This window comes from Mesorhizobium zhangyense, assembly GCF_011045115.1.
Taxonomy (GTDB): Bacteria; Pseudomonadota; Alphaproteobacteria; order Rhizobiales; family Rhizobiaceae; genus Mesorhizobium_M; species Mesorhizobium_M zhangyense.
The window spans coordinates 499684-551741 of sequence record NZ_JAAKZG010000005.1; the positions used below are offsets into that span (position 1 = coordinate 499684).

Consider the following 52058-nt stretch of genomic DNA (forward strand, 5'->3'; position numbering starts at 1 on the left):
GCCGCTGCTGCAAAACCCCGACCCGCGCGCCGTCATGGAGCGGCTGATGGCCGAGCGCTATCCCATCTATGCCAAGGCCGATGTCACCGTGCCCACCCGCGACGAGCGCAAGGAAATCATCGCTGCCGAGGTTATCGAGGAACTCGTGACCTATCTTTGCGGGCAGGGCCATGCCGCCACGGAGAATGCACAATGAATGACGGCGGAACGAACAGCCCGGTGAAAGTCGTCGTCGGACTTGGTGACAGGGCCTATGACATATTGATCGGCTCCGGCCTGATCGCGCGGGCCGGCGCGGAAATCGCGGCACGGCTGCCGGGCATCCGCGCGGCGATCGTCACCGACGAGAATGTCGCCGCTGCCCATCTCGATGCGCTTACGCAAAGCCTCGAAAGCGCTGGCATCGCCTCGACAGCGATCACGCTGCCGGCCGGCGAAAAGACAAAAAGCTTCGCTCATCTGCAGGACGTGGTCGACGGCGTGCTTGCCGCCCGGCTGGAGCGCGGCGACGCGGTTCTGGCGCTCGGCGGGGGGGTCATCGGCGATCTCACCGGCTTTGCCGCCGGCATCGTGCGGCGCGGCATGAATTTCGTGCAATTGCCGACCTCGCTGCTGGCGCAGGTCGATTCGTCTGTCGGCGGCAAGACCGGCATCAACAGCCCCCATGGCAAAAACCTCATCGGCGTCTTTCACCAGCCTCGCGTCGTGCTGGCCGATACCGATGTGCTCGACACGCTGCCTGTCCGCGAATTCCGCGCCGGCTATGCCGAAGTCGCCAAGTACGGCCTGATCGACCGGCCCGATTTCTTCGCCTGGCTGGAAAAGAACTGGCGCGAGGTGTTTTCCGGCGGACCGGCTCGAACCGAGGCGATTGCGCAATCCTGCCGCGCCAAGGCCGATGTCGTCGCCCGCGACGAATTCGAGACCGGCGACCGCGCGCTGCTCAATCTCGGCCACACATTCGGCCACGCGCTGGAGGCCGCGACCGGCTATGAAAGCGCGCGGCTCGTCCACGGCGAGGGCGTCGCCATCGGCATGGCGCTGGCCTATCGCTTTTCGGCGCGCATGAACCTTGCCAGCCCCGACGATGCCGCCCGCGTCGAGACGCATCTGCGCGAAGTCGGCCTGCCATGGCGCATGGCCGATATTCCGGGCACCCTGCCGGATGCCGAGCGTCTGCTTGGCTATATCGCTCAGGACAAGAAAGTGTCGCGCGGTGCGCTGACCTTCATCTTGACCCACGGCATCGGCCAGTCCTTCATCGCTAGGGATGTTCCGTCATCCGAAGTTCTGGCCTTCCTGCGGGAGAATCACCCGGGATGAAAGTTGAAGCGCTAGTCGCCGTCATCTGCGTCCTTCTGGCGCTGATTGCGCTTGCGTTGATATTCCGGCACCGCCTGCTCGCGGCTTTCGGTCTCGAACTGCAGGAGATCGAGCCGCAGCAATCGGCTCATGACGAGCTTCGCGGCACCGTCGCCGATCTCCACCGCGAGGGCGGCGTGGTCAAGCAGGACCGCGACCGCATGGGCGCGCTGCTCGACCTGCACGAGCTCGAAGTTTCGGACGTGATGGTCCACCGGCTGAACATGCGCTCGGTCAATGCCGACAATGCGCCCGAGGCTGTGGTGCGCGAAATCCTGCAAAGTCCACATACGCGCATGCCGCTGTGGCGCGGCGCCACCGACAACATCGTTGGCGTGCTGCACGCCAAGGATCTGCTACGCGCGCTCAACGATGTCGGCAACGATTTTTCGCAGATCGACGTGATGAAGGTCGCCTCCAAGCCGTGGTTCGTGCCCGATACGACCACGCTTCAGGAGCAGCTCAACGCCTTCCTGCGCCGCAAGGCGCATTTTGCCCTCGTCGTCGACGAATATGGCGAGCTGGAAGGGCTGGTCACACTCGAAGACATCATAGAGGAAATCGTCGGCGAGATCGCCGACGAGCATGATGTCGACGTGCAGGGCGTGCGTCAGGAATCGGACGGCTCGATCGTGGTCGACGGCTCCGTGCCGATCCGCGACCTCAACCGCGCGCTGGACTGGGAATTGCCCGACGACGAAGCGGTGACCATCGCCGGCCTCGTCATCCACGAGACGCAGTCAATCCCGGAAGAGAAGCAAGCCTTCACCTTCCACGGCAAGCGCTTCATCGTCATGAAGCGCGACAAGAACCGTATCACGCGCATCAGGATCAGGCCGGCGCTTGAGGTGGCCGAGACGGCGCCACGCTAGACCTGAGATTCAGGGTCGAGCTATGTTAAGTCCGAAAATGACCATCGCGACGATCTGGTAGTTCGACGCGCTACCAGCGCGTCGCTTCGCCCGGCGCTGCCGGCTCGATCGCCAGCGCATGCACACCGCCATTCAATTCGTCGGCCAGAAGCGCGTTGACCGAGCGGTGGCGGTCGATGCGGCTCATGCCCGAAAAAACATCGGAGACGATGCGCACGCGAAAATGCGTCTCGCCGGTGCCGTCATAGGTCACATGATGGCCCGAATCCTCGTGATGGTGGCCGGCGTGGAGATGGCTTTCGTTGAGGACGACGAGCCGCTCCGGCGAATATGCCTGTTTCAGCTTGGTTTCCATCGTTGCCTGTATGGACATTGCCGTCTCCTTCACCCAAATATGTCGCACTCATCGTAAAAGTGCCGATCTAGCATTTAATCCGCGATTCAGCGGGTTAGGGCGATGATTGCCGAAATGTCAATTCTTGTTCTGTGACCCCAACATCCCCTAAATGGGAATAGATGAAACCCTATCCAAAATATTTCGACAAGATTCGCGTGCGCCCCGACCCGCAGGCCGAGGTGAAGGCGCGCGCGCCGATCTGCCAGTGGGATGGGTGCAACGAAGCCGGTACGCACCGGGCGCCGGTCGGCCGCCTGAAGGAGGGCGAGTATTTCCGCTTCTGCTTCGATCATGTGCGCGAGTACAACAAGGGCTTCAATTATTTCTCCGGCGTGCCGGACAGCGAAGTCGCGCGCTTCCAGAAGGAAGCGATGACCGGCCATCGCCCGACCTGGACCATGGGCACCAATGGCGGCGCGCGCACGTCCTCGCCCGATTTCGCGCAGCAACGTTCGGGCCGCGCCGGCTACTACAAGAATGTGCGCGATCCCTTCGGCATGTTCGGCGAGAAGGCGGCACCGCGCGAGCGCAAGGCCAAGCCGCTTGAGGCCAAGGCGCTGGAAACGCTTGGCCTTACCACAAAGGCGACTGGCGCGGATATCAAGGCGCGCTATAAGGAGCTTGTGAAACGCCACCATCCCGATGCGAATGGTGGAGACAGGGGTTCGGAAGACCGGTTCCGCGATGTGCTTCAGGCCTATCGCGTGCTCAAGCAGGCAGGCTTGTGTTGAGCATCAGGTCTTAGGCCTTTCCGGAATGGCTTTCGCCCAGCCGGAAAAAGCTCTAAGACCGCTCCCGAACAAAATTGGATTGCCGGTGAAGCACGAGGCTTCGCGCGTGGAGATATGATGAACAAGGTCGATCGCGATATCGCAAACCTGCCCGACACGACGGCGTCGGTGAAAGAGAAATTCGGCTTCGATTCCAAGATGGTCGTGCCGGCCTATTCCGCTGCCAGCGAGCATGTACCGGACATCGATCCAGACTATCTGTTCGACCAGCAGACGACGATGGCGATCCTGGCCGGCTTTGCCTACAACCGCCGCGTCATGGTGTCGGGCTATCACGGCACCGGCAAGTCGACCCATATCGAGCAGGTTGCCGCCCGCCTCAACTGGCCTTGCGTGCGCGTCAATCTCGACAGCCATGTCAGCCGTATCGATCTCGTCGGCAAGGATGCGATCGTCGTCAAGGAAGGCATGCAGGTCACTGAGTTCCGCGACGGGATCCTGCCCTGGGCCTATCAGCACAATGTCGCGCTCTGCTTCGACGAGTATGATGCTGGCCGCCCGGATGTGATGTTCGTCATCCAGCGGGTGCTGGAATCGTCGGGCCGCCTGACGCTGCTCGACCAGAGCCGCGTCATCCGTCCGCATCCGGCCTTCCGCCTGTTTGCCACCGCCAACACGGTCGGCCTCGGCGACACGACCGGCCTCTATCACGGCACCCAGCAGATCAACCAGGCGCAGATGGACCGCTGGTCGATCGTCACCACGCTGAATTATCTGCCGCATGACAATGAAGTCGCGATCGTGCTGGCCAAGTCCAAGCACTACCGCAACGACAAGGGCCGCGACATCGTCAACAAGATGGTGCGCGTTGCCGACATGACCCGGTCGGCCTTTATCAATGGCGATCTCTCGACCGTCATGAGCCCGCGTACGGTCATCACCTGGTCGGAAAATGCCGAGATCTTCAACAATGTCGGCCTGGCCTTCCGCCTGACCTTCCTGAACAAGTGCGATGAGCTGGAACGCTCGATCGTTGCCGAATTCTACCAGCGCGCCTTTGGCGAAGAGCTGCCGGAATCATCGGCCAACGTCGTGCTGGGGTGAGGGGAGCCCCGATCGTGCGGCACGCTGCATTCCGCTTTTGCGCTCTGCCGGCAGTTGTCGTGATCGGATTGCAGTCCATGGCCTTTGCAAATGATTTCATGTCGGGACAGGTCTGGTCCTATCAGGACGCAAGCCCCGCAACATCGCGGGTCATCATCGGCAAGGTCGACAAGATGGCTAACGGTCAGAATATCGTTTCCATCTCCGTAACCGACGCGCCCATTCCGACCACGGAAACTCCTCTTCAGACGATTGGCCATATGCCGTTCGACAAGGAGGCGCTGCAGACAAGCCTGCTCAAGCAGGAAGGCAACGTGACTGTTCCGGCGGAATTCGCCGGTGGCTATGAGACTTGGCGCGCTGCCTATGACGCCGGCAAGGCCGGTGCATTTACCATTCCGGTGGTTAAGGCAGTCCAATATATCAAGCAGGTCGTGGAAAGCCCCTCCACACCGCCGCCGCATTAGGAAGCTTAGATGGCTGGACCCGGCGACAACACACGCGGAAAGCCCAGGACGGGCGGTGAGGCGGACGCTTTCAAGCGCGCCGTGACCGTTTGCATGCGTGCTATTTCCGGCGACAACGAGATGGAAGTCGCCTTCGCCAAGGACAAGCCGGCGCTTGCCGGCAACCGGGCGCGCCTGCCGGAACTGCCGAAGAAGGCATCGAAGACCGATATCGCGGTTACGCGAGGGCTCGGCGATTCCATGGCGCTCAAGCGCGCCTGCCACGATGCGCGCATCCACACCAAGCTGGCGCCGGAAGGCAAGCAGGCGCGCGCCGTTTATGACGCCGTCGAGCAGGCCCGCGTCGAGGCGATCGGCTCTCGCGCCATGGCCGGCGTTGCCGACAATATCGGCTCGATGCTGGAAGACAAATACGCCAAGGCCAATCTCGCCGACGTGCGCGACCAGGTCGATGCGCCGCTGGAGGAAGCTTTGGCGCTGATGGTGCGTGAGAAGCTGACCGGCCGTCCTGCCCCGAAGAGCGGCGAAAAACTTGTTTCACTGTGGCGCAACTGGGTCGAGGAAAAGGCTGGTCCTAATCTCGAGGGTCTGGTCGGAAAACTCGACGACCAGCAGGCCTTTGCCCGCGTCGTGCGCGACATGCTCGCCTCCATGAACATGGCCGAGGAACTCGGCGATGAGGAGCAGAGCGAAGACACCGAGAACAACGACGAAGACCAGCCGCAGGGTGGCGAAAAGAGCGAGGAAGGCGGCGAGGACGACACCGGCGCCGATGATTCGCAGCCTGAGGACTCCGAAGCTTCCGCCGAGGAAGACCAGTCCGGCGAGATGGAAGCGTCAGACGCCACATCCGACGACATGGCGGATGACGACGATGCCGACGCCGAGACGCCGGGCGAGGCGCGCCGCAAGGACGATCCATTCGCCAACCTGCCGCGTGACATCGACTACAAGGTTTTCACCACCACTTTCGACGAGACGGTGGGGGCGGAAGAACTGTGCGAGGAAGAGGAGCTCGACCGGCTCCGCGCCTTCCTCGACAAGCAGCTCGCCAATCTGCAGGGCGTCGTCGGGCGTCTCGCCAACCGGCTGCAGCGCCGCCTGATGGCGCAACAGAACCGCTCCTGGGATTTCGACCTCGAAGAAGGCTATCTCGACCCGGCCCGCCTCGTGCGCGTCGTCATCGATCCGATGCAGCCGCTGTCCTTCAAGCAGGAGCGCGACACCAAGTTCCGCGACACGGTGGTGACGCTGGTGCTCGACAATTCCGGCTCGATGCGCGGCCGTCCGATCACGGTTGCCGCGACCTGCGCCGACATTCTGGCGCGCACGCTGGAGCGCTGCGGCGTTTCGGTCGAAATCCTCGGCTTCACCACCCGCGCCTGGAAGGGCGGGCAGGCGCGCGAGAAGTGGCTGAAGGACGGCAAGCCCGCCAATCCCGGCCGCCTCAACGATCTGCGCCACATCATCTACAAGAGCGCCGACATGCCGTGGCGTCGTGCACGGCGCAATCTCGGCCTGATGATGCGCGAAGGGCTGCTAAAAGAGAACATCGACGGCGAGGCGCTGCTGTGGGCGCATCAGCGGCTGATCGCGCGGCCCGAGCAGCGAAAAATCCTGATGATGATCTCGGACGGCGCGCCGGTCGACGATTCGACGCTGTCGGTCAATCCGGGCAATTATCTCGAGCGGCATCTGCGCGCCGTCATCGATCTCATCGAGACGCGTTCCCCGGTCGAGCTTCTGGCCATCGGCATCGGCCACGACGTCACGCGCTATTATCGCCGCGCCGTCACCATCGTCGATGCCGAGGAACTTGCCGGCGCCATGACCGAGCAGCTTGCTTCGCTGTTCGGCGAGGAGACCGTCCGCGACACCCGCCGCAGCGGCGGCCGCCGGCGGGCGGGATGAGGTTGGTTGAGCTGGACATAAAAGACCCCCTCTCCGTCGCACTTCGCGCGCCACCTCTCCCCCAATTCATGGGGGCGAGGAACCCAAGTCCTGAAATGCCGCGGCTTTGGCGAGTGCCGGTTCCTCGCCCCCGCAAAGCGGGGGAGAGGTGGCTCGGCGAAGCCGAGACGGAGAGGGGGAGCTGCTGTGATCGCGCAACCCTCTTCGGCAGGGTCGCAGCACTTGGCCGTTCGCTGTCTTCTTCGGCGATGCTGGCTTTTGGCCTTGCCTTAGTCGCACCACTCATCGCCCAAGCCGAACCCGCTCCCGTCGAGCAGGTCGAAGTCAAATCCCGCCCCATCACCCGATTCCACATCGGCCGTGACGAAAAGCAGTTCGGCCCGCTGGAATTCGTCGGCGGGCTGGAGATGACCTCGCGGTCGCGCAATTTCGGTGCGCTGTCGTCCATGCGCTTTCGCAAACCGGGCAGCGATTTCATCGGCGTTGCCGACACCGGCTTCTGGTTCTTCGGCACGGTGACACGCGATGCCGACCAGCGCCCCACCGGCATTTCCGATTTCCGCATGGTGCAGATGGTCGATGAGGCCGGAAATCCGGCCAATGAAAAATGGCAGGTCGATGCCGAGGGCCTAGCCGTCAAGGACGATGTCGCCACCGTCGGTTTTGAGCGCAACCACCGCGTTGCCCAGTTCCACATAAACCCCGACGATATGCGTGCGGCGTTCGGCCAGCTCGATTTCCTCGTGCCGGCGCAGGAGCTGCGGCAGAATCGTGGCTTCGAGACGGTCGCCTATGCGCCGGAGGACAGCCCGCTCAAGGGCGCGCTGGTCGTCGTCTCGGAAAAGAGCCTGGACAAGCAGGGCAACATCTTCGCAGCGGTGCTTTCAGGCCCACGCAAGGGCGTCTTTACCGTCCAGCGCAGCGGCGATTTCGACATCACCGACGGGTCGTTCCTGCCCGATGGCGACCTGCTTCTGCTGGAGCGCAGCTATTCCATGGCGCGCGGGGTGCGGATGCGTCTGAGGCGCATCGACGCGGCAACGATCGCCAAGGGCAATGTCGTCGACGGCCCGATCCTTCTCGAAACCGACATGAGCTACCAGATCGACAATATGGAAGCGATGGATGTCTGGCGGCGCGCCGATGGCGCGGTGATGGTGTCAATGTTTTCCGACGACAACCACTCGATCCTGCAGCGCAATCTCTATCTGGAATTCATCCTGCGCGAGGATTGAAACCGCGATTTCGCACGCGCTGCTTTGGCGCTATGGTCGGCGTCTGCGATGCGGGAGCCGGCAATGTCGTCCGATATCACCGATCTTATCGACCGCTATTGCGCGGTCTGGAACGAACCGGACCCGGCGCGGCGCGAGGCGTTGCTCAAATCCGTCTGGGCTGACGGGGCGACTTACACCGACCCGCGCGCCGACACGGCCGGCGCCGGTGAATTGCTGGCGCATATCGCGAAGATCCAGGCTGGCCGCCCCGGCGCGACGATCGTGCGCACGAGCGCTATCGATCATCACCACGGCATCGCCCGTTTCGGCTGGTGCCTGATCGAAGCGGATGGCACGCCCTTGCCCGAGGGAATCGATATCGCCTTCCTGAGCCCTGACGGCAGGCGCATCGAGCGCATCATCGGCTTCTTCGGGCCGATGATGCCGGCCTGAGGCCGAACTTACGCCGCCAGGTGCGCCGCACCCGCCTGTGCGTAGTTATGCCCAAACCGATTGGCCAGGAACGCATCGAGCGCGATGTCTTCCTGCCGGATAAAACCCTTCTGCGGCAGTGCACCGAAAGCCAACATGTCGAGCACGGCGCAGATGCCGGAGGCTGTGGTGATCTGGATGGCGCTGCGCGCCGCATCGCCGGCGCCGCGGCTGTAGATCTTGTTGGCGTAGCTTTCCTGCAGCAGGCGGCCATGCTTGCGGCCGCTGACGGTGACGAAGATCACCACCACGTCCTGCATCGTCGCCGGCAAGGCGTTCTCCAGAATGTCCTTCAGCACCTCGCGGCGGTGGCGCAGGCCGAGATCGTTGAGCAGCGCCTTCATGATCGCGGCGTGGCCGGGATAGCGGATGGTGCGGTAGTTCAGCGTGCGCACCTTGCCGGCATAGGTCTCGCACAGCGTGCCGAGCCCGCCGGAGGTGTTGAAGGCCTCGTAGGTGATGCCGTCCAGCGAAAACTCCTCGCGCTCTTCCAGCGGCGGCACGTCGACCAGTTCGCCCTCGACGATCGCCTCGCATGGCTCGCAATATTCGTTGATGACGCCGTCGGTGCTCCAGGTCAGGTTGTAGTTCAGCGCGTTGGACGGGTATTGCGGCAGCGCGCCGACGCGCATGCGCACGCTTTCCAGCGTGTCGAAGCGTTGCGCCAGATCGTTGGCGACGATGGAGATGAAGCCCGGCGCCAGCCCGCATTGCGGGATGAAGGCGCTGGTGGCCGTGGCGGCGAGTTCCTTGACGCGGCGCGTGCTCGCCACATCCTCTGTCAGGTCGAGATAGTGCACGCCGGTCTTGGCGGCTGCCTCGGCAATCTTGGTGGTGAGGTGGAAGGGAGCGGCGCTCAGCACGGCGAATTTTCCGGCGAGCACAGCCTCCAGCGCACCATCCTGGCCGATGTCGATCTGTCGTGCGGAAATGCCATGGCCGAGGTCCATCGCATCGAGCTGCGCCTGCGCGCGGTCTACGACGGTAACGGCATAGTCGCCGGTTTCCGCCAGCATGCTTGCTATGGTCGCGCCGATCTTGCCAGCGCCGACGACTACGATCTCTTTCATGGTGTTGCCCCTCGAAATGCTTTCAATGGCAGAATCGTATCGTCACCCTCTGTCGAAAGGCAGTTTCATTTTAGACGAAACGGCGATAGAAATTCTCAATTCGCCGAAGGAATATATCATAATGACGACGGATGCCGACCGTGCCCTGATTGCGCTGCTGCGCGAGAATGCCCGCGCCTCGACCGCCGAGCTGGCGCGAAAGCTCGGCGTCTCGCGCACGACGGTTCAAAGCCGCATCGAGCGGCTGGAAAAGCAGGGCATCATCGAAGGCTACGGCGTCAGGCTGGCCGCGGATTACGAGAAAAACCTCGTGCGCGCGCATATTCTGGTGACCGTTCCGCCAAAACTTTCAGTCGCTGTCGGGGCCGAGCTTCGCCGCATCCCGGAGGTGCGCACGCTGCATTCGGTCAGCGGCAATTTCGACATGATCATCGTCGTTGAAGCGCCGTCGGTGCGCGATCTCGACCTGCTCATCGACCATATCGGCGCGCTCGACGGCGTCGAGCGCACGCTGTCGTCGATCATTCTGTCGACGCGGATCGATCGCTAGAGAGACTAGCCCGGCTTGACGGCGAGCCAGATGACATGGCGTGCGCCGCGCTTGCCAGTGGCGCGTACATTCACTTCCTCGGACAAGAAGCCGGCCTGCTTGAGCCGTTTCGTGAACGCCCTGTCTGGTCCCGACGACCACACTGCCAGCACACCGCCTGGCCGCAGCGCCGCGCGCGCCTTGTGCAGGCCGGAGAGGTCGTAGAGAGCATCGTTGGCCTGACGCGTCAGGCCTTCAGGGCCATTGTCCACGTCGAGCAGGATGGCGTCGTAGGTGGCCTTGGCGCCTTCTATCAGCAGGCCGACATCGGTTTCCCGGATGGTTACGCGCGGGTCGTCAAGGCAATCGCCGAACACTTCCGCCATCGGACCGCGTGCCCATGCCACGACGGACGGAACAAGCTCTGCGACGGTTACCTGCGCGGCGCTGCCGAGCTCAGTGAGTGCTGCGCGCAGCGTAAAGCCCATGCCCAGGCCACCGATCAGGATATGCGGGGATTTGCGGGTGCCGAGCTTCTGGCATGACAGCTTTGCCAGTGCTTCCTCGGAACCGCTGAGGCGGCTGTTCATCAATTCGTTGGTGCCGAGCATGATCGAGAATTCGGCGCCGCGCCTTTTAAGGCGAAGCTCGCCGCCGCCCGGGGTTGCTGCCGAATCGAGATGGACCCAGGGAATCAACTACGCCGCCACGGCCTGCTGGCTCCAGCGCATGGCGATCAACCGGTAGGGGATCAGCGCGAAGACGGCGATGAGGAGCTTGACGGTCAGGTCGCCCAGCGCCCAGGAAATCCAGCGCGCGGTCTCGATGGGCAGCACGCCGAGCAGCGGGGCAGGCTCAAGCGCAAACGCGTCGCTCGGGCCGGCAAATACGAAGGCAGCCGAGAAGGCGACGGAGAAGAAGATCAGCGTATCCACTACAGAGCCGACCAGTGTGCCGAGGATCGGCGCGCGCCACCAGCTCTGGCGGCGCAGCCAGTTGAACACGGTCACGTCGAGCAGCTGCGCGCAGAGGAAAGCGGCACCGGAGGCCATGGCGATCCGCACCAGCCGGTCGGCGGCGGTCTCGAACTCGATCAGGCCGTACTGGAACAGCAGCGGCGGCACGACGATCGAGCAGGCGACAGCAACCATGAAGCCGACAAACACCACGCGCCGCGCCATTTTCGGGCCGTAGCGGCGGTTTGCCAAATCGGTGACGAGGAAAGCAAAGGGATAGGTGAACGCACCCCATGTCAGGATGTCAGCGAGCGCCAACGATCCGAGCTGTCCCTGCATGGGGAACTGCACGAGGATGTTCGATGCCACGACGACAAGCGCCATGGCGGCCACGAAGGGCAAATAGCGGTATGAAAAATTCATTTTTTTAGCCTGGGTGATGGAACCAGTAGAGCATGGCGAACCATGCTCTCGGGAAGGCGGTTGTCCCCCGCCTTAATTATGGATTCAGGCGGCTACTTCAGCCGTCTTCTTGGCGATCTGCTTCTTCAGCAGGCGCGCGCGCTGCGACAGCTCGGCAACGTCAGCCTTGGCGAGGAAAGCGTCGAGGCCGCCGCGATGTTCGACCGAACGAAGCGCGTTGGCCGAAATGCGCAGGCGCACGTTCTGGCTCAGGGCTTCCGAGATCAGCGTCACCTTGACGAGATTCGGCAGGAACTTGCGCCGGGTCTTGTTGTTGGCGTGGCTCACATTGTTGCCGGACATAACGGCCTTGCCGGTCAGTTCACATGCGCGGGACATTTTACTTACCTTCGATTCTAGAACGGGCCATATGATCGCGACGCACCAAAAAGCGGATGGGCGCAGTCTTATCAAGCGGCCGCATGGAAAAGTTGGCGTTCCATAGTGGCATTTGGCGGAGGCGTCAAGAGTGGTGCGCCCGTGGATCGAGCGCAAGCCGCGTGTTCGCGTAGCCCTTGCCGGCAATTCCTGTGCATAGGTCGAACCATTCGCAGCCGCCGCAGGCCTGCCGCACCGTTCCGGCCCGAAAGGCGCTGCGCATCTGCGACAGCCTGCCGGCGTCGAGGGCAAAGACCTCTCCGGGGTGAACGGCATTGCCGGTAAGCGCTTCGACCGCTGTTGCTGCGCGTCCGTCGCGTTCGATCACGCTGTGGCGCCGGCAATGGGCGTCATCATCGCCCAGCAGCGGCTGGCAGATGTCGTCAGGCCCGGCGACGAGGAGCAAGTCCTCGCCCTTGCCGAGCCTTTCGACGATTCGGTTGTAATTGGCCGTAAACGCCGCGCTATAGCCCTTGCCGGCATAGGTAAGCATGCAAAGGAGATGGTGCGCGCGGATACGGACAGTCATGGCCGTGGATCAGGCTTTCTGCTTGGCGCGGCGCGTTGCCTCGACGCTTGCGGTGGCGAGCGCCGACTTGACGATTGCGCCGATGATAAAGGGCGTCACGCCATAGGTGATGGCATCGCTGACGCCGATCATCGCTGCGAGAACTGCTCCGCCGATGGTGAGGATCAGCGCATTGCCGATGAGCATGGCGATCACGCTGGTAACGAGATTGCCGTTGGTCCAGCCGCGTTCGGCCAGGTAGCCGACAAGGGCTGCGGCGATCGGGAAGGCAAAGAGATAGCCCACTGTCGGGCCGGCGAAGTGAACGAGGCCGCCGCCACCACCGGCCAGCACGGGCAGGCCGAGCATGCCCTCGCCAAGCCATGCAACCACGGTGATTGCACCGAGACGCCAGCCATAGAGCGCGCCGATGAGCGTCACTGCAAAGGTCTGCATGGTCATCGGCACCGGCAACATCGGCACTTCGATCCACGACGATGCGGCCAGGAACAGCGTACCCAGAAACACGGCGGCCGCCTGCAAGGCGAGCGGGCGATCGGTCAGCCGCAGCGGCACAAAAGCGCCGTGGATGGTCGCGGCGGAAGAGGGATTGGTCATGAATGTTTCTCCGGTTCTGGCGACCTTGTGGCGCCGGCGGCTTCATTTGGCGCGGCAGGTATTCCACAAGCCCATGCTGCTGTGCAACATGGAGCCGTACCAAATCTGGTACTCCGCCAAGCATGTTCAGCTATGCGATTCACACAATCGCCGGATTTTCCGGCTTGAAGTCCTTTCGGGGACGTCGCATCGAATCCGATCCGAAAGGGCAAAGGGCCACTGATGGCAGGCATTTTTTACGCAATTCCGATCGTTCTCGCGCTTGCTGGCCTGTCGATCGGTGATGCCGCTGCGCAAGCCTTCCGCAGCGAATACACGGTTTCCCTGCTCGGCTTCACCATTGCGCGCTCCAGCTTCGACAGCAGTTTTCAGGGCGACAAGTTTTCCGTGCGCGGTTCCGTTGCGAGTGCCGGCCTTGCCCAGATATTCGACAGCACCAAGGGCACGATATCGTCCTCGGGCCGGTTCGCCGGCAACGACCCCCGGCCTGCGGCGTATGTCACGAACTACACGTCCGGCCGCAAGAAACAGAAGACCCAGATCAGCTTTGCCGGCGGCGATGTCGCCAAGACGGTCAACGTCCCGCCGCTCAAGAAGCGCGGCAAGGAATGGGTTCCCGTCGGCCCTGCTGACCTTCGCGATGTCACCGACCCGATCTCGGCGACCCTGGTGCGCGCCGATCGCATCAAGGATGTGTGCCGCCGCACGGTGAAGATGTTCGACGGCGAAATGCGCGTCAATCTGGTGCTCGACTACGTGTCGACCGATCCGGTGACGCTGCCGGGTTACAGCGGCGACGCCGTGACATGCAGCGCGCGTTTCGTGCCTGTTGCCGGCTACAAGAAGGACCACAAGTCGATCGCTTATCTCAGGAACAGCAGCAAGATCGCGGTGATGTTTGCACCGGTCGGCACAACCGGGATATATGCACCCGTCTACGCCACGGTCGGCACGCAGATCGGCACGATCACCATCCGGGCGAAGAAGTTCGAGGCAGTCGATTAAGGGGTGATGGCCCCTTTCGGGGGAGAAATGGGGCGCGCAACACTCATCGGCTTTTCGGCGGTTGCCATGTGGGCGCTGCTGGCACTTCTCACCGACGCCTCGGGGCAGGTGCCACCGTTCCTGCTATCGACGCTCACCTTCTCCATCGGCACGGCTGTCGGCCTTGTGGCGCGCCTGTTCATGACAGCGCCCGCCCAGCCGGTCAGAATCCCGCCGCAGGTCTGGGTCATCGGCATTGCCGGCCTGTTCGGCTACCACTTCTTCTATTTCACCGCCCTGCGCAATGCGCCGGCGGTCGAAGCAAGCCTGATCGCCTATCTCTGGCCGCTGCTGATCGTACTCGGCTCGGCGCTGATGCCGGGCGAGAAGCTGCGCTGGAACCATATTGCCGGCGCGCTGCTCGGCCTTGCCGGGACGGTACTGATCGTCACCAAGGGCGGGGCGCTGGATTTCGACAGCCGCTATGCCTTCGGCTATGCCATGGCCGCCGTCTGCGCCTTCCTGTGGTCGGGTTATTCGCTGCTGTCGCGACGCTTTCCGGCGGTGCCGACCAGCATCGTGACATGGTTCTGCGCCGCCACCGCTATCCTTTCCTTCGCCTGCCATCTGGCGCTTGAGCAAACCGTGTTGCCTGCCACCACGGGTCAGTGGCTGGCGGTCGTCGGTCTCGGCCTGATGCCGGTGGGTGCTGCTTTCTATGCCTGGGATCATGGGGTGAAGCGCGGCAACATCCAGGTTCTGGGCGCGGCAAGCTATGCAGCCCCGCTGCTTTCGACGCTGGTGCTGATCGTTGCCGGTTTCGCGCAGCCGTCGCTCAACATCATCGCAGCCTGCGCGCTGATCACCGGCGGCGCGGTGCTGGCGGCCAAGTCGCTGCTGTTCGGCAAGTCTCAAGCGGCGAGGGCGCAGGCATGATGCCCTTTCCCGGCGGTATCGAAGCGACGGCCAACGGCACGCTGTTCTTCTCGGCAATGTCGGCGCTCGTCTATTGCATGATGCTCGACGCCCTGCCGGCGATCCGGCGCACGGGCGTCAAGACGGCAGCGGTCGCGCTTCTGGCGCTGCTCGCTTTCCAGCAAGGTGGGCCGTTCCTGCTCGTCGGCGCCCTGGCGCTGAGTGCTGTCGGCGACGCCTTTCTGTCGCGCGATGGCGACAAGGCATTTCTCGGCGGGCTCTGCGCCTTTCTTGCCGGGCATCTGCTTTACATCGTCCTGTTCGTCGTTTCCGGCAGTACGATCGCAGCGTTTCTGTCGTCGCCGTTGCGCATCGCAGGCGCTCTGGCAATGGCCGTCTTCGCCTTCGGCATGCTCAAGACGCTATGGCCACGCGTCGATGCGGGCCTGCGGCTGCCGATCGCGGTCTATGTCCTGGCGATCCTCGCAATGGGCGTCACGTCGCTGACGCTGGACTATTCCTGGGCGATTGCGGGTGCCGTGCTGTTCATGGCCTCCGATGCGCTGCTGGCCACGGAAAAATTCCTGCTGCCCGCAGGCTCGCCGCGCGGCGTCTGGATGCGCTATGCCGTCTGGGTGCTTTACTATGCAGGGCAGGCGCTGATTACGCTCGGGTTTCTGCTAGGGCGGTAGGCGCTTTATCCTTTTTTGGTTGGCGCTGCCCCTCACCCTTACAGGGACGGGGAGAGGGGGGCGTCAGCGTTGGAGCTTCCTCCTTCTCCCCGTCACTATACGGGGAGAAGATCCCGGCAGGGGGATGAGGGGCAGCGTCAGTGATAGTTAACTATCTGAAACGCTTATATTTCCGCAGCGCTAGGCTCCCAGCCCTTATCCGCCAGCTCGAACTGTGCGAATTCGAACCCCGGCGCCACGGTGCAGCTGACAAGCGTCCAGTCGCCGAGGCTTTGCGCCGTCTGCCACCAGCCAGCGGGCACGACATGCTGCGGACGTTCGCCGACAAGCAGATCCGGCCCGAGTCGATGCTCGCTCACGCCGGCGCCTTCCTGATGCATGCGCAGCGTCAACGGTGCCCCGGCATGATAGTGCCAGACCTCGACCGCATCCCGGACCCGGTGCCAGGCCGAAACGTCGCCCTTTTCGAGCAGGAAATAGATCGCGGTCGAATGGCCGCGCGGATTGTGCGCTGTCGCGTCGCGAAAGGTCTCGGCATACCAGCCGCCTTCCGGGTGACGCTTCATGCCGAGCGTCGCGATGATCGACGCAGCATCCATCGTCAGAACACGTCCTTGCGCTTGCGGATCTCGGCGAAGACTTCGACGTCGGAAGCCTTTTCCATGCCGAGGTTCTTGCGGATCGCCGGGTCGTGCCAGCGCAGGAAGGGATTGGTCGCCAGTTCCTCGCCGATCGTCGTCGGCAGCGTGGGCTTGTCGGCGGCGCGCAGTTTTTCGATCTTGGCCGCGCGCTCTTTCAGGGCCGAATTGGTCGGATCGACCGACAGCGCGAAGCGGGCATTGGCCAGCGTGTATTCGTGGCCGCAATAGACCGTGGTTTCCGGCGGCAGGGCGGCGAGCTTCTTCAGCGATTCGAACATCGCCGCCGCCGGCTTCTCGAACAGCCGCCCGCAGCCCAGCGCAAACAGCGTATCGGCGGTGAACACCACCTTGGCGTCCGGAAAATAATAGCAGACATGTCCCGCCGTATGCCCCGGCGTCTCGATGACATGGACCTGCTGGCTGCCGAAGGTGAAGACCGAACCGTCCTCGACCGTCTCGTCAATACCGGGGATCTTTGCAGCTTCCGCCTCCGGCCCGATGATGCGCAGGCCGAATCGCTCCTTCAGCGCCAGATTGGCCTCGACATGGTCGGCATGGTGATGCGTGGTCAGGATCACGTTCGGCGTCCAGCCGGTGCGGCGCACCGCCGCCAGGATAGGCGCCTGTTCCGGCGCGTCGATGAGGGCCGTCTGCCCGGTTTCGCCGTCATGCACCAGAACGCCGAAATTATCGCTCCGGCACATGAATTGTTCGATCCTCAGCGTCATCGGCAGTCTCCTTGTTTTCGCGGCGACGATAGGGCGCGGCTTTGCCGCTGTCACCCGGCAAATGCCTTTGTTGTGCTTGCGCGGCAAGGCCGCTACCGTCGCGCCATGAATTCGGACATTGTCGATCTTCGTTCCTTCTACAGCACCACGCTCGGGCGCGTCGCCGAGCAGTCAATCGGCATGGCGCTGGCCTCGGTCTGGGCCGGCATTCCCAATGAGCGGCTGGTCGGGCTCGGCTATGCGCTGCCCTGGCTCGACCGCTTCGGCAGCGATGCCGAGCGGGTCTTTGCCTTCATGCCGGCAACGCAGGGGGCGGTGAACTGGCCGCCGTCGCGGCCGTCTTCCACGGCGCTGGTGTTCGATGAAGAACTGCCACTGGTCGATTCGTCGATCGACCGCATGCTCTTGGTGCATTCGCTGGAGCATGCGGAAAATCCGCGCGAAACGCTGAAGGAGGTTTGGCGCGTTCTGTCGCCGGCGGGCCGCGTCGTCATCGTCGTGCCCAACCGGCGCGGCGTGTGGGCGCGCTTCGAGCACACGCCCTTCGGCACCGGCCGGCCGTTCTCGCGTGGCCAGCTCAACGAGCTGCTGCGCGACGCCAATTTCACGCCGTCGGCCTGGTCGGAGGCGCTGATGTTTCCGCCGTCGCGCCGCCGTTTCATGCTGCGCTTCCACAACATACTTGAGCGCACGGGCCGGCGCTTCTGGCCGATCTTTTCCGGCGTCATCGTGGTGGAGGCGCAAAAGCGCCTCTATCAAGGCGTGCCGGTGGCGCAGCGCGCCTCGCGCCGCGTTTTCATGCCGGTGCTGACGCCGCAGGGCGCCGGGCGCCATGCGCGGGAGCGCGGCGAGTAAAGGATCAGGGCGTCTTGAGCACTTGGACTAACGAAGCGAAGTAGCCGTCTCTTCTCCACCTTGCCATATCGGTCTGCGTAATTCGCCCCGCTGCAAGGCCACTGATGAGCCGTTTGCAGAACGTAGCCGGGGCCTCCGACACCGGAACTTTCATCAGCACGGCGAACTCTATCTTTTGACTGCTGCTCAGGGCTTTGGTTTTGCCATTGCAGTCATCGAGGACTTCCTTGCGAAAGGCTGCATCCTTCCTCAGCAATGCTTGACCTGCCTCAAAATCCTTCTCAGTGGTGGCATTGCAACCGCTCAACACGACGCACAGCGCAGCCATCGCGCCGCCTAGTTTCAGCACATTCATTGAAGTCCCCCGGGTATGCCTTAGCGACCTTGAATTACCTTGATGACCTTCGAGGCGTTTCCTTTGTTTTTGGATGCGACGTAGTCCGCGTAATTGAGCCGGCCGTTCGCCATCGCATTTACAACTCTGCTACAGAACACCGAAGGCATTTGCCGCAGCGAGACGCCCATGACTGAGGCAAGGCCTTCCCGGTGGGTCTTGCCTTTGGCGCTCATTTCGGAAGTGCATTGTTTCGTTACTTGCTGGCGGAACGAAGCGCCTTTCAAGGCTTCCTGCATGTTCTCATAGGATGTCTGCGACATGGTATTGCAACCGCTCAGCACTACGCACAGTGCTGCCATCGCGCCGGTCAGTTTCAGCGAATTCATGAAGTCCCCCAATATGTTGCCGTCTTCTGGGTAGCGCGGACTTTGGGGTGAGGCAAGCCTTTAATAGACCTATGGTTGTATTTTGTGTCGCGCAAAGCGAGCGGGTCGCCTGCCCCGCCCGTCCCGCCTCTCACGCCGGCTGTGCGACTTCACGGCCCCGCGTTTCTGCCGGGTCGATGAGCAGCGAGAGCGCGGCGGCTCCGATTGCCGTCATGCCGGCGATCTGGAAGGCGAGCACGTAGTCGCCCTGCATCTCGCGCAGCGCGCCGCCGAAGAAGGCAGCCGTTGCCGCGCCGACCTGATGGCCGGCGACGATCCAGCCGAACACCAGCGGGCCGGAACGGTCGCCGAAGGATTCATTGGCGAGGCGCAGCGTCGGCGGCACGGTGGCGATCCAGTCGAGGCCGTAGAGGATGGCGAAGATCGTTAGGCTGAGGCCCGAGAAGCCGGAGTAGGGCAGGTAGATCAGCGATAGTCCGCGAATACCGTAATAGACGCCGAGCAGTTTGCGCGGGTCGAACCGATCGGTGAGCCAGCCCGACAGCGTCGTGCCGATCAGGTCGAACACGCCCATCAGCGCCAGCAGGCCGGCGGCGCGCACCTCGGGAATGCCCATGTCGCCGCAAAATGCGATGAGATGCGTGCCGACGAGGCCGTTGGTGGTGAAGCCGCAGATGAAGAAGGTGGCGAAGAGATACCAGAACACGCGGGTGCGGGCCGCGCGCCGCAACGTATCCAGCGTTGAAAGCAGGAAGTTGCCTTGGGCGGCCGGTGCATCCTGCTCATTGTCGCCTTCGGCGCCGTAGCGCGTCAGGCCGATCGAGGAGGGCCGCTCCGGCACCAGAAAATACACCAGCGGCAACAGGGCCGCTGTTGCGATCGAGACCGTGATAACCACAGGCCGCCAGCCGCCATACTGGGCAAGTGCTGCCAATGCCGGCAGGAATACCAGCATGCCGGTGGCGCTCGATGCCGACATCAGGCCCATCATCAGGCCGCGATTGGTCTTGAACCAGCGGTTGACGATGGTGGCGCCCAGAACCGAGGCGACCGCGCCGGAGCCGATGCCGGAAAAGATGCCCCAGGTGGCGATCAGGTGCCAGGGCTCGGTCATGAACAGGCTGAGCGCGGTGGAGGCCGACATCAACGCGATGGAGGCCATCACGGTGCGGCGCAGGCCGACACGGTCCATCAGGGCGGCGGCGAAGGGACCGGCGAGACCGTAGAGGAAGATGCCGATGGCCGCGGCCAGCGAGATCGCGTCGCGCCGCCAGCCGAAGGCATTCTCCAGCGGCAGCATCAGCACGCTGGGTGCCGAGCGCATGCCGGCTGCGATCAGCAGGGAAAGGAAGATGACCGCGACGACGACGAAGGCGTAGCGCTGGCCAAACGGACGGTTCTGTATTATGTTCATGTTACTGACCGGTACGTGTTATGGAGTGCATAAGTACGTACCGGTCAGTAACAAAGTCAAGAGAGTTCTTTTATGCCCACCAAAAAAGCCGCCACGCAACTGCCAGAAGCTGCCAAATCAGATGAGGCGACGCCACCGTTGCGCGCTGCCGATCGCATATTGGGTGTGGCCCGAAACCTGTTCTATCGCGAGGGCATCCGCGCCATCGGCGTAGACGAGATCGTGCGCCGCGCAGGCGTCACCAAGCCCAGCCTCTATCGCAGCTTCCCGTCGAAGGACGAGCTCGCCGCTTCCTATCTGCGGGCTTACGAGGTCGAGTTCTGGGAGCATTTCGACGAGGCGGTGGCGGCACATCCGGGCGATCCGCGCGCGCAGATCAGGGCTTTTCTTACCCGCGTCGGCAAGCGGGCGGTCACTCAGGACTATCGCGGCTGCGGCATGACCAATGCGGCGGTCGAATATCCCGAGCATGACAATCCGGCCCGCCAGGTGGGCGAAAACAACAAGCGCGAACTGCGCCGCCGCCTGCGCGCCATGGCAGCCGAAATGGGCGCGGACGACGCCGACACGCTGGGCGACGGCCTACTGCTTCTGCTTGAAGGTGCCTATGTTTCCGGCCAGCTTTTCGGCCCCGGAGGCCCTGCGGCATCCGTTGCCGTCAATGCCGACCGGCTGATTTCGGCAAGTTTGAAGGGATAGGCTAGAGCAATTCCAGGAAAAGTGTGAAACGGTTTTCCGTCCGGAATTGCGTAAAACATATACTTAGAGCGGTTCAACGATTCCGTCAGAAACTGAACCGCTCTAAGGCTCTATTCCGAGCCTACCAGCCGTCGCGGTTCGCGTTCGGGCAGGAGGTCGTCGGATATCTGCGCTATATTTTCTACGGGGCGGGTATCCGCCTGCTCGACCTCGCGCAGCCATTCGCGCCAGATCGCAACCAGCAGCGCCATCAGCACCGGGCCGATGAACAGGCCGAGGAAGCCCATGGTCTTCACGCCGCCGATCAGGCCGAAGAAGGTCGGCAGGAAGGGCAGCTTGATCGGACCGCCGACGAGTTTCGGCCGCAGCGTCTTGTCGACGATGAAAAGCTCGATGGAGCCCCAGGCAAACAGGCTGACGCCGGCAATGGGCGAACCGCTTGCCACCAAATAGGCAGAAACCAGCGTGAAGGACAGCGGCGCACCGCCCGGTATCAGCGCCATCACGCCGGTCAGCACGCCGAGCGTCACCGGAGACGGTACGCCGGCGATCCAGTAGGCGACGCCCAATACGATGCCTTCGCCGATGGCGATCAGGGTCATGCCGGTCACGGTCGAGCTGATGGTTGCCGGCACCACGCCGGAAATCCGCTCCCAGCGTGTCGGCAATATGCGCTCGCCGAGCCGGCCGATCTGGGCGGCGAAACTCTCACCGTCGCGATAGACGAAGAACAGGGCGATCAGCATGAAAAGCAGCGTCAAAAGCAGGTTGAACGCGCCGCCGCCGGCAGCCAGAACGCCACGATAGATGCTGCCGATATTGGCGCCGCTGATGATCTGGATGAGTTCGCCGATGGCGCCGGGATGGCCGATGTAGCGGGTCCATTGCTGGTCGAACCATTCGCCGGCGATGGGCAGGGCGACTATCCAGGCCGGTGTCGGGGCGCCGTGCTTGTTGGTCTCGACGGCCCAGCCGAACCATTCCCGCACCTCGTTGACGGTGTAGGTTCCGGCCAGCACGATCGGCACGACAAGGAAGGTGATGATGAACAGGATCGCCAACGTGGCGGCGACCGTCCTGTTGCCGGAAACGGCGTCAAGAAGCCTGCGGTAGAGCGGCCAGCTCGCAAAGGCGATCACCAGTGCCGCCAGAACCGGCACCAGGAAACCGTTGAAGAAATAGATGCCGGCGGCGACGATGAGCACCAGCAGCCAGCGCGCCGCCGTCAGCGGCGGGATCAACGGAATGCGCGAGGGCGTGGAAAGGCCAAGCAGGCGTGGTTCCCGTCTGGACGTTCCGTATTCCGGGTCGCTCAAAAGCTTTTTCTCCTGCGGCAATGGCGCATCTTCATCTTCGTAACCCTTTTGGGTGGAGAGCACCAAGCGTTTTCGCGCGGGCGCCGGCATTTGCCAATTGCACCTTCGCGATTCGCTGATGTCAGTGTGAGCCTAGCCGGAGAATCGTACGGGGTTGTGACAGGGGCGCGCTTTTGGGGAATAGAGCGTCCTTCGAGGCTCGCTACGCTCGCACCTCAGGATGAGGGAGGGCGGCAATGAAGTGCGCAGGCGATTCTCCCCCCTTGAGGGGGAGATGGCGCGAAGCGCCAGAGGGGGTTGGTTAAGGCAGCGCGCGACACAAAAAAAGAACGTCGAGCACTGCCGCAGCGACCCCACCCGGCGGCTTTGCCGCCACCCTCCCCTCAAGGGGGAGGGTGAAACCTGCTAAGCCCCTCCGACATCTTCCAGATTGTAAGACGTCGTCTGATAGACCTGGTTGATCCAGTTGCCGAAGAGTAGGTGGGCGTGCGAGCGCCAGCGGTTGAGCGGCGGGCGGGCGGGGTCGTTGTCGGGGTAATAGCCGTGCGGGACTTCGATCGGCGTGCCGGCGGCGACGTCGCGGTCGTACTCATCCTTGAGCGAGGTGGAATCGTATTCGATGTGGTTGAACATATAGAGCCGGTTGCCGGCCGTTTCAGCCAGCAGGCATGCGCCGGTGACGTCCGATTCCATCAGCAGGTCCAGGCCCGAAGCCGGCAAAATGTCGGCGCTGCGCACCTCCGTCCAGCGGGAAACGGGGATGGCGAAATCGTCCGAGAAACCTGCAAGATAGGGCGAGGCGGGCGCATGGTTGCGATGGCGGAAGACGCCGAAGGCCTTCTTGTCGAGCGTATACTTTGGAACCTTATGGAAATGCCAGGCGGCAGCCATCGCTCCCCAGCAGATGAAGAAGGAGGAATGGACGTTGGTCGCCGTCCAGTCGAGGATGCGCTCCAGTTCGTTCCAGTAGGTGACATCCTCGAAGTCCAGCAGCTCTATCGGGGCGCCGGTGATGATGAAACCGTCGAACTTGCGGTGCCTGACTTCCTCCCAGGTCTGGTAGAAGGAAATCAGATGGTCCTCCGGCGTGTTCTTCGCCACGTGATTGCCGATGCGCACCAGCGTCAGCTCCACCTGAAGCGGCGATGCGCCGATCAGCCGCGCGAACTGCGTCTCCGTGCGGATCTTGTTCGGCATGAGGTTCAGCAGCGCGATCTGCAGCGGGCGGATGTCCTGGCGCAGCGCCGTGCGCTCGTCCATCACGGACACGCCTTCGCGTACAAGCACCTCACGGGCGGGGAGCTGATCGGGAATCTTGATCGGCATCGCACTAACTCCAAAAACAAAAAAACCGGCGGCGAAATCGCTACCGGTCCGAACGAATTTGTCGTTATCGGTCCCTTTAGCGACTTATTTAACGTGGCTGCAAGCCGACCGGCCAAATCACCACGGAACGTGGCAGTCTTTTACGACTGCGCTAGGGCCGCGTCAACGGGCAAGCTTTTTCTCGACAAGCGCGCGGGCGGCTTGTATTTCGCTTGCGTCTTGAAATTCCCCGAAAAACCGGACACTTCCCGCCATGACGCAAGCCGACGATACCAGCCGCCCCCAGCCGAAGCCCGGCGTCATGGACATTGCGGCCTATGTGCCCGGCAAGAGCGCTGCTCCGGCGGGCGTCGCCCAGGTCTACAAGCTGTCGTCCAACGAGAACCCGCTCGGCGCCTCGCCGGCAGCGATCGAGGCGGTACGCGAGGTTGCCGGCAAGCTCGAATTCTACCCTGATGGCTCGTCGACGAAGCTGCGCCAGGCGATTGCCGAGGCGCACGGCCTGAACCCGGCCAACATCGTCTGCTCCAACGGTTCCGACGAGATCATCGGCCTGCTGGCCCAGACCTATCTCCAGCCAGGCGACGAGGGCGTCTACACCGAGCACGGTTTTCTCGTCTACCAGAACTACATCAAGGCCGCCGGTGGCGTGCCGGTGATCGCGAAGGAGACGGATGAGCGCGCCGACGTCGACGCGATCCTCGCCGTCGTGACACCGAAGACGAAGGTCGTGTTCCTGGCCAACCCGAACAACCCGACCGGCACTTACATCCCGTTCGATGAGGTGCGCCGCCTGCACGCAGCCTTACCCAAGAACGTGCTTCTGGTGCTCGATGCGGCGTATGCCGAATATGTCCGCCGCAACGACTACGAGGCCGGTGTCGAACTGGTGGCCGGCGCGCAGAACGTCGTCATGACGCGCACCTTCTCCAAAATCCACGGCCTCGGCGGCGCGCGTATCGGTTGGGTCTATGCGCCGACGCATGTCATCGAAGCCATGGAACGCATGCGCGGACCTTTCAACGTCAACGCCGTCGCCATCGCCGCCGGCGTGGCGGCGATGGGCGACCGCGCCCATGTCGAGCGCACGGTGGCGCATAACGAAAAGTGGCTCGGGTGGCTGAGCGAGGAGCTCTCCGGGCTCGGCCTGCGTGTCACGCCCAGCGTCGGCAATTTCATCCTGATCCACTTCCCGGACGACGCCAAGCATTCGGCAGCGGCGGCGGACGATTATCTGAGTGCGCGGGGCTATATCCTGCGGCGCGTTGCCGGCTACGGTTTTCCCAACGCGCTGCGGATGACAGTCGGAACCGAAGACGCCAATCGCGGCGTAGTCGCCGCACTCACCGAGTTCCTGAAAAGTTGAAGAAATGTCCGAACCCCTGTTTGAAAAGATAGCCCTTGTCGGCATCGGCCTCATCGGCTCGTCGCTGGCGCGCGTCATCGGCCGCGAGGGCCTTGCCCGCCATGTTTCCATTGCCACCCGCAGCCCTGAAACACTCGCCCGCGCCGAGGAGCTGAAGCTCGGCGACAGCTACACTGCCAGCGCAGCCGAGGCCGTCAGGGATGCCGATCTTGTCATCGTCTCGGTGCCGGTCGGCTCCTCCGGCGCGGTCGCTGCCGAGATCGCGCCGGCACTCAAAGCCGGTGCAATCGTCACCGATGTCGGCTCGACCAAGGGCTCGGTGATAGCGCAGATGGCGCCGCATATGCCGGCCAATGTGCATTTCATTCCCGGCCACCCGCTGGCGGGTACGGAAAAATCCGGGCCCGATGCCGGCTTTGCCGACCTGTTCGAAAACCGCTGGTGCATCTTCACGCCGCTGCCGGGCACCGACCCGCAAGCGCTCGAAAAGCTGTCGGAGTTCTGGCGTCGCTGCGGCTCCAACATCGACACGATGGACCCCGAGCATCACGACATGGTGCTGGCCATCGTCTCGCACCTGCCGCACATAATCGCCTACAACATCGTCGGCACGGCGGATGATCTTGAGGCGGTCACCAAGTCTGAAGTCATCAAATATTCGGCGTCCGGTTTCCGCGATTTCACCCGTCTCGCGGCGTCGGACCCGACGATGTGGCGCGACGTGTGCCTGCACAACAAGGACGCGATCCTCGAAATGCTGGCGCGGTTCTCGGAAGACCTGGCGTCGCTGCAGCGGGCGATCCGCTGGGGCGACGGCGACAAGCTGTTCGACATGTTCACGCGCACGCGTGCCGTGCGCCGTTCGATCATAGATGCCGGCCAGGAAATCGACGCGCCCGACTTCGGCCGCCAGGCGATCGAGCACCCGGCCAAAACGTGAAGTCGCGCAGCGCTATTTCAGCGGCGGGACATTGCCGAGCTTGATGAAGCCGAGCGAAGCCTTGCCCTTGCTGATTTTCAGGGGCAGGGACGGCGCACTGCCGAGCATGGAAAGAGCTGCAAACCCCTGCTGAATCTGCTCGCTCTTTTCCGGGATCACCTCGCTGAGCGCCATCGCCAGTCCCTGCGGGTCGCGGACGGTGAGCTTGAACTGCGCGTCCAGAAGCCCGTCCTGGCCTACCGAGAAGGGTCCGCTCAACGACAGGCCGGCCGTTTCGCTGGTGGAGAGGTCGAGCGTGCGGATCGTGCCGGACTGGCCGCGCATCGACTGGGTCTTCTGGGCGATAAGCGTCATGCCGTTCTTGACGGTCAGATCGGTGTCGCCTGAGAGCAGGGGCAGCGTTCGGCCCTCGACCAGCGAGGAATCCAGCGCCAATCCGGCGAAGCTGCCGGCAAGGTCGATATCCTGGCCGTTCGGGCGCACATGGCCTTCGAACGTCTCGGCGGCAAGCAGGGGCGCGCCGGCATCGGTCGCCGCCTTCAGCATCTTGCCTTCCACCGACACGCGTTCCGGCAAAGGCTGGGCCAGACGCACGCTGGCGCGCAGATTGTCCCAGGTCAGGGCAAGCGGCTGGCTCTGGGGTACTTCGATGCGGGCCGGGCTGTCGATTTCAGCGATCAGGTGAGTCGGGTCGTAGATCTGCCCCGCCGAGCGGAAGTTGCCCGCCGAAACGCTGACGCCACGGCCGGCATCTTCGAAGGCGACGCGATCGCAGAAAAGGCCGAGGCGGAAAGGATAGCCGCGCGCGACCGGGTTGGTGCATTCGGCGACCACGCCGTCGCGGTTCAGCGAGGCGATCTCGGCTTTGGCCTTGGCCTCGACCTTGCCGGCCAGATAGAACCAGCCGACGCTATAGCCGCCGAACAGCAGCACGACGAAGGCCGCCAGCCAGAGGATGCGGCGGTTGTAGTTCGGCTTCGGGCGGTCAGTCATGCTCATGTGCGGCTCAATTCTGTTCATGGACCTGTCTATAGACGCAAAACAGGTGCCGCGCTTCGCATTCATGTTCTACCTTGATGCGACGCGGGACGTTCTGCGCGGAGTTGGCTTGGCGATATGGGCGATTTTTGGGTTTTTGGCTACGGTTCGTTGATCTGGCGCCCCGGTTTTGCGCATACGGAGACAAGGCGGGCCCATCTCTACGGCTATCGCCGTTCGCTCTGCGTGCTCTCTTTCGTCCATCGCGGCACGCCTCAGCGTCCCGGACTGGTGCTTGGGCTCGACCGCGGCGGCTCCTGTGTCGGGCTGGCGTTTCGCGTGCCGGGCGAATTACGCGACGAAGTGATTGCCTATCTGCGCGAGCGCGAGCTGGTCACGAATGTCTATCTCGAACGCACGCAAACCGTGCGTCTCGATGACGGCGAGAAGGTGGATGCGGTCTGCTACGTCGTCGACCGCGCGCATGAACAATATGCCGGCAATCTCGACGAGGCCGAGGCGGCGAGGATCGTCCTGGGAGCGGTCGGCCAGTCGGGCGCGAACGAGGACTATGTGCTGAGCACGCTGGAACATCTGGAAGCCCTCGGCATCAGGGACCAGTGGCTGGAGGATGTCGGTCGTCGGCTTGCTGTTTGACCGGCCTGCTCGCATTTATGTGAAAACCAAAAGCATCGTCGGGGTTTGAACCCGGCTTCTGCAAGGTTTAGCTTTCTGAGATGGCGGTGCGGTTCTCGCGCAGGCCCGAAAATCACGGAGTATCGATCTTGCAGAAACGTCGCCTTGGTCGCACGGACCTCTCAATCGCGCCGCTGGTTTTCGGCGGCAATGTCTTCGGCTGGACCGCTGACGAAAAGACCTCCTTCGACCTGCTCGACCGCTTTACGGATGCTGGGCTGAACACCATCGACACGGCCGATGTCTATTCGCGCTGGGTGCCCGGCAATTCGGGAGGCGATTCCGAAACGATCATCGGCAAGTGGATGAAGGCGCGCGGCAACCGCGACAAGGTCGTGGTGATCACCAAGGTCGGCGCGGATATGGGACAGGGCAAGCGCGATCTCTCGGCTGGCTATATCGAGAAGGCGGTCGATGCATCGCTGAAGCGGCTCCAGACCGACGTCATCGACCTCTATCTTTCGCACTGGCCCGACGATGCGACACCCTATGAGGAGACGCTCGGCGCATACCAGAAGCTTATCGCTGCCGGAAAAGTCCGCCATATCGGCGCATCGAACCTCGACGCCGAGCAGCTTGGCGAGGCCCTGAAAGTCTCGCAGGAAAAGAACCTGCCGCGCTACGACGTGCTGCAGCCGGAATACAATCTCTACGACCGCCCGAGCTATGACGGCGCGTTGCGTGATCTCTGCATGGCCGAGGATATCGGCGTCATCACCTATTACAGCCTCGCCAGCGGTTTCCTCTCCGGCAAGTACCGCAGCGAAGCCGACCTCGCCAAAAGCGCGCGCGGCGGTGGTGTGAAGAAATATCTCGATGCGCGGGGCCTGGGCATCCTTGCTGCACTGGACGCCGTTTCGGCCCGCCATGCGGCCACGCAGGCCGAGGTGGCCTTGGCGTGGATCATCGCCCGCCCGGGCGTCACCGCGCCGATTGCCAGCGCAACTTCGGTGGCCCAGGTCGACAGCCTTATCAAGTCGGTGTCGCTGAAGCTCGACCAGGCCGATATTGCGGAACTGGATAGCGCCAGCGCCTAAACCTCGACGCCCAGCTCCTTCAGCCGCTTGACCGCCGTTGGTGGCAGTGCCGGCGGGTTGGGCGACTGCGCGGCCTCGATCAGATACTGGTCGCAGGCCGCTTCCGTTTCGCTGATCAGGCGGCGCATGAATTCTTCCTTGCTCAATCCCGGCGGGATCGGCGGCAGGTATCGCGCCTTTATCGTGCCGGGATAGCGCATGAACTTCCGGCGTGGCCAGTAGAGCCCCGCCACATGCGCCACCGGTACGACCGGCACGCCAAGCTGGTTGTAGAGCTCGACGATGCCCCATTTATAGGCCGGCTCGTCGCCTGGCGCGCGCCGCGTGCCTTCCGGATAGATGATCAACTGGCGCGGGTTGCGCGCCATCTCCGCTTTGGTCGCAGCCACGACGGCCTTCAGTGCCTTGGAGCGGCTGCCGCGATTGACCGGGATCATCCGCATCTTGAGGATATACCAGCCGAAGAACGGTATCCAGGTCAGCTCGCGCTTCAGGATGTAGAGCCCGTCGGGAATGTCGGGCAGGAAGGCGATGGCATCCCAGAAGGACTGGTGCTTGGGCGCCAGTATGTAGGAGCCCTGCGGCAGGTTTTCCTGGCCGGTGATCTCGCTTTTCGTGCCGGCGACCTTGTCCTGCAGCCACAAGCTGGTGCGGCTCCAGAATTTCGGCACGAACCAGGCGCGGTGGCGCGGCGACAGGAAATAATAGGGCGTCCAGAAAATCATCTGGACGATCAGATTGGCGTAGAAGAGGACGTTGAACGCCAGCGAGCGGATTTGGACCATGGGTGAAGCCTGAGGAGGGTGTCACCGCTGGTTACACCAACTGCCCGAAAAAGGAAAACCGCATCTGTCCGACGCGAGGGTCAGTTCGTGGATGACTTGGTGGAGGCCTCGACCAGCACCACGCCGTCCGGCGTCGAGCGCAGCGGCACCACTGTGCGGGCAAGGGCGCCGAGATATTTGGTGTATTCGGTGAACAGCACGCGCACCGCTTCGGGCTTGGTCATCCATGTGCCGCCATCCAGCCGCGTGTTGACGACGGGATAGGGTTTCAGGTTGGCCTTGTCGATGAAGCGCCCCATTTCGAGCAGGCTGCGCGGCATGTGGTAATTGTTGGTAACGAGGATGACGCTGCCATATTCATGGCTCTCGACCCATTTGGCGCTTTCCTCGGCGTTGCCGATCGTGTCCATGGCCGCATAATCGATATCGACGCAGCAGGAAAACAGCGTCTTGTCGCCGCCCGTCGCCACCTGGAGCGACTTGCGGCCTGCCGCGGGATTGACGCCGCTGATGAGCAGGCGCTGGCCTTTGCCCGATTTGAGCAGGTCGAGTGCCGCATCGATACGCGACTGGCCGCCGGTCAGCACGATGATCGCATCCGCGCTGGGCGGGTTCGCAGGCGTGCTCAGGCGGCTAACATAGTCGGCGAACCAGCCGAAGCCGGCGGCAAAGACAACGCCTGCGGCAATGGTTGCAACGGCTGCGGCGCGCAGAAATCTGGCAAAACGATTCGACGGCTTGCGCTGGGGCGCAGGCACGAATGCCGACGACATACCGCCGACCGCCTCATCCGTCTCGAATCTGCTCATGCTGCTATGGTCGGCTTTCATTAGCGTCTGTGCAAATGCCGTTTCCGCACATTGCGTTACAGCGGGTTGCCAATCGTGATCGTCTCTTTCGGCGCGCGCCGCTCCAGCGTTTCCAAGCATTCTAGCCTCCGTCCGGATGGCTGACGTCTATATCGTTCAGATAGGCCACGACCGTCACATGTGAAGTGGCGGCGGTGAGCGCGCCGATGATCAGGACGACCAGTGCCACGCCGCCATAGCCGGCGGCCCCTATGGAAAAATTGCCGAACAAAGCGGTTGCCTGATCGGCCTGAGGGGTGGCCAGATTGCGCGACGACCAGAACCAGAAAAAGATGAAGACGATCATCGCCGCTATGCCGCCGGCAGCAGCCCCCTTCATGCCCGTGAGCAAGAAGTGCGTGCGAAACTGGCTGGCGATGAAGCCGGCCTCCGCGCCGACGAAATGCAGGACTTCGATGATGTGCCCATTGCCGGCCATGGCGCCGCGCGTGGCGAAGACCACGGTCAGCACCGTTGCCGACAGCATCAGCACCAGCACGGCCATGCCGAGCGTTACCGTGGTGCGGGCCATGGCGACCAGCCGGTCGACCCAGGTACGGTGGTCGTCCAGCGTCGCGCTCGGCACGTCCGGTTGCAGCATCTGGCGCATGGCGGCGAAATCCGGCGGATTGTTCTCGTCGATGGTGACGATCACCAACCGCGGCACCGGCAGTTCGTCGATGTTCAGGCCGGAGCCGAGCCATGGCTCGAGCAGCCGCGCGGTTGCCTCGCGATCGACGATCTTGGTGCTGCGCACGCCGGCAAAGCCGCTGGCGATGCGGGCGGCATTGGCAAGGGCGGCATCCATGTCCAGCCCGTCGACCGGCTTGATCTGGATCGTCGCCTCGCGCGCAATCTGGTTTTCCCAGATCGATGCCGTGTCACGAACCAGCGTGACCGCGCCGAGCGTCAGGCAGGACAGGAAGGTCATGATGGCGATGACGAAGACCAGCGCGCGCCCGGCTATGTTCTGCGGCGGCACGATGGGTGCTGTCTTGCGCTGGGCGCGGACCGGGCGGGCGATCGTTTCCTCTTCGTGGTCGCCGTCGGTGGCCTGATGCAGCTCAGTCATAGATATCGAGCCTTCCATTGGCCAGAATCATGCGCCGCGCGTCGACCTGCTCCATCAAGCCGAGATCATGGGTTGCAATGACCACGGCCGTTCCCAGCCGGTTCAGTTCGATGAAAAGCCGCAGCAGGCGCCGCGCCAGAGGCGGGTCGACATTGCCGGTCGGCTCGTCGGCCAGCAGGATCTCCGGCTGCTCGATCAGTGCACGCGCAATCGCGGCGCGCTGCTTCTCGCCGCCCGACAGCACCGGCGGCAGCACGTGCATGCGTTCGCCAAGCCCGACCCATTTCAGCAGTTCGGTGACGTCGTTGCGGTAGCTCGCTTCTTCGCGGCCGCGCACGCGCAGGGGCAGGGCAACGTTCTCATAGGTCGTCATGTGGTCGAGCAGGCGAAAATCCTGGAACACCACGCCGATGCGCCGCCGCAGCAGCGGCAGTTCCTGGCGCGTGATGCGCGAACGGTCCTTGCCGAAGACCGAGATCAGCCCGCGCGTCGGCTTCAGGGACAGGAACAGCAGGCGAAGCAGCGTCGTCTTGCCGGCGCCCGACGGCCCGCTCAGGAACTGGAATGAGCGCTCCGGGAGCTGGAAGGTGATGTCGCGGAGAATCTCCGGACCCATCCCGTAACGCAGGCCGACATTCTCGAAGCGGATCAAGTGTAAAAACCTTGGGTTTTGCGGGCCGTCATTGCGGCCAGTTCATCAAAAAGACCATCGGCCTGTATGGTTAACCTTTGGTTAATTTTCACGTCAAATCCGGCCCTGATTCGCCCACGGTTGCGAAGCATTAACCAATTCCGTTTACCTCCGGAATCGGGGAAGTTCGAAAGGATAGCCCATCCGCTATGGCAGAGGGTCGCACCGCACGCCCGGTTTCCGGCGAAATCATGACGGGCGTCTCGGTCGAGGCGGTCATTGCTTGGCCTGTGCATGATGCCGCGGACGTGGTTGATGCCGACTACGAGCTTGTTTCGCCGCCACGCCGCGCACCTGTCGCGCCCGAAGCCGAGCCCGCAGCCTTCGCGCCTGCGGCAGCACCTGTCGATGGCATGGGCATGCTGTTGCGCGATCCCGCGCAGCCCGCAGCGAGCCGCCTGGCATCGCGCGGCGGGCCGATCTTCTGGGTTTTCGGCCTCGGTCTCGCTGCCGCAGCCTTCTGGGTTTCCGGCGGGCATGAATTGGTGCGGCAGGCATCGTTCCTGAGCACGGCGCAAGCGGCACCCGGCTTCACCATTTCCGGCGTCACGTCGCGGATCGACACTATCGGCGCTCGGCCTGTTTTGTTCGTCGATGGCCAGGCCTCGAACAGCGGCAATATGGCAGCGCGCTTGCCGCCGCTGGAGATCCACGTCACCGGCACCGACGGCGCAATCGCGCGCTACAAGCTGGGGACAGCGGACAAGCCTTTGGCCCCCGGCGGCAGATTTGCCTTTTCGAGCCGGCTCGAGGTGCCTAAGAACGGGGTGAAGACCGTTTCGGTCGCCTTCGGAGATTAAAACATGCCGGTTGTCCGCGACAAGGATATCGAAGTGCTGTTCAGCGCCTCGACCATCGCCCGACGCAATCTCGAGCTTGCCAAGGAGATCGCCGCGCACGACTACACCGACCTGCTGGTCATCTCGGTGCTGAAGGGCTCGTTCATTTTCGCTGCGGACCTGATCCGCGCCATGCACGATGTCGGCCTGTCGCCGGAAGTCGAGTTCATCTTCATTTCCAGCTATGGCGCGGGCACCACCAGCGGCGAGGTGCGGGTGCTGCGCGATATCGACAACGAGGTGAGGGGCCGCGACGTTCTCCTCATCGACGACATTCTGGAATCGGGCAAGACGCTGTCCTTCACCCGCGACCTGATGCTGTCGCGCGGCGCGAAAAGCTGCTCCATCGCCGTGCTGCTGGACAAGCGCATGCGCCGCAAGATTGAGCTCGATGCCGATTATGTCGGCTTCGACTGTCCCGACTATTTCGTCGTCGGCTACGGCATGGACGTCGCCCACGCCTTCCGCGAACTGCCCTTCGTCGGCGTCGTCAAGGGCGACGCCTGAGGCGTGGCCTCCGTCACGCTCTATGGCTACCACTACAGCGTCTATCTGCGCATCGTGCGCATGGCGCTTGTGGAGAAGGGTGTTTCCTGGACGCATGTCGAGATCGACCCCTTCGCTGAGACGATCCCGCCGGACTATCTCGCACTGCATCCCTTCGGGCGCGTGCCGACGCTGAAGCACGGCAATTTCGTGCTCTACGAGACCACCGCGATTGCGCGTTATGTCGATGAGGTCTTTGCCGGGAAGCCGCTTCAGCCTGCCGATGTCCGGGCCAGGGCGCGGATGAGCCAAATCATCGCGATTGCCGATTCCTATGGCTATTGGCCGATGGTGCGGCAGGTCTTTTCGCAGCGGATCTTCAATGCAGCGCTTGGAAGAACGCCGGACGAGACGGTGATTGCCGATGGGCTTGCCGCTTCGGGCAAGGTGCTTGCCGCACTTGAACCGCTGGCCGAGGGCGAGCGGTTTTTGATCGGCAGCGCCTTGAGCCTTGCCGACCTGCATCTCGGTGCGATGGTCGCGTATTTCGCGGCTGCACCGGAAGGCGATGCCGCCTTGGCGAATTTTCCGCGGCTCAGAGCGTGGTGGGGCGTCATGAAGGACCGGCGTTCGATGACGGAGACGAATCCCGGTCTTCCCCGCGCCTGACGCTTATTTCCGCTTCGGCACAAACACCGAGAGCGCCTTCGGCCTGATGCGGAAATGCGCCGGCGTGGTGGTGCACAATTCGCCGTCGGTGTTGACCGGGCGCGGGCGGCTGGTGCGGACCGTCACTTCCGTCGTCTGGAAGGCGCGCACGTCGTCCCAGCGCCCTTGCGTGCCGCGTCTCAGGCTCGGCAGCAGCGCCAGCAACCGCCACCAATGGTCGACTTCGAGGCTGTAGAAGTCGAGCCTGCCGTCGTCGGCGGTCGCCGTTTCCTCGACCGTCATGCCGCCGCCATAGTGCTTTCCGTTGCCGACGGAAATCTGCAGGGTCCTTATCTTTTCGGTCGTGCCGTCGTGGTCGAGATGGGCGCTGAACAGTCTTGACCGCGCCAGCAGCCGTGCCGCGACGATGCCGTAACCCAGCTTGCCCCAGCGCTTCTTGGCCTTGTCGCTCAAGTCGGCGGCAAGTTCGGCGCTGAAGCCGATGCTGGCGACGTTGAAGAACAGGTGGCCATTGACCTCGCCGAGATCGATCGGTGTGAGTAGGCCCTGCGCGATCACCTCGGCTGCCTTGACCGGATCGGGCGGAATGCCGACCGTGCGCGCAAAATCATTCGCGGTGCCGAGCGGCAGCACGCCAAGCGGCAGCTTGAGGTCGACCAGGGCGGGGGCTGCGGCATTCAGCGTGCCGTCGCCGCCACCGACGATGACCAGGTCGCATCCCGTTGCCTGCTTGCGGATAAGTTCGTCTATCGGCTGGTCCTTGCCGGCGGTCATGTCGACGACCTCGATGCCGGACGCTTTGAGCACGTCGAGAGCAGGCGCGATGGTTTCCCCGCCGCGCCTGGCCTTGGGATTGACGACAAGCAGGGCGCGCTTCGTCGCTTTTGTTTTTTTCGGCAAGGGGGTCGGCCTCATCTGGTCGAGTGCGGTTCACGCCAGATAGGGCGGCGACAAGGCTAATTAAAGTGCAGTCCCTGTGTTGTGGCCGCTTTCCTACGCTGGCGCCCTTGTTCCCAGCCGCGCATTGAGCGCGAAAAGGCCGGCGCTGATGATCAACGCCGCGCCCATTATCGTCGCTGCCTGCGGCACCTCGGCAAAGAAAAGAAAACCCCACAACGGTGCCCACAGGATGCCGGTGTATTCGAAGGTCGCGACGATGTTGGCCGGCGCCAGCCTGTAGGCTTGCGACAGCAGGATCATGCCGGCCGAAGCGATGAAGCCGCAGGAAGCCATCAGCAGGAAATCACTCAGCGTTGGCCAGATCCAGGGACGCACCAGAAATTTCAGGCTCGGATGGGTGACGTTTTCCATGCCGATGGTCTGGAACAGAAAACCGAGGACGGCGGCACCTATGAGATAGGCGCCGTTCTGGTAAAAGCTCATGACGGTCGAGGATTCCGCCGAGCCGAGCTTTCGCGCCATCAGCTGCGAAAAACCGTAGAGGCCGGCCGAAAGCAGGGAAAGCAGCGCCGCCCATTCGAACACACCCTGTCCGGGGCGGACCATTACCAGAACGCCGATCAGCCCGACGACCGCAGTGACTGCGCTCGGCCACGAAATGTGCTCGCCGAGATAGGGGCGGGCCAGCATGACGATGAACAGCGGCGCCATGAAATAGAGCGCGATCGCATCGGCCAGCGGCAATGCTGCCAGCGCCAGATAATAGGCGGTGTAGGAGGTGAACAGGATTGCCGCGCGCAGGCCGAGCAGCCGGTAGTTCGGCGAAAACAGCGCCCTCAGCCCGACATCCTTGTGGACGATGATGAGGAGGATCGGCAGCGAGACGATGGAGCGGATCGCCATCACCTCCATCAGCGGATAGCGGCCGGAAACAGCCTTGATGACCGGGTCCTGCAGCGAAAACACCATCACGCCAAGGCAGAGGGAGATGATGCCGAGGAGGGTACGGTTCTGCATGGTGTTCACGGCTCGCGATGCGCAGTTAAAAAAACGTCTGGCATATGGACAAAAAGAACCCGCGGCCCCTGTTTTGGGACTACGGGTGAGTGAGGACTTTTTGCCCGACCGCGTCGATTGTTGCCGACTCGGCGCATGCATTTCGGTTTCGTTGTTGATTATCGCCGTCCGATTGACATGTTTCAAACGAATTGGAATGATGCCAGCCATGAGAAATGCTTATGGCTGGACGTCATGACGATTCATCTCGACAGCGATCTTCTGCGCACCTTCGTCGCGGTGGCCGAAACCGGCAATTTCACCAAGGCGGCCGATACCGTCAGCCGCACGCAGTCGGCCGTGTCTATGCAGATCAAGAAGCTTGAAGCGATGATCGGCGAGGTGCTGTTCGAGCGCGGCTCGCGTGGCGTGTCGCTGACGCGCAAGGGCCAGGACCTGATCGTCAATGCCCGCCGCATCGTCTCGCTGCTCGACGAGACGGCAGCCTCGATGCGGGCGGAAGCGCTCGACGGCCCGGTGCGCATCGGCATCCCTGAGGAATACAGCTATTCGATCCTGTCGCGGGCGCTGAGCGCATTCGCCAAGATGCACCCCAAGGTCGAGATCACGGTCAAATACGCGCATTCCGCCTCGCAGATGGTGGCGCTTGAAGCAGGCGAACTCGACCTCGCCGTCGTGTTCGAATGGCAGGATTTTTCCGACGGCGAAGTGCTGATGCGCGACCCGACCGTCTGGGTGACGTCGAACCTGCATCTCCTGCACGAGGAGACGCCGCTGCCGGTCGCGCTCTACAGCCGCGCGGGGTGGTGCAAGGATTTCGCGCTCAGGTCACTGGAGGATCGCGGGCTGCCCTACCGCGTCGCCTATACCAGCGATACGACCAGCGGGCTCAAGCTCGCGGTGGCTTCCGGGTTGGCGATCGCGCCGGTGTCGCGTTCCAATATTCCGCCCGATTGCCGCGAACTGACCGCTGCCGATGGGTTTGGTGATATCGACGCGTCGAATGTAGTGCTCCACCGCGCGCCGGGGGCAACCAGCGAGGCGATAAACGGCATGGCCGACGCCATCCGCGAAGCGTTCTTCTCGCAACTGACGATCACCGTGCCGCCGCCCGGCTCGTGATGCAGTCATGCCACCTCCCGACAGTCCTCCTGACAAGAAGCTGTCAGGAGGAGGATGCTAGGAATGCCTTATCAAACGAGTTGAGGAGGCAACGATGCTGAAATTCTACCACGCGCCCTGGTCGCGCTCTTCAGGCGTTCATTGGCTTCTGGAGGAACTCGGTGTGCCCTACGAAACCGAGATCATTGATATCCGCGCTCCCGGCGGCGTGCCCGAAAGTTACCGCGCCATACAACCCAATAAGAAGGTGCCGGCGATCGATCATGACGGCACGATCGTGACAGAGCGTGCGGCCATCTGCATGTATCTATGCGAGGCTTTTCCGCAAGCCGAGCTTGCTCCTGCGATCGGAGAAAAGGCTCGGGCGACGTGGCTGACCTGGCTGGTCTATTCGGATTCGGTTTTCGACCCGGCAATCGCCGCGAAGGCACAAGGATGGACATATAACAGCAACAGCTTCTCCTTCGGGGCCTATGACGACATGGTCCAGCATCTGGAAAAGACGCTCTCGTCGCGGCCTTACATTGCGGGAGACAGGTTCACGGCTGCCGACACCCAGATCGGCAGCGGAATTTATTTCGTCACGAACATTCTCAAGGCTTTTCCCGACAAGCCGGTTTTCCGCGACTATCTGGCAAGGCTACAGGAGAGGCCGGCCTATCAGCGCTACCTCGCGAAGGATGCTGCGGCTACGCCACGCGGTGCATCTTGAAGCACGTCTTGTAAGGAAGGCGGGCCGAGGTGCGTCTCAGCGCATTTCGAGCAGGCGCTCGAGATAGTTGCGTTCCAGCTCGGGGCTGAGCGCGTTGCCCAGCCGCTTGCGGATGGCATCGAGAATCTGGCGCGCGCGCTGCACGTCGATCTCGTCCGGCACCTTGACCGAATTGCCGAAGTCGGGGCCGGTGGTGGCTCGCGGCCGGCCGAGCGGGTCGCGGTCGGCGTTCTGCTGGCGACCGCCTTCCTCGCTGCCGCCTTCCTCGCCCTGCATGGCCTGCTGCATCTGCTGCATCATGTCCTGCGCGCCCTTGCGCAACGCTTCGAGCGCGCGGCCCTGTTCGCCAACGGCGCGTTCGCCTTCGCCCTGGCCAAGCGCGCCTTCGGCCTGGCCCATCGCATCGCCTGCCTCGCCGAAACCTTCGCCCGGCTGGATGCCGAGACCTTCGAGCCCCTTGGTCAGGCCCTGAAGATCCTTCTGCAACTGGCCCTGGCCTTCCTGAAGCTGCTTCAGCGCCTCGGCGAATTCGTCGGGCGTCATCGGCCGGCCCTGATTGCCTTGACCCTGCCCCTGCTGGCCCTGACCTTGCTGGCCGGGTTCGCCCTGCTGGCCTTGCTGACCCTGTCCCTGTTGACCTTGCTGGCCCTGCTGCTCGCCGGACTGCTCTCCGCGCTGCATCTGGTCCATGCGGAAGGTCTCGTTCATCATCTCCTGCTGGCGCCGCATGATCTCGCCCAGCTTGTCCATCTGCTGGCGCATCTCGCTCTGGTCGCCTTGCTGGCCGGGCTGCTGCTGGCGGCCCGCCTGCAGGTTGTTCATCATGTTCTCAAGCTGGGACAGAAGCTCCTGCGCCTGATCGCGGTTGCCTGATTTGGCCAGATTCTCGATCTGGTCCATCATGCGCTCGAGATCGCTCTGGCGCAGTTCCTGGCCGTTCTGCGGCATCTGCTGCTGGGCCATGTTCGGGTCGCGCTTGGCCCGCTCGGCGAATTCGCGCAGGAAGTCGTTCATCGCCTGGCGCAGCTCTTTCATGAGCTTGTCGATCTCTTCGTCGCTGGCGCCGTTCTGAAGCGCCTGCTTCAACGCCTCCTGCGCCTGGCGCAGGCGCTTTTCAGCGGACGAAAGCGCGCCGTCCTCGATCGCCAGCGCCATTTCCCAGAAATAGTCGGCGGTGGCGCGCAGCTGGTCGTCGCTCTCGGCCATCTTCAACTGTGTGCTGCCGACCATCAAGCCGAGGAAGTTGGCCATGTTCTGGATCGTGTCTTCGGGCCGCAGCGTGATGGCGTCGATCAGCTCCAGCACATAGGATTTTTTGTTCGTGTCGAGCGAGAAGATGCGGCGCTGTTCCACCACGGCCTTGGCCAGCGGGTTGGAGAAGGGCCGCTCCGGCAGCACCAGCGTCTTGGTTTCGCTGGTGGCTTCCTGTCCGGCGTCGTCCGTTGCCTTCAGCGTCAGCTTGACCGTGCTGCCGGCCCAGACATGGTCGGTCAGGTCGCGCGAGACCTTGGCGGCAGCCGTGCCGCTGCCGCGGCGCGGCACCGTCAGCGGCATTTCGGGTGCCTTGTAGAGCGGATGCGCATCCTTGGCCTGTTCGTCGGCCAGCGCGAACTCAGCCTTGGCGGAAGCCGCGCCGTAATCGTCGACGATCTCGTAATTGAGTTCCAGCGCGCCGTTGACCGCGCGCTTGGGCTCGCCGACGAAGCGGATCACCGGCGGCTTGTCGGGGATGACGGCGAAGGTCCAGCTCTGCAGCTCCTTCTCGCCGGATTTCAGGCTGAGCACGCCGTCCTTGTCGAGCTTGCCGGCAAATTGACGCGCCACTGCCGGTGCGCCGGCGGCAATCGGCTTGGCCGGGGCAGGTGCAGCACCCGCCTTCGGCTCGATGTCGCGGGTGGTGCCGCCGGCATCGGCGTAGGAAAGCGCCTCGTCGCCGGCGCCGCCGGTCACGCGCAGTGAAACCTCGCTGCCCTGCGGTACGGTGAAGGTCGGGTTCTGCCGGTTGGCGTCGGCAGTCAGGAACACCGGCGCCTTGCCGGTATAGGCAGGCGGCGTCACCCAGGCATCGATACGCGGCGGAATGGTCTCGGCGATCGCGCCGGCCTGAAAGGCGTCGCCAAGGCGTCCGCCGAGCGGGCCATAGGAGAAGGCGAAGGCGGTGACGAATAGCAGCGCGGCTGCAGCGCGCAAGCCCCACGGGTCGCGCTCCGGCACGCGGGTGCGCGGCATGTCGCTGCCGACATCGCCAAGGCTTTCGGCCATCCGCTTCTGGTGCTCGCGCCACAGCGCCTGCGAAAACTCGCTGACCTTTCCGCTCGGCCGGTCTGTCTGCACCAGCACCGGCGTATGTGGCAGTTCATTCGCCGCTTCGATGCGACGGTCGATCTCGGCGGCGGAAGGACGGCGGAAGAAGCGCAGCGGATAGAGTGCGGCAACGCCTGCAATGGCGAACAAGGCCAGCAGGCCGAAGCGCGGCAAATCGGGCAGGAGGCGGAAGACGCCGAGCCAGGAAAGGCTGAGGAACAGGCTGACGACGACAAGCAGCGGCAATGCCAGTGGCCAGCCACGTTCCACCGTCATGGAGGCCAGCGTGGTGAACCGGGCGCGGCCAAGGCGCCGGGCGAAACTCTGTGCGCTGTTCGTTGCCGGTGTTTCCGCCATCAACCTTTCCAAACGAGACTCGCACCGCATGTGCGCTCTCATGGAAAAGAATAGCAGCAAACACGGCAAAGACGAGGCATGGTACGAAATCGTGATCGGCGGGCTTTTCCGCGCCGATCACCGCGCGAGCGCATCAGAGCCAGTCGGGCACCGAATCCAAGCCGATCAGCTCGTCATAGGTCTGGCGCGGGCGGATGACATGGAAAGCATCGCCATTGACCAGCACTTCCGGCACCAGAAGCCTGGTGTTGTAAGTGCCTGCCTGTACCGCGCCATAGGCGCCGGCCGTGCCGACGGCGATCAGGTCACCGGCCTTCAGGCGCGGCAGATCACGGTCGAGGCCAAGAAAATCGCCGGTCTCGCAGACCGGGCCGACGATATCGACCTTCATGCGCGGCGTGTCGGCTGGCGGCTGCACCACCGGGCGGATGTCGTGGAAGGCATCGTATAGGGTCGGGCGAACCAGGTCGTTCATCGCCGCATCGACGATCAGGAAGTTCTTGGCGTCGCCTTCCTTCACATAGATCACTTCCGACACCAGAATGCCGGCATTGCCGACGATCAGCCGTCCGGGCTCGAACATCACCTTCAGCCCGAGCTTGGTGACGTGCTTCTTCACGATCGCGGCATAGGCATCGGGAAGGGGCGGCGGCGAGTTGTCGGTCTTGTAGGGAATGCCGAGCCCGCCGCCGAGGTCGACATGTTCGATGGCATGGCCGTCGGCCTGCAGCATGCCGACGAGTTCGACCAGCAGCGCGAAGGCATCGTCGAAAGGCTGCAGCTCGGTGATCTGGCTGCCGATATGCATATCGATGCCGGTGATCTTCAAGCCGGGCAGTTGGGCGGCGCGGGCATAGACCTCGCGCGCCCGCTGGCGCGGTATGCCGAACTTGTTTTCGGCCAGCCCGGTCGAGATCTTTTTATGGGTCTTGGCATCGACATCCGGGTTGATGCGCAGCGAGATCGGCGCGACCTTGCCGGCAGCGACAGCGCGCGCCGAAAGCAGCTCGAGTTCCGGCTCGGACTCGACGTTGAAGCAAAGGATGTCGGCTGCCAGCGCGAAATCCATTTCCCGCGCCGTCTTGCCGACGCCGGAAAACAGGATCTTCCTGCCGGGAATGCCCGCCGCCAAGGCGCGGCGCAGCTCACCTTCGGAAACCACGTCGGCGCCCGCACCCAGCTTGGCCAGCGTCGTCAGTACGGCCTGGTTGGAGTTAGCCTTCAGCGCATAGCAGACGAGGCTGTCGAGGCTTGAAAAGGCCTCGCTGAACACGCGGTAGTGGCGGGTCAAAGTTGCGGTGGAATAGCAATAGAAGGGCGTGCCGACGGCAGCCGCGATAGCGGGCAGGGGCACGTCCTCGGCGTGGAGCACGCCGTCGCGATAGTCGAAATGGTTCACTGGCTTGGTCCGGTCAGAGCAGCTTGTCGAGGAGGAAGGGCTTGTCCGCGACCGGTTTCTTCGGCTCCGGCGGCAGCGGCTGCTCATTGGCCTTCTGCGCGTCCTTGCGGGCCTGCACGGCAGCTTCATAGGGCGTGTCGAGCCCCGACTTGCGCCCGCAGGCCGAAACTGCGCCGATCGCGGCCAGAAGCACGAGCGTGGTGAGAAGTCTGCTGCCGGTCATCCTGTCATCCGTCCGTGAGAAATACGTTGCCTGCTTCTAGCTAAATTCTTTGGCCTTTGCACCCCGGCAAATCAAGCGGCTAAAAGTTCAGCAGGGCTGGATGGGACCTAGACCGCAGCCACGATTACGTGAGCCTGAATTTTGGCGGCAACCGCGCCGCTGCCATGCCTGTCCGCAATCGCCGATGCGGCATGGTCGGTTGCAGCTTCCAGCTTTCCCGCGTCCCTGGCCTCGATTTCGCTGCGAAGGACAGTTCCCTGGCAATAGGCAACGGCCGGAATACGCGGTGAGGAGGCACGGCTTTGTTCGGCTCGCGTTTCGATCACCACGCTGGAGAAACCTGCGCCCTCCAGTTCGCTGCGGATCAGTGCGATATCGTGGTAGCCATGCGGCGTGCGGGCCAGGAAGCGCGGCGGATCGTTCGGAAAAATCTCTGCGAGAGCATTGGTCACCTCATCGGCAAATACATTCTCCTCGATGCGATCCCATACGTTGAACAGGAAATGTCCGCCGGGTTTCAGGACGCGTCTGGCTTCGCGGTAGGCAGACGGGCGGTCGGGAAAGAACATCGCGCCGAACTGACAACAAACGAGATCGAAGGCCGCATTTTCAAACGGCAGCGCCAAAGCATCCGCCTGGCGCCATTGGACGCGGCTGTCGGGACCTTGTCGCGACGCGGCGTGGTCGAGCATCGGCTGGTTGAGGTCGGTAACGACATAGCTTGCGTCGGGGGGCAGCTTTGGCGCCAGTGCGCGGGTGACGACCCCGGTACCCGCGGCGGTTTCCAGAACCGCGCTCGGCGACAAGGACGCTGCCCGTCGCGCAAGATCTGCGGCGAACGGCTCGAAAATCAACGGCACCATATAGCGATCGTAATTTTCCGGGATCGAGCCGGCGAATACCTTGTCGGTTTCCAACATCGCTATCACCCGCCGTCCGTTTGATGGACCGGCATATGAAACCATCATACCAGTCGTGGCGGGGCGATAATAGCGGTTGGGCGCATGATCGAAGCTCCCAAAACGGGAGCCTCGAACCATGCGCTAGGTCCTCATGCCTTGGCGATGCGCTTTTTCCAGTAGCGGATCTGGCGGCGGACCTCGGCGGGCGCCGTGCCGCCGAAAGAGGTGCGGCTCTTCACCGAGTTCTGCACCGAAAGCACCGAGAAGATATCGGCGGTGATGCCGTCATGGATCGAGCGCAAATCTTCCAGCGTCAGCTTTTCCAGCCCGACTTTCTTGCTTTCCGCCAGCGCAACGGCGCGGCCGGTGACGTGATGGGCCTCGCGGAAGGGCAGGCCGAGCGTGCGCACCAGCCAGTCGGCAAGGTCGGTCGCGGTCGAATAGCCGGAACCGGCAGCCTTCTTCATCGCGGCCTCGTTCACCTGCATGTCGCCGACCATGCCGGTCATGGCGGCGAGCATCAGGTCGAGCGTCTCGGCGGCGTCGAACACGGCTTCCTTGTCTTCCTGCATGTCCTTGGAATAGGTCAGCGGCAGGCCCTTCATCACCGTCAGAAGGCCGATCAGGTGGCCGTTGACGCGGCCGGTCTTGGCCCGCACCAGTTCGGCGGCATCGGGGTTCTTTTTCTGGGGCATGATGGACGAGCCGGTCGAAAAGCTGTCGGACAGCCGCACGAAGCCGAACTGCGGCGTCGACCAGATGACGATCTCTTCGGCCAGCCGCGACAGATGGGTCGCCGAAATCGCGGCGATGGCCAAAAATTCCAGCGCGTAGTCGCGGTCTGAAACGCTGTCGAGCGAATTGCGGGTCGGCTCACGGAAGCCGAGCGCCTTGGCGGTGCGGAAGCGGTCGATCGGGAAGCCGGTGCCGGCAAGGGCCGCAGCACCCAGCGGGCTCTCGTCCATGCGCTCGATGGCGTCGCGGACGCGGGAAAGGTCGCGGGCAAACATCTCGACATAGGCCATGCAGTGGTGGCCGAAGGTTACCGGCTGGGCCGTCTGCAGATGGGTGAAGCCGGGCATTACGGTGGCGGCATGTTCCTCGGCGCGCTTGAGGAACGCTTCGATCAGTCCCTTCAGCGCTTCGGCGACGCGATGGAACTCGTCCTTGACCCAGAGCCGGAAATCGACCGCCACCTGATCGTTACGCGAGCGCGCCGTGTGCAGGCGGCCGGCGGCCGGGCCGATCAGTTCGGCAAGACGCGCCTCGACATTCATGTGAATGTCTTCCAGCCGGGTCGAGAATTCGAACTTTCCGCTCTCGATCTCTTTCAAAATCGTGTTCAGGCCGTGAGCGATTTTTTCTTGATCTTTCTCCTCAATGATGCCCGTTTCCGCGAGCATTTCGGAGTGAGCGATCGAGCCTCGGATGTCCTGCGCGTAGAGCTTTTTGTCGAAGCCGATCGAGGCGTTGATCGCCTCCATGATCGCCGCAGGGCCCGAGGCAAATCGTCCGCCCCACATCGCGTTGCTGGCCTTCTTGTCGCTCATCGTGATAACCGGGCTCCGGAGAAAAAAGTGAATGGCTGACGGAAAGAAACTCATACCGACCGCGCGCCTGCTGGTCACGGCAGCGATTGCAGGCGCATTTGCCGGCGCGGTGGTGGTATATGCCAGCGTTACCTTGTCTGGCAACAAGGCTCCGGCTTCAGCGCCGCAGCAGGTGACTGTTGCCCCTGCCGCTCCCGAAAACACTGCCGACAATGCCGTCTGCGCGGCAAAGACCGACAAGGCCAAGGTGGTGGGTGCGGCAGCAAAAGGCGAAGTCGCAGCCATGCTGCCAGCCGACCCGCCGCAATCGCTGAAGGGCCTTGCCTTCAAGTCTCCCGACGGCAAGCCGATGACGCTGGCCGACCATGCCGGCAAGACGCTGCTGATCAATCTGTGGGCGACATGGTGCGCGCCATGCCGCGCCGAAATGCCGGCGCTCAATGCGCTGCAAAAGGAAAAGGGCAGCGACAAATTCGAGGTCGTCGCCGTCAATGTCGATACCGGCGATGACGAAAAGCCGAAGAAGTTCCTCTCCGAGATCGGTGTGGATACGCTGGCGCTCTACCGCGACAACACGCTCGACCTGTTCAACGATCTCAAGAAGCGCGGCCTGGCGCTCGGCCTGCCGGTGACGCTGCTGGTCGATGGCGAAGGCTGCCTGCTCGCCAATATGAACGGCCCGGCCGAATGGTCGAGCCCGGATGCGGCCAAACTCATCGAAGCGGCAATGGGCGCGTCAGACTGACCGCAGCACGATCGGCTGAAGCACGGGGACACGGGCCTTACGTCCGGCCGTGGCGGTTTGGACTGGCGCCGTGACCGGTACGCCGGTCAGTTCGCTGAACATTTCGATCGGACCCGGCTTGCCGAGATAGAAGCCCTGTCCGATCTGGCAGTCCTCGGCATCCAGGAATTTCAGTTCGCCGAGCGTTTCGACGCCTTCCGCCAGCACCGGCAGTCCGAGGCCGCGCCCAAGGCCGAGAACGGCTCGCACGATCGCCGCGACCTGGCCGTTGGTGTCCACTGACTTGATGAAGGAACCATCGATCTTGATCTTGTCGAAGGGGAAGGCGCGCAGGTTCGAGAGCGAGGAATAGCCGGTTCCGAAATCGTCCATGGCCACCCGCACGCCCAGCGCCTTGATCTGCCTGAGCGTTGCGAGCGCGCGCGGCATGTCCTTCACGAGGGCCGTTTCGGTGATTTCCAGTTCGAGCCTACCGGGTGCGAGGCCAGTGTGAACGAGGACTTCGTGAACCTTGCGGCTGAAATGCGGATTGTGAAGCTGCACCGCCGAGACATTGACCGCCACCGAAAGCGGGTTTTTCCAGCCGGCAGCCTCCTGGCAAGCCGTTGCCAGCACCCATTCGCCGATCTGGACGATGACGCCGCTGTCTTCCGCAACCGGGATGAACATGGCCGGCGAAACTTCGCCGTGTTCCGGGTGCTGCCAGCGGATGAGAGCCTCGAAGCCGAGCATCTTTCCGCTGCTGATTTCCTTCTGCGGTTGGTAGACCAGATAGAATTCGTCGCGCGCGATCGCCTGGCGCAGTTCGTGTTCCATCACGCGCTTGTCGCGCGCTTCGGCACCCATCGACGCTTCGAAATAACGGTACGTATCCTTGCCTTCTGCCTTGGCGCGGTAGAGCGCGGTGTCGGCATGGCTGATAAGGGCGGTCTGGTCGTCGGCGTCCCGGGGATAAAGCGCAATGCCGATGCTGGTCGAAACCAGACCGCCGCCGATGGAGCGCCTGTTCTCCTCGCGCATGGCCGCCAGCACGTCGTCGGCAATGCGGCCGGCAGCCTGAGGGTCCGAGAGGTTGGGAGCAATGATGGCGAACTCGTCGCCGCCGAGGCGCGCGAGCAACTGCCCGCTGCGCAGAACGCCTGAGACACAGCGCGCGACGGTTTGCAGCATGGCGTCACCCGCGCCATGCCCGAACAGGTCGTTCACTTCCTTGAACCGGTCGAGATCGAGCAGCAAGAGCGCCAGATGGTTGCCTTTCCCGCTCAGTTTCATGGCGGCGATCTCGGCGTCGAGCCGGCCGGAAAAATTCCTGCGGTTGGCAAGCCCGGTGAGCGGATCGAAATGGGCGAGGCGAAGGATTTCCTGCTCTGCCGTCTTGCGTTCGCGGATGTCGCGAACGGCGACCACGGTATGCGGCTTGCCACAATAGTCGATGCGCCGGGCGATGAGTTCGACGGGGATGCTTTCTCCGTCGCGGCCTTTCAGTTCCGCTTCCTGCGCCTGCTCGCCGAATTCCGGCAGGTTGGAGGCGGTGCGCTCGCCAAAGAGGTTGGCAAGTTGCATGGCGTTGAGCGTCTCGACCGGCTGACCGGTCAACGTGGCAATGCTGTTGTTGGCGCTGACGATGCGCGCGCCGTCACAGACGATCAACCCCTCGACTGCGGCATTGGCCAAGCCGTGCATGCGCTCCGCTTCAATCTTCTGGCGGCGGAAACGCAGATCGATCGACAGCGCAATGCCAGACAGAATGAGGATCACCAGGCTTGCGGCGGCAACGGCGAAGGCATGCGACACGGGCTCGATCGTGGATTCGGAAATCTCGACCGAAGAATCCGGAATGATCGAGACTGCGGCCATCGCGATGAAATGCAGGGTGCAGATGGCGAGCGTCAGAAGCACGGCGCCGCCGAGTGTCGCCAGCGTCGACGGGCGGCGGAGTACGACAAGGAGCGACAGCGCTGCCAGCGTTATTCCAGCCAGCAGGGAAATGGCGACAAGAAGCTGGTCCCAGACGATCCGGCCCTGCACTTCGAAAGCGGCCATGCCGACAAAGTGCATCGACGCGATGCCGGCGCCAAGCAAGGCGCCGCCCACGAGATAGTAATCGATGCCGCCGCGCAACGTGGCCACCCACATGCCGGCAGCCGTCAGAAACACGGCGGCAGCGAGCGAAAGGGCGGAAAGCTCGACATTGTAGGCATTCGGGATGCCGGGCGAAAATGCAAGCATTGCGATGAAATGGGTGGCCCAGATGCCGAAGCCGGTGGCCGTTGCTGAAATCATCAGCCAGGCAAGCCGGTTTCCGTTTCTGGACTGACCGACGTGATGGAGCAACTTGACTGCTGAAAACGACGATATTGCGCAAATGAGCGCGGCGAGCGCGACAAGCCTCAGATCATGCTCATTCACGATACAGTTGTAGACTGTCAGCATTTCTCAATTAACCCAATCTATTGGAAATAAACAAGGTAATGTTGAATATTAGCTGCATATGATTGAAGGATCAGTTAAATTTGCTTTCAACCTGTGGGCGTTGCTTTTGCCGAACGCGGAGCGTTTCCCGGCAAAGCGCGGCCCCTTTCGAAAGCCGGCTTACGAAAACGCCTGGAGCGAACAACGCAGGGAAACGAAATCCACACGAAACTGAGACGAAATTCATCGAAGCGTAACAAAACGGTTGTCGCACTGTCACAATCGACCGATACTCCCGGTTGCGAACCTAAACCTTCGCCAAGTAAAAACGGGAGAGAAACATGAAATTTCAAGGCGTTGCGGCCGGTATAGCCGCGTCATTCACCCTGCTTTCGACATCGTCCGCATTCGCCGTGACCGAGATTTCCTGGTGGCATGCCATGACCGGCGCCAACAATGAGGTCGTCGAAACGCTGTCCAAGGAATTCAACGAGAGCCAGAGCGAGTACAAGGTCACTCCCGTTTTCAAGGGAACCTACCCGGAGACGCTGAACGCCGGCATTGCCGCCTACCGCGCCAAGCAGCCGCCGGCGATCATGCAGGTGTTCGATGCCGGCACGGGCGTCATGATGGCCGCTGAAGGCGCGATCAAGCCGGTAGCCGACATTCTCTCCATGGGCGGCAAGCCTTTCGACAAGAGCCAGTATCTTCCGGGCATCGTCGCTTATTATTCGAAGCCGGACGGCACCATGCTGTCCTTCCCGTATAATTCGTCTTCGCCCATCCTCTATTACAACAAGGACATCTTCCAGAAGGCCGGTCTCGACGTCGACAACCCGCCCAAGACGTGGCCGGAAGTGTGGGACGCGGCCAAGAAGATCAAGACCAGCGGCGCGGCACCTTGCGGCTTCACCACGACCTGGCTGACCTGGATTCACACCGAAAACTTTGCGGCCTGGAACAATGTTTCCTTCGGCACCAACGAGAACGGCCTCGCCGGTCTCGATGTCGAGCTCAAGATCAATTCGCCGATCTTCGTGAAGCACTTCCAGGAACTGGCCGACCTCGCCAAGGACGGCACGTTCAAATATGGCGGCCGCACTTCCGAAGCCAAGCAGATCTTCCTTGCCGGCGAATGCGGCATCTTCACCGAATCCTCGGGCGGTCTCGGCGACGTCGTCAAGTCGGGCATGAACTTCGGCACTGGTTCGCTGCCCTACGAGCCGGAAGCTCAGGGAGCGCCGCAGAACACCATTCCCGGTGGCGCCAGCCTCTGGGTCTTCGCCGGCAAGTCGGACGAGGAATACAAGGGCGTAGCCGCCTTCTTCAACTTCCTGTCCACGACCGAAATCCAGGCCCGCCTGCATCAGGTGTCCGGCTATCTGCCGGTAACGCTCGAAGCCTACGAGAAGACCAAGGCTGACGGCTTCTATGACAAGAACCCGGCCCGCGAAATCCCGATCAAGCAGATGATGGGCAAGGCGCCGACCGAGAATTCGAAGGGCGTGCGCTTGGCCAACCTGCCGCAGGTCCGCGACATCGAAAACGAGGAGTTCGAGAAGATGCTGGCCGGCGACCAGACCGCCCAGCAGGCGCTCGACAAGGCCGTCGAACGCGGCAATGCCGCAATCAAGCAGGCCATCGGCAACTAAGAAGTCTGCCCCTCACCCTTACCCTCTCCCCGTGACAAACGGGGGGAGGGGTATAAACGCTGGAGCCCCGCAGGCGGATGAGGGGCATTCCGGCAAGGAGGAAGCCCTGTCCCCACGCGTTACTTTCCCCAACAAGGTCCTGCCCTATCTCCTGGTCGCGCCACAACTCGCCATCACGGCGGTCTTCTTCTATTGGCCGGCGGGGCAGGCGCTCTACCAGTCGATGCTGCGCGAAGACCCGTTCGGGTTGAATTCGAAATTCGTCTGGTTCGACAATTTCGCGCGGGTCCTTTCCGATCCAAACTATGTGAATTCGCTCAAGGTCACGGTGGTCTTCTCCATAGCCACGGCCTTCGTTTCCATGGCGGTGGCCCTGCTGCTGGCGGTGATGGCCGACAAGGTCATTCGCGGACGCGGCATCTATCGCACGCTGATGATATGGCCCTATGCGGTGGCCCCGGCCATTGCCGGCATGCTGTGGCTGTTCCTGTTCAACCCGTCGATCGGCACGCTCGCCTATGGGTTGCGCTGGCTGGGTTTCGACTGGAACCCGCTGCTCGACGGCACGGACGCCATGGTTCTGGTCGTGACAGCCGCTTCGTGGAAGCAGATCAGCTACAATTTCCTGTTCTTCGTCGCTGGGCTTCAGGCCATTCCCAAGACGCTGATCGAGGCGGCGGCAATCGACGGCGCCGGCGAGACGAAACGCTTCTGGACGATCGTCTTTCCGCTGCTGGCGCCGACGACGTTCTTCCTTCTCGTTGTCAACACGGTCTACGCCTTCTTCGATACCTTCGGCATCATCCACGCCGTCACCGGCGGCGGGCCGGGCAAGGCTACCGAGACGCTGGTCTACAAGGTCTACAATGACGGCTTCGTCAACCTGATCCTCGGTGACTCGGCGGCGCAGTCGGTGATCCTGATGGTGATCGTGATCGGCCTGACCGCCTTCCAGTTCCGCTTCGTGGAAAAGAAGGTGCATTATGGGTAGCGCACGATGATCGGCTCATCCCCCATCCGCACCTTCATCGCCCATGCCGTGCTGATCCTCGGCATCCTGATCGTCGCATTCCCGATCTATTACACATTCGTGGCGTCGACCCATTCGCTGCAGACGATCCTGCGCCCGCCGCTGCCGCTGCTGCCCGGCGACCGCTTCTGGGAGAATTATTCTACCGCACTTTTCGGCGGCATCGGCCGTATCGGTGGCGTGTCGGTCGGCACGCTGCTCTACAACACGACGGTCGTGGCGCTGGCGATCGCAATCGGCAAGATCGTGATTTCGATCGTGTCGGCCTATGCGATCGTGTTTTTCCGCTTTCCCTTCCGCATGACCTTCTTCTGGCTGATCTTCATCACGCTGATGCTGCCGGTCGAGGTCCGCATCCTGCCGACCTACAAGGTGATGGTCGATCTCGGCCTGATCGACACCTATGCCGGTCTCACCCTGCCGCTGATGGCGTCTGCGACGGCAACGCTGCTGTTTCGCCAGTTCTTCATGACCATCCCCGGCGAACTGGTCGAGGCGGCGCGCGTCGACGGAGCCGGACCGTTCCGCTTCTTCAAGGATATCCTGCTGCCGCTGTCGAAGACGAATATAGCCGCGCTGTTCGTCATCCAGTTCATCTATGGCTGGACGCAGTATCTCTGGCCGCTGCTGGTCACCAACCGCAACGACATGAACACCATCGTCATCGCGCTTCGCAAGATGATTTCCTTTGCCGACGCCGACACGGAATGGCACCTCGTCATGGTCACCTGCATGCTGGCCATCATCCCGCCAATCCTCGTCGTCGTCCTGATGCAGCGCTGGTTCGTGCGCGGCCTCGTCGATACGGAGAAATAATGGCTACCGTCGATCTCAACGATGTGAAGAAGGTCTATGCCGGCGGCATAGAGGCGGTTAAGGGCGTTTCCATCGCCATTCCCGATAAGGCGCTGTGCGTGCTGGTCGGCCCGTCCGGCTGCGGAAAGTCCACGCTGCTGCGCATGATAGCCGGGCTGGAAACCATCTCCTCCGGCACCGTCGCAATCGATACGAAAACCGTCAACACGGTCGGCCCGGCCGAACGCGACATCGCCATGGTGTTCCAGAACTATGCGCTCTACCCGCATATGAAGGTCTACGACAACATGGCATACGGCTTGCGAAATCGCGGCATGCCGAAAGACGAGATCGACAAGCGCGTGAAAGCCGCCGCCACGACGCTTGAACTGTCGCATCTTCTCGATCGCCGTCCGCGCGAGCTTTCCGGCGGCCAGCGCCAGCGCGTCGCCATGGGCCGCGCCATCGTGCGCAGCCCGAAGGTGTTCCTGTTCGACGAGCCGTTGTCCAACCTCGATGCCAAGCTGCGCGGCCAGATGCGCGTCGAGATCAAGAACCTGCAGCGGTCGCTCGGCGTCACGTCGGTCTATGTCACGCATGACCAGCTCGAGGCGATGACGCTGGCCGACGTTCTCGTCGTCATGAACGGTGGTCTGGTCGAACAGTCCGGCAACCCGCTCGACATCTATGAAAAACCGGCCTCGACCTTTGTCGCCAGCTTTATCGGCGCGCCGCCGATGAACCTGCTTGCAGTGCAGGCAGGATCGAACGGCTCGACGTTCAGCGACGGTTCGCCTGTCGGCATCGCTGGCCCGGCCGATGCCGTCACGCTTGGCGTTCGCCCGGAAGATGCCGATGTCGCCTTCGGGCCGGATGTGCCGAAAGGTGCGGTCGTGCTGCCGGCAAAGGTGGAAGCGGTCGAGCCCGTAGGTTCGGAAAGCTTTCTATACTGCGCCGCTGGCGGTCAGCGGATCGTGGTGCGTGTCGCGGGCCGCGCTACAGCCAAACCCGGCGACGAATTGCGTGTCGTCGCCAAGGCCGAAAAGCTGCATTGGTTCGATCAGGCAGGCAAGCGGGTGGAGTGAAAGAGCGCCGGGGACAGTTTACTTTCTTGCCCCGGAAAGACACTGCCGATGAAAAGCTGGATCAAGGGGCAAAAAGTAA

General features: G+C 62.8%; 56 protein-coding genes and 1 riboswitch (1 of these 57 running past the window's edge). Of the genes, 29 read left to right on the forward strand and 27 right to left on the reverse strand.

Annotation, left to right across the window (positions count from 1 at the left end):
- The 3 genes in view from G6N74_RS15310 to G6N74_RS15320 are tightly spaced (each overlapping or abutting the next) and all read left to right on the forward strand, a layout consistent with a single transcriptional unit that may run on beyond the window.
- A protein-coding gene (locus tag G6N74_RS15310) for a shikimate kinase (RefSeq protein ID WP_246245761.1) crosses the window boundary here: on the forward strand, window positions 1-196 show its end. It extends 428 nt beyond the left edge of the window; 196 of the gene's 624 nt are visible here — the last part of the coding sequence; its start codon lies beyond the left edge, outside the window; its stop codon occupies window positions 194-196.
- The gene (gene aroB, locus G6N74_RS15315) at window positions 193-1323 is read left to right on the forward strand and encodes a 3-dehydroquinate synthase (RefSeq protein WP_165118752.1); all 1131 of its coding nucleotides are present in this window, start codon (window positions 193-195) and stop codon (window positions 1321-1323) included. Before G6N74_RS15310 ends, aroB begins: the two co-directional genes overlap by 4 nt.
- Complete coding sequence (locus tag G6N74_RS15320; RefSeq protein WP_165118754.1) at window positions 1320-2234, forward strand: HlyC/CorC family transporter; 915 nt, start codon at window positions 1320-1322, stop codon at window positions 2232-2234. Before aroB ends, G6N74_RS15320 begins: the two co-directional genes overlap by 4 nt.
- Before the next feature lie 70 nt (window positions 2235-2304).
- Here G6N74_RS15320 and G6N74_RS15325 read toward each other — a convergent pair whose 3' ends face one another.
- Window positions 2305-2607: a BolA family protein gene (locus G6N74_RS15325; protein ID WP_165118756.1), complete on the reverse strand. Its 303-nt coding sequence runs from the start codon at window positions 2605-2607 to the stop codon at window positions 2305-2307.
- 143 nt (window positions 2608-2750) lie between these two features.
- On the opposite strand from G6N74_RS15325, the gene G6N74_RS15330 reads away from it, so the two are divergent.
- The 6 genes from G6N74_RS15330 (at window position 2751) to G6N74_RS15355 (ending at window position 8514) form a co-directional block, all read left to right on the forward strand.
- Window positions 2751-3362: a J domain-containing protein gene (locus tag G6N74_RS15330; protein WP_091909874.1), complete on the forward strand. Its 612-nt coding sequence runs from the start codon at window positions 2751-2753 to the stop codon at window positions 3360-3362.
- Between the two features lie 117 nt (window positions 3363-3479).
- The gene (gene cobS, locus G6N74_RS15335; protein WP_165118758.1) at window positions 3480-4466 is read left to right on the forward strand and encodes a cobaltochelatase subunit CobS; all 987 of its coding nucleotides are present in this window, start codon (window positions 3480-3482) and stop codon (window positions 4464-4466) included.
- Window positions 4467-4543: 77 nt separating this feature from the next.
- Window positions 4544-4933 carry a hypothetical protein gene (locus G6N74_RS15340; protein ID WP_165118760.1) on the forward strand — a complete coding sequence of 130 codons (390 nt, stop codon included), beginning with the start codon at window positions 4544-4546 and terminating at the stop codon, window positions 4931-4933.
- A 9-nt stretch (window positions 4934-4942) separates the two neighbouring features.
- Window positions 4943-6844 (forward strand): cobaltochelatase subunit CobT, encoded by a 1902-nt coding sequence (gene cobT, locus G6N74_RS15345; protein ID WP_165118762.1) that lies wholly within the window; start codon window positions 4943-4945, stop codon window positions 6842-6844.
- 248 nt (window positions 6845-7092) lie between these two features.
- On the forward strand, window positions 7093-8079 hold the full coding sequence (locus G6N74_RS15350) for an esterase-like activity of phytase family protein (protein WP_165118879.1): 987 nt from the start codon (window positions 7093-7095) through the stop codon (window positions 8077-8079).
- 63 nt (window positions 8080-8142) lie between these two features.
- A complete protein-coding gene (locus tag G6N74_RS15355) occupies window positions 8143-8514 on the forward strand; it encodes a nuclear transport factor 2 family protein (RefSeq protein WP_165118764.1) in 372 nt (123 codons plus the stop codon).
- Between the two features lie 8 nt (window positions 8515-8522).
- Here G6N74_RS15355 and G6N74_RS15360 read toward each other — a convergent pair whose 3' ends face one another.
- Window positions 8523-9623, reverse strand: a complete 1101-nt coding sequence (locus G6N74_RS15360) for a saccharopine dehydrogenase family protein (protein WP_165118766.1) — start codon at window positions 9621-9623, stop codon at window positions 8523-8525.
- A gap of 121 nt (window positions 9624-9744) precedes the next feature.
- On the opposite strand from G6N74_RS15360, the gene G6N74_RS15365 reads away from it, so the two are divergent.
- Window positions 9745-10173 (forward strand): Lrp/AsnC family transcriptional regulator, encoded by a 429-nt coding sequence (locus G6N74_RS15365; protein ID WP_165118768.1) that lies wholly within the window; start codon window positions 9745-9747, stop codon window positions 10171-10173.
- Window positions 10174-10178: 5 nt separating this feature from the next.
- On the opposite strand, the gene G6N74_RS15370 is transcribed toward G6N74_RS15365, so the two are convergent.
- From G6N74_RS15370 to G6N74_RS15390, 5 genes are all read right to left on the reverse strand, one after another.
- Complete coding sequence (locus G6N74_RS15370) at window positions 10179-10850, reverse strand: spermidine synthase (protein WP_165118770.1); 672 nt, start codon at window positions 10848-10850, stop codon at window positions 10179-10181.
- On the reverse strand, window positions 10851-11531 hold the full coding sequence (locus tag G6N74_RS15375) for a queuosine precursor transporter (RefSeq protein ID WP_165118772.1): 681 nt from the start codon (window positions 11529-11531) through the stop codon (window positions 10851-10853).
- Between the two features lie 84 nt (window positions 11532-11615).
- Window positions 11616-11909 carry a 50S ribosomal protein L28 gene (gene rpmB / locus G6N74_RS15380; protein ID WP_091909895.1) on the reverse strand — a complete coding sequence of 98 codons (294 nt, stop codon included), beginning with the start codon at window positions 11907-11909 and terminating at the stop codon, window positions 11616-11618.
- A gap of 124 nt (window positions 11910-12033) precedes the next feature.
- Window positions 12034-12477: a DUF1284 domain-containing protein gene (locus G6N74_RS15385; protein ID WP_165118774.1), complete on the reverse strand. Its 444-nt coding sequence runs from the start codon at window positions 12475-12477 to the stop codon at window positions 12034-12036.
- A gap of 9 nt (window positions 12478-12486) precedes the next feature.
- On the reverse strand, window positions 12487-13074 hold the full coding sequence (locus G6N74_RS15390) for a biotin transporter BioY (protein ID WP_165118776.1): 588 nt from the start codon (window positions 13072-13074) through the stop codon (window positions 12487-12489).
- A 222-nt stretch (window positions 13075-13296) separates the two neighbouring features.
- Here G6N74_RS15390 and G6N74_RS15395 point away from each other — a divergent pair, with 222 nt between their 5' ends.
- From G6N74_RS15395 to G6N74_RS15405, 3 genes are read left to right on the forward strand one after another with little or no spacing between them, the layout of a single operon-like run.
- A complete protein-coding gene (locus G6N74_RS15395; protein WP_165118778.1) occupies window positions 13297-14079 on the forward strand; it encodes a DUF3108 domain-containing protein in 783 nt (260 codons plus the stop codon).
- A gap of 27 nt (window positions 14080-14106) precedes the next feature.
- Window positions 14107-14994 (forward strand): aromatic amino acid exporter YddG, encoded by an 888-nt coding sequence (gene yddG / locus G6N74_RS15400; protein ID WP_165118780.1) that lies wholly within the window; start codon window positions 14107-14109, stop codon window positions 14992-14994.
- The gene (locus G6N74_RS15405; RefSeq protein ID WP_165118782.1) at window positions 14991-15665 is read left to right on the forward strand and encodes a lysoplasmalogenase; all 675 of its coding nucleotides are present in this window, start codon (window positions 14991-14993) and stop codon (window positions 15663-15665) included. Before yddG ends, G6N74_RS15405 begins: the two co-directional genes overlap by 4 nt.
- 164 nt (window positions 15666-15829) lie before the next feature.
- Here G6N74_RS15405 and G6N74_RS15410 read toward each other — a convergent pair whose 3' ends face one another.
- Window positions 15830-16264 (reverse strand): cupin domain-containing protein, encoded by a 435-nt coding sequence (locus G6N74_RS15410; RefSeq protein WP_165118784.1) that lies wholly within the window; start codon window positions 16262-16264, stop codon window positions 15830-15832.
- Between the two features lie 2 nt (window positions 16265-16266).
- Complete coding sequence (gene gloB, locus G6N74_RS15415; RefSeq protein WP_165118786.1) at window positions 16267-17034, reverse strand: hydroxyacylglutathione hydrolase; 768 nt, start codon at window positions 17032-17034, stop codon at window positions 16267-16269.
- A gap of 105 nt (window positions 17035-17139) precedes the next feature.
- On the opposite strand from gloB, the gene G6N74_RS15420 reads away from it, so the two are divergent.
- The gene (locus G6N74_RS15420; RefSeq protein ID WP_165118788.1) at window positions 17140-17889 is read left to right on the forward strand and encodes a class I SAM-dependent methyltransferase; all 750 of its coding nucleotides are present in this window, start codon (window positions 17140-17142) and stop codon (window positions 17887-17889) included.
- A 4-nt stretch (window positions 17890-17893) separates the two neighbouring features.
- On the opposite strand, the gene G6N74_RS15425 is transcribed toward G6N74_RS15420, so the two are convergent.
- From G6N74_RS15425 to G6N74_RS15435, 3 genes are all read right to left on the reverse strand, one after another.
- Window positions 17894-18244, reverse strand: a complete 351-nt coding sequence (locus tag G6N74_RS15425) for a hypothetical protein (protein WP_165118790.1) — start codon at window positions 18242-18244, stop codon at window positions 17894-17896.
- Window positions 18245-18264: 20 nt separating this feature from the next.
- Window positions 18265-18612, reverse strand: coding sequence for a hypothetical protein (locus G6N74_RS15430; protein ID WP_165118792.1), 348 nt, complete (start codon window positions 18610-18612; stop codon window positions 18265-18267).
- Between the two features lie 130 nt (window positions 18613-18742).
- On the reverse strand, window positions 18743-20026 hold the full coding sequence (locus G6N74_RS15435; protein WP_165118794.1) for an MFS transporter: 1284 nt from the start codon (window positions 20024-20026) through the stop codon (window positions 18743-18745).
- A 72-nt stretch (window positions 20027-20098) separates the two neighbouring features.
- Here G6N74_RS15435 and G6N74_RS15440 point away from each other — a divergent pair, with 72 nt between their 5' ends.
- A complete protein-coding gene (locus G6N74_RS15440; protein WP_165118796.1) occupies window positions 20099-20725 on the forward strand; it encodes a TetR/AcrR family transcriptional regulator in 627 nt (208 codons plus the stop codon).
- A 110-nt stretch (window positions 20726-20835) separates the two neighbouring features.
- Here the strand turns inward: G6N74_RS15440 and G6N74_RS15445 are convergent, their stop codons facing one another.
- Window positions 20836-22041, reverse strand: coding sequence for an AI-2E family transporter (locus tag G6N74_RS15445; protein ID WP_246245773.1), 1206 nt, complete (start codon window positions 22039-22041; stop codon window positions 20836-20838).
- A gap of 405 nt (window positions 22042-22446) precedes the next feature.
- Window positions 22447-23367, reverse strand: a complete 921-nt coding sequence (metA, locus tag G6N74_RS15450) for a homoserine O-acetyltransferase MetA (RefSeq protein ID WP_165118800.1) — start codon at window positions 23365-23367, stop codon at window positions 22447-22449.
- Between the two features lie 55 nt (window positions 23368-23422).
- A riboswitch (SAM riboswitch) is annotated at window positions 23423-23501 on the reverse strand.
- A 119-nt stretch (window positions 23502-23620) separates the two neighbouring features.
- Here metA and hisC point away from each other — a divergent pair.
- Both hisC and G6N74_RS15460 read left to right on the forward strand, forming a co-directional pair.
- Window positions 23621-24733, forward strand: coding sequence for a histidinol-phosphate transaminase (gene hisC / locus G6N74_RS15455; RefSeq protein WP_165118802.1), 1113 nt, complete (start codon window positions 23621-23623; stop codon window positions 24731-24733).
- 4 nt (window positions 24734-24737) lie between these two features.
- Complete coding sequence (locus G6N74_RS15460) at window positions 24738-25673, forward strand: prephenate/arogenate dehydrogenase family protein (protein WP_165118804.1); 936 nt, start codon at window positions 24738-24740, stop codon at window positions 25671-25673.
- A gap of 12 nt (window positions 25674-25685) precedes the next feature.
- Here G6N74_RS15460 and G6N74_RS15465 read toward each other — a convergent pair whose 3' ends face one another.
- Window positions 25686-26672 (reverse strand): DUF2125 domain-containing protein, encoded by a 987-nt coding sequence (locus G6N74_RS15465; RefSeq protein ID WP_165118806.1) that lies wholly within the window; start codon window positions 26670-26672, stop codon window positions 25686-25688.
- Between the two features lie 117 nt (window positions 26673-26789).
- Here G6N74_RS15465 and G6N74_RS15470 point away from each other — a divergent pair, with 117 nt between their 5' ends.
- Complete coding sequence (locus G6N74_RS15470) at window positions 26790-27308, forward strand: gamma-glutamylcyclotransferase (RefSeq protein ID WP_165118808.1); 519 nt, start codon at window positions 26790-26792, stop codon at window positions 27306-27308.
- A gap of 128 nt (window positions 27309-27436) precedes the next feature.
- Entirely contained in the window at window positions 27437-28384 is a 948-nt protein-coding gene (locus G6N74_RS15475; protein WP_165118810.1) for an aldo/keto reductase, read from the forward strand.
- Here the strand turns inward: G6N74_RS15475 and G6N74_RS15480 are convergent.
- From G6N74_RS15480 to ftsE, 4 genes are all read right to left on the reverse strand, one after another.
- The gene (locus G6N74_RS15480; protein ID WP_165118812.1) at window positions 28381-29169 is read right to left on the reverse strand and encodes a lysophospholipid acyltransferase family protein; all 789 of its coding nucleotides are present in this window, start codon (window positions 29167-29169) and stop codon (window positions 28381-28383) included. The genes G6N74_RS15475 and G6N74_RS15480 overlap by 4 nt on opposite strands.
- Window positions 29170-29249: 80 nt before the next feature.
- Window positions 29250-29942, reverse strand: coding sequence for a YdcF family protein (locus G6N74_RS15485; RefSeq protein WP_246245774.1), 693 nt, complete (start codon window positions 29940-29942; stop codon window positions 29250-29252).
- Window positions 29943-30099: 157 nt separating this feature from the next.
- Window positions 30100-31089 carry a cell division protein FtsX gene (locus tag G6N74_RS15490; protein ID WP_165118816.1) on the reverse strand — a complete coding sequence of 330 codons (990 nt, stop codon included), beginning with the start codon at window positions 31087-31089 and terminating at the stop codon, window positions 30100-30102.
- A complete protein-coding gene (gene ftsE / locus G6N74_RS15495; RefSeq protein WP_165118818.1) occupies window positions 31082-31741 on the reverse strand; it encodes a cell division ATP-binding protein FtsE in 660 nt (219 codons plus the stop codon). The genes G6N74_RS15490 and ftsE overlap by 8 nt, the downstream gene beginning before the upstream one ends.
- A 188-nt stretch (window positions 31742-31929) precedes the next feature.
- On the opposite strand from ftsE, the gene G6N74_RS15500 reads away from it, so the two are divergent.
- From G6N74_RS15500 to G6N74_RS31375, 3 genes are read left to right on the forward strand one after another with little or no spacing between them, the layout of a single operon-like run.
- Complete coding sequence (locus G6N74_RS15500; protein ID WP_165118820.1) at window positions 31930-32580, forward strand: hypothetical protein; 651 nt, start codon at window positions 31930-31932, stop codon at window positions 32578-32580.
- A gap of 3 nt (window positions 32581-32583) precedes the next feature.
- Window positions 32584-33126: a hypoxanthine phosphoribosyltransferase gene (gene hpt / locus G6N74_RS15505; RefSeq protein ID WP_165118822.1), complete on the forward strand. Its 543-nt coding sequence runs from the start codon at window positions 32584-32586 to the stop codon at window positions 33124-33126.
- A gap of 3 nt (window positions 33127-33129) precedes the next feature.
- Complete coding sequence (locus G6N74_RS31375; protein WP_312857878.1) at window positions 33130-33774, forward strand: glutathione S-transferase family protein; 645 nt, start codon at window positions 33130-33132, stop codon at window positions 33772-33774.
- A gap of 3 nt (window positions 33775-33777) precedes the next feature.
- Here the strand turns inward: G6N74_RS31375 and G6N74_RS15515 are convergent, their stop codons facing one another.
- Window positions 33778-34689, reverse strand: a complete 912-nt coding sequence (locus G6N74_RS15515; protein ID WP_165118824.1) for a lipid kinase — start codon at window positions 34687-34689, stop codon at window positions 33778-33780.
- Window positions 34690-34767: 78 nt separating this feature from the next.
- A complete protein-coding gene (locus tag G6N74_RS15520; protein ID WP_165118826.1) occupies window positions 34768-35691 on the reverse strand; it encodes a DMT family transporter in 924 nt (307 codons plus the stop codon).
- Between the two features lie 234 nt (window positions 35692-35925).
- Here G6N74_RS15520 and G6N74_RS15525 point away from each other — a divergent pair, with 234 nt between their 5' ends.
- On the forward strand, window positions 35926-36813 hold the full coding sequence (locus tag G6N74_RS15525; RefSeq protein WP_165118828.1) for a LysR substrate-binding domain-containing protein: 888 nt from the start codon (window positions 35926-35928) through the stop codon (window positions 36811-36813).
- Between the two features lie 94 nt (window positions 36814-36907).
- Entirely contained in the window at window positions 36908-37525 is a 618-nt protein-coding gene (locus tag G6N74_RS15530; RefSeq protein ID WP_165118830.1) for a glutathione S-transferase family protein, read from the forward strand.
- Between the two features lie 36 nt (window positions 37526-37561).
- Here G6N74_RS15530 and G6N74_RS15535 read toward each other — a convergent pair whose 3' ends face one another.
- The 5 genes from G6N74_RS15535 to argH form a co-directional block, all read right to left on the reverse strand.
- Complete coding sequence (locus G6N74_RS15535; RefSeq protein WP_165118832.1) at window positions 37562-40186, reverse strand: TIGR02302 family protein; 2625 nt, start codon at window positions 40184-40186, stop codon at window positions 37562-37564.
- A gap of 133 nt (window positions 40187-40319) precedes the next feature.
- Entirely contained in the window at window positions 40320-41585 is a 1266-nt protein-coding gene (gene lysA, locus G6N74_RS15540) for a diaminopimelate decarboxylase (protein ID WP_165118833.1), read from the reverse strand.
- Window positions 41586-41598: 13 nt separating this feature from the next.
- On the reverse strand, window positions 41599-41808 hold the full coding sequence (locus G6N74_RS15545; RefSeq protein ID WP_165118834.1) for a lipoprotein: 210 nt from the start codon (window positions 41806-41808) through the stop codon (window positions 41599-41601).
- Window positions 41809-41915: 107 nt separating this feature from the next.
- Window positions 41916-42728, reverse strand: a complete 813-nt coding sequence (locus tag G6N74_RS15550) for a class I SAM-dependent methyltransferase (RefSeq protein WP_165118835.1) — start codon at window positions 42726-42728, stop codon at window positions 41916-41918.
- Between the two features lie 131 nt (window positions 42729-42859).
- Window positions 42860-44260 (reverse strand): argininosuccinate lyase, encoded by a 1401-nt coding sequence (gene argH / locus G6N74_RS15555; protein WP_165118836.1) that lies wholly within the window; start codon window positions 44258-44260, stop codon window positions 42860-42862.
- A 31-nt stretch (window positions 44261-44291) separates the two neighbouring features.
- On the opposite strand from argH, the gene tlpA reads away from it, so the two are divergent.
- Window positions 44292-45005 (forward strand): thiol:disulfide interchange protein TlpA, encoded by a 714-nt coding sequence (tlpA, locus tag G6N74_RS15560; RefSeq protein ID WP_165118837.1) that lies wholly within the window; start codon window positions 44292-44294, stop codon window positions 45003-45005.
- Here tlpA and G6N74_RS15565 read toward each other — a convergent pair.
- Window positions 44997-47438, reverse strand: a complete 2442-nt coding sequence (locus G6N74_RS15565) for a sensor domain-containing diguanylate cyclase (RefSeq protein WP_165118838.1) — start codon at window positions 47436-47438, stop codon at window positions 44997-44999. The genes tlpA and G6N74_RS15565 overlap by 9 nt on opposite strands.
- Window positions 47439-47758: 320 nt before the next feature.
- On the opposite strand from G6N74_RS15565, the gene ugpB reads away from it, so the two are divergent.
- The 4 genes from ugpB (at window position 47759) to G6N74_RS15585 (ending at window position 51979) form a co-directional block, all read left to right on the forward strand.
- Window positions 47759-49069, forward strand: a complete 1311-nt coding sequence (gene ugpB / locus G6N74_RS15570) for a sn-glycerol-3-phosphate ABC transporter substrate-binding protein UgpB (protein WP_165118839.1) — start codon at window positions 47759-47761, stop codon at window positions 49067-49069.
- Between the two features lie 106 nt (window positions 49070-49175).
- The gene (gene ugpA, locus G6N74_RS15575; protein ID WP_165118880.1) at window positions 49176-50060 is read left to right on the forward strand and encodes a sn-glycerol-3-phosphate ABC transporter permease UgpA; all 885 of its coding nucleotides are present in this window, start codon (window positions 49176-49178) and stop codon (window positions 50058-50060) included.
- 6 nt (window positions 50061-50066) lie between these two features.
- A complete protein-coding gene (ugpE, locus tag G6N74_RS15580; RefSeq protein WP_165118840.1) occupies window positions 50067-50915 on the forward strand; it encodes a sn-glycerol-3-phosphate ABC transporter permease UgpE in 849 nt (282 codons plus the stop codon).
- Window positions 50915-51979, forward strand: a complete 1065-nt coding sequence (locus G6N74_RS15585; RefSeq protein ID WP_165118841.1) for a sn-glycerol-3-phosphate import ATP-binding protein UgpC — start codon at window positions 50915-50917, stop codon at window positions 51977-51979. Before ugpE ends, G6N74_RS15585 begins: the two co-directional genes overlap by 1 nt.
- The last annotated feature ends 79 nt before the right edge of the window (window positions 51980-52058 follow it).

What these genes read in the sequence shown, in the direction of transcription:
- G6N74_RS15520 (WP_165118826.1), bottom strand. Translation starts at nt 35,691, where the DNA reads ATGCAGAACCGTACCCTCCTCGGCATCATCTCCCTCTGCCTTGGCGTG.
- G6N74_RS15460 (WP_165118804.1), top strand. Translation starts at nt 24,738, where the DNA reads ATGTCCGAACCCCTGTTTGAAAAGATAGCCCTTGTCGGCATCGGCCTC.
- G6N74_RS15360 (WP_165118766.1), bottom strand. Translation starts at nt 9,623, where the DNA reads ATGAAAGAGATCGTAGTCGTCGGCGCTGGCAAGATCGGCGCGACCATA.
- G6N74_RS15565 (WP_165118838.1), bottom strand. Translation starts at nt 47,438, where the DNA reads ATGCTGACAGTCTACAACTGTATCGTGAATGAGCATGATCTGAGGCTT.
- cobT (WP_165118762.1), top strand. Translation starts at nt 4,943, where the DNA reads ATGGCTGGACCCGGCGACAACACACGCGGAAAGCCCAGGACGGGCGGT.
- gloB (WP_165118786.1), bottom strand. Translation starts at nt 17,034, where the DNA reads ATGACGCTGAGGATCGAACAATTCATGTGCCGGAGCGATAATTTCGGC.
- cobS (WP_165118758.1), top strand. Translation starts at nt 3,480, where the DNA reads ATGAACAAGGTCGATCGCGATATCGCAAACCTGCCCGACACGACGGCG.
- G6N74_RS15500 (WP_165118820.1), top strand. Translation starts at nt 31,930, where the DNA reads ATGGCAGAGGGTCGCACCGCACGCCCGGTTTCCGGCGAAATCATGACG.
- G6N74_RS15365 (WP_165118768.1), top strand. Translation starts at nt 9,745, where the DNA reads ATGACGACGGATGCCGACCGTGCCCTGATTGCGCTGCTGCGCGAGAAT.
- G6N74_RS15395 (WP_165118778.1), top strand. Translation starts at nt 13,297, where the DNA reads ATGGCAGGCATTTTTTACGCAATTCCGATCGTTCTCGCGCTTGCTGGC.
- G6N74_RS15430 (WP_165118792.1), bottom strand. Translation starts at nt 18,612, where the DNA reads ATGAATTCGCTGAAACTGACCGGCGCGATGGCAGCACTGTGCGTAGTG.
- G6N74_RS15435 (WP_165118794.1), bottom strand. Translation starts at nt 20,026, where the DNA reads ATGAACATAATACAGAACCGTCCGTTTGGCCAGCGCTACGCCTTCGTC.
- aroB (WP_165118752.1), top strand. Translation starts at nt 193, where the DNA reads ATGAATGACGGCGGAACGAACAGCCCGGTGAAAGTCGTCGTCGGACTT.
- tlpA (WP_165118837.1), top strand. Translation starts at nt 44,292, where the DNA reads ATGGCTGACGGAAAGAAACTCATACCGACCGCGCGCCTGCTGGTCACG.
- ugpE (WP_165118840.1), top strand. Translation starts at nt 50,067, where the DNA reads ATGATCGGCTCATCCCCCATCCGCACCTTCATCGCCCATGCCGTGCTG.
- G6N74_RS15320 (WP_165118754.1), top strand. Translation starts at nt 1,320, where the DNA reads ATGAAAGTTGAAGCGCTAGTCGCCGTCATCTGCGTCCTTCTGGCGCTG.
- G6N74_RS15355 (WP_165118764.1), top strand. Translation starts at nt 8,143, where the DNA reads ATGTCGTCCGATATCACCGATCTTATCGACCGCTATTGCGCGGTCTGG.
- G6N74_RS15485 (WP_246245774.1), bottom strand. Translation starts at nt 29,942, where the DNA reads ATGTCGTCGGCATTCGTGCCTGCGCCCCAGCGCAAGCCGTCGAATCGT.
- G6N74_RS15545 (WP_165118834.1), bottom strand. Translation starts at nt 41,808, where the DNA reads ATGACCGGCAGCAGACTTCTCACCACGCTCGTGCTTCTGGCCGCGATC.
- metA (WP_165118800.1), bottom strand. Translation starts at nt 23,367, where the DNA reads ATGCCGATCAAGATTCCCGATCAGCTCCCCGCCCGTGAGGTGCTTGTA.
- G6N74_RS15350 (WP_165118879.1), top strand. Translation starts at nt 7,093, where the DNA reads ATGCTGGCTTTTGGCCTTGCCTTAGTCGCACCACTCATCGCCCAAGCC.
- hpt (WP_165118822.1), top strand. Translation starts at nt 32,584, where the DNA reads ATGCCGGTTGTCCGCGACAAGGATATCGAAGTGCTGTTCAGCGCCTCG.
- G6N74_RS15440 (WP_165118796.1), top strand. Translation starts at nt 20,099, where the DNA reads ATGCCCACCAAAAAAGCCGCCACGCAACTGCCAGAAGCTGCCAAATCA.
- G6N74_RS15425 (WP_165118790.1), bottom strand. Translation starts at nt 18,244, where the DNA reads ATGAATGTGCTGAAACTAGGCGGCGCGATGGCTGCGCTGTGCGTCGTG.
- G6N74_RS15530 (WP_165118830.1), top strand. Translation starts at nt 36,908, where the DNA reads ATGCTGAAATTCTACCACGCGCCCTGGTCGCGCTCTTCAGGCGTTCAT.
- G6N74_RS15405 (WP_165118782.1), top strand. Translation starts at nt 14,991, where the DNA reads ATGATGCCCTTTCCCGGCGGTATCGAAGCGACGGCCAACGGCACGCTG.
- G6N74_RS15490 (WP_165118816.1), bottom strand. Translation starts at nt 31,089, where the DNA reads ATGACTGAGCTGCATCAGGCCACCGACGGCGACCACGAAGAGGAAACG.
- G6N74_RS15470 (WP_165118808.1), top strand. Translation starts at nt 26,790, where the DNA reads ATGGGCGATTTTTGGGTTTTTGGCTACGGTTCGTTGATCTGGCGCCCC.
- ugpB (WP_165118839.1), top strand. Translation starts at nt 47,759, where the DNA reads ATGAAATTTCAAGGCGTTGCGGCCGGTATAGCCGCGTCATTCACCCTG.
- yddG (WP_165118780.1), top strand. Translation starts at nt 14,107, where the DNA reads ATGGGGCGCGCAACACTCATCGGCTTTTCGGCGGTTGCCATGTGGGCG.
- G6N74_RS15385 (WP_165118774.1), bottom strand. Translation starts at nt 12,477, where the DNA reads ATGACTGTCCGTATCCGCGCGCACCATCTCCTTTGCATGCTTACCTAT.
- G6N74_RS15375 (WP_165118772.1), bottom strand. Translation starts at nt 11,531, where the DNA reads ATGAATTTTTCATACCGCTATTTGCCCTTCGTGGCCGCCATGGCGCTT.
- argH (WP_165118836.1), bottom strand. Translation starts at nt 44,260, where the DNA reads ATGAGCGACAAGAAGGCCAGCAACGCGATGTGGGGCGGACGATTTGCC.
- G6N74_RS15585 (WP_165118841.1), top strand. Translation starts at nt 50,915, where the DNA reads ATGGCTACCGTCGATCTCAACGATGTGAAGAAGGTCTATGCCGGCGGC.
- G6N74_RS15390 (WP_165118776.1), bottom strand. Translation starts at nt 13,074, where the DNA reads ATGACCAATCCCTCTTCCGCCGCGACCATCCACGGCGCTTTTGTGCCG.
- G6N74_RS15535 (WP_165118832.1), bottom strand. Translation starts at nt 40,186, where the DNA reads ATGGCGGAAACACCGGCAACGAACAGCGCACAGAGTTTCGCCCGGCGC.
- G6N74_RS15550 (WP_165118835.1), bottom strand. Translation starts at nt 42,728, where the DNA reads ATGTTGGAAACCGACAAGGTATTCGCCGGCTCGATCCCGGAAAATTAC.
- G6N74_RS15480 (WP_165118812.1), bottom strand. Translation starts at nt 29,169, where the DNA reads ATGGTCCAAATCCGCTCGCTGGCGTTCAACGTCCTCTTCTACGCCAAT.
- G6N74_RS15525 (WP_165118828.1), top strand. Translation starts at nt 35,926, where the DNA reads ATGACGATTCATCTCGACAGCGATCTTCTGCGCACCTTCGTCGCGGTG.
- G6N74_RS15410 (WP_165118784.1), bottom strand. Translation starts at nt 16,264, where the DNA reads ATGGATGCTGCGTCGATCATCGCGACGCTCGGCATGAAGCGTCACCCG.
- G6N74_RS15515 (WP_165118824.1), bottom strand. Translation starts at nt 34,689, where the DNA reads ATGAGGCCGACCCCCTTGCCGAAAAAAACAAAAGCGACGAAGCGCGCC.
- G6N74_RS15420 (WP_165118788.1), top strand. Translation starts at nt 17,140, where the DNA reads ATGAATTCGGACATTGTCGATCTTCGTTCCTTCTACAGCACCACGCTC.
- hisC (WP_165118802.1), top strand. Translation starts at nt 23,621, where the DNA reads ATGACGCAAGCCGACGATACCAGCCGCCCCCAGCCGAAGCCCGGCGTC.
- rpmB (WP_091909895.1), bottom strand. Translation starts at nt 11,909, where the DNA reads ATGTCCCGCGCATGTGAACTGACCGGCAAGGCCGTTATGTCCGGCAAC.
- G6N74_RS15465 (WP_165118806.1), bottom strand. Translation starts at nt 26,672, where the DNA reads ATGAGCATGACTGACCGCCCGAAGCCGAACTACAACCGCCGCATCCTC.
- G6N74_RS15330 (WP_091909874.1), top strand. Translation starts at nt 2,751, where the DNA reads ATGAAACCCTATCCAAAATATTTCGACAAGATTCGCGTGCGCCCCGAC.
- G6N74_RS15325 (WP_165118756.1), bottom strand. Translation starts at nt 2,607, where the DNA reads ATGTCCATACAGGCAACGATGGAAACCAAGCTGAAACAGGCATATTCG.
- G6N74_RS15340 (WP_165118760.1), top strand. Translation starts at nt 4,544, where the DNA reads ATGGCCTTTGCAAATGATTTCATGTCGGGACAGGTCTGGTCCTATCAG.